The organism is Janthinobacterium sp. SUN128 (genome assembly GCF_030587275.1).
In the GTDB taxonomy this organism is placed as follows: Bacteria; Pseudomonadota; Gammaproteobacteria; order Burkholderiales; family Burkholderiaceae_D; genus Janthinobacterium; species Janthinobacterium lividum.
This window is the reverse complement of sequence record NZ_JAPWHY010000001.1, coordinates 972,520-1,030,190: the sequence shown is the minus strand read 5'-3', so window position 1 is coordinate 1,030,190 and position 57,671 is coordinate 972,520. Positions and strand designations below refer to the sequence as shown.

The following is a 57,671-nucleotide window of genomic DNA, read 5'->3' as shown; positions in this document are numbered from 1 at the left end:
CGCCTTGGTCGCTGGCAAGAAACGGCTGCCCAGGCCGGCGACGGGGAAAACTGCTTTTCTGATTTTTTTCATGGGTCTTCTGTAGTATTTTGAATGATTAGTCCTGCGCCAGCAGAGCCAGCAAGCCAGCCTCGTCGAGTATGGCCACACCCAGCTCCTGGGCCTTGGCCAGCTTGCTGCCGGCATCCGAACCGGCCACAACATAGCCTGTCTTCTTCGACACGGAACCGCTGACCTTGCCACCGGCCGCCTCGATCAGCTCCGCGGCTTCGTCGCGGCTCATGTTGGGCAAGGTGCCCGTCAGGACGAAAGTCTTACCCTCCAGTTTGCCGCCAGCGGCTGGCATTTCAGGCAATTGTGACAGTAATTCATTTCGCAGGGCGTCCAGTTGAGCAAGCAGCTTGACATTGCCCTCATCGGCCAGCCATTGCGCCAGCGATTCGGCCACGGCGGCGGGCAAGCCCGCATGGAAGCTGGCGCCTTGCGCAGCCAGGCTGGCCAGGGTCACGCCCCGCTCCACCAGCTGCTTGCTGCGCGGCTCCGTCAGCTTCGGGATGCCGATGGCGGCCAGCAAGGTGGTTTGTTCGAGCTGCGTGCGCAGCTTGGCGCTGGGCGCATGTTCGCCTTGCGGCGTGACACCCGCGTCCAGCAATGCCTGCAGCGCCTGCTGGTTCTTTTCTTCCGCAAAGAAGTCGGCTATCGATTCGGCCACGGTGCCGCCGATGTCGGGCAGCACGCGCAGCAAGGCCGCCGGCGCTTTGCGTACATACGCCAGGCTGCCCAGCCATTCGGCCAGGGTCTTGGCCGTCGATTCTCCCACGTGGCGGATGCCCAGCGCGAACAGGAACCGTTCAAACGGCGGGCGCTTGCTCGCCTCGATGCCGGCCAGCAGATTTTCCGCCCACTTGGTAGGAATCTTGCCTTGTTGCACTGTTTCAGGCGTCGAACCGTCGCGCTCGTCGGCGCGCACTTTCATTTCCAGCAGTTTATCCAGGGTCAGGCCGTACAAGTCGGCCAAGCCATGCACGTATTCCAGTTCGACCAGGGTATCGATATAACGTTCGCCCAGGCCTTCGATATCCATCATGCGGCGGCCCGCAAAATGGCGGAACGCTTCCTTGCGCTGTGCCGAGCAGAACAGGCCACCCGAGCAGCGGGCAATCGCCTCGCCCTCTTCACGCACCACGTGCGAGCCGCAAACGGGACACGCTTCCCGCATCTTGAACGGCAGCGGCGCCGGTTCCGGACGTTTTTCCAGCACCACGCTCAGCACTTCGGGAATCACGTCGCCGGCGCGGCGCACGATGACGGTATCGCCCACGCGCACATCTTTGCGCAGCACTTCATCTTCATTGTGCAAGGTGGCGTTGGTCACCGTCACGCCACCCACGGACACGGGCGCCAGGCGCGCCACGGGTGTCATGGCACCCGTGCGGCCCACCTGGATATCGATGCCCAGCACCTGCGTCAGCGCCTCTTGGGCGGGGAACTTGTGCGCCAGCGCAAAACGGGGCGCGCGCGACACAAAGCCCAGCTCCTGCTGGTCTTCCGTCGCATTCACCTTGTAGACCACGCCGTCGATTTCGTAGGGCAAGACGGGCCGGCGCGCGCCGATATCGGCGTAATATGCCAGCAAGCCCTGCGCGCCCTGCACTACCTTGCGCTCCTTCGACACGGGGATGCCCAGCGTTTCGTACCAGTCCAGCAAGGCCGAATGCGACACCGGCATGGCGGCGCCATCGAGGGCGCCGATGCCGTAGGCATAGAAACGCAGCTTGCGCTGCGCCGTGATGCGCGAATCGAGCTGGCGCAGGCTGCCGGCGGCCGCATTGCGCGGGTTGGCGAATTCCTTCTGCCCCGCTTCGCGCTGGCGTTCGTTCAAACGGGCAAAATCGGCCTTGAACATCATCACTTCGCCGCGCACATCGAGCACGGCAGGAATCCTGTCACCATGCAGGCGCAGCGGGATGCCGGAAATGGTGCGGATATTCGCCGTCACGTCTTCGCCCGTGGCGCCGTCGCCGCGCGTGGCCGCCTGCACGAACAGGCCGTTTTCATAGCGCAGGTTGATGGCCAGGCCGTCGAATTTCACTTCGGCCGCATAGTCGACCTCTGCACCGTCAAGGTCCAGGCCTTCGCGCACGCGGCGGTCGAAATTGACGATATCGTCATCGGAGAAACCATTATTCAGCGACAACATCGGCACCGTGTGCGTGACTTGCTCGAATTGCGGCAAGGGCGCCGCGCCCACGCGCAAGGTGGGCGAATCGGGCGTGCGCAGTTCGGGATGGGCCGCTTCCAGCGCCTGCAGTTCGACAAACAGCTTGTCGTACTCGGCGTCGGGGATGGTGGGATTGTCGAGCACGTGATAGGCGTGCAGATGCCGATTGAGTTCGGCCGTGAGTGCCAGGACGCGCTGGGCGGCATTCCGCTGGGTGGCGTCCTGGTTGATCGGATCAGTCATTGTTGCGGGATTCTTCAGCTAAATAAACGCAGGGCGCGGGTGGAGCCGGCCGGAATGTCGGCCGCGTCCATTTCCTGGTAAAACTCTTGCACCTGGCCGGCGATCTCGGCCAGCGCCGTATCGGACAAGGCCTGGTTGTAATCGTCGACGATGGTCGCGTCCAGGCGGCCCACCAATGCCTTGGCGCAGGCGACCATGGCGCCGAAGCCGTCGCGTGCAGGCGCCACGCATGGCACGTCCAGCAACAGGGTCAGGCGTGGCGTCGTTTCTTCGGCCAGGGTGACATTCGTCGACAGCGAGAACAGATAGCCGCCGTCGCCGTCCGGCATGACGAAACGGCCATCAGGACGCACGTCAAAGCCCTGTTTTTCCAGCGCGAACAGCAAGGTGGAAATGGCCCATGGCGCGCCATTCGTGTGCAGGTTCACGCCCAGCTGGGCATCGTGACCGGCCACGAAACGGTGCAGATTGCGCGCTTCGGCCATCACTTCCATCATGTCGGGCACTTCCGGCTCGGCGCCGATCTCGTCGGCCACACCGCGCAGGCGCGTGACCAGTTCCGAGTATTCCAGTTCATTCAAGGCCGTGCTGCGGCTGGCCAGCTGCACGCCGCCCTGCATCTTGGTGTAGACACCGCCATGCGTGATCGGTTCCCAGTCGCCATTCACGTGCAAGCCGATGAAGTGCACGGGCTTGTTGCCCACCAGGCGCAGGGTTTGCAGCACGGGCAGGATCTTGTCGCCGCGCACGGGCGCTTCCAGCGACAGGGGCAGCAGGCAATCGATCAGCGGGTCGACCAGGCTGGTCGCCTGTTCGCTGGCGGCGCTGACTTCCTGCTGCGCCGGCGCGGCAGGCGTGGCGGGTGCAGGGTCGGCATCGGCCAGCGACGGTTCCGCATGCACGGGCGCGTCAGGTACGGGGGCCGCTGGCGGCGCGCCGAACGATGGTTCGGCCTTGGCGGCGGGCGCCGCGTCGAAACGCGGTTCCTGGCGCAAGACGGGTTCCTGGGCTTCCACCGCGGGGGCATCGCCCTCGCGCATCAGCACGTCGTCGTGGTCGGTGGAAAAAGCCCGTTCCACGCTTTTCTTGGCCTTGTATTCCTGCCATTTGTTATACGAGAAAACGCCGACGATAAAGACGCCGCCGGCGCCGAACAAGGTAATTTGAAGGTCTGTCATGCTGCTTGTGCCTCGGTTGCAAAATTTGCGGCGGACTCCATGTCCACCGCCACGATGCGCGATACGCCCTGCTCCTGCATCGTCACACCGATCAATTGATGGGCCATTTCCATCGCAATCTTGTTATGCGAAATGAAAAGGAATTGGGTCTGGTCGGACATGCGCTTGACCATGCGGCAGAAGCGTTCCGTGTTCGAATCGTCCAGCGGTGCATCGACTTCGTCGAGCAGGCAGAACGGCGCCGGATTCAGGCGGAACATGGAAAACACCAATGCGGTCGCGGTCAGCGCCTTCTCTCCACCTGACAACAGGTGGATGGTGGCATTTTTCTTGCCGGGAGGCTGCGCCATGACTTGTACACCGGAATCGAGAATCTCGTCGCCCGTCATGGTCAGTTTCGCCTGGCCGCCGCCGAACAGAATCGGGAACAGCTCGGAAAAGTGATGGTTGACCTTGTCGAACGTGTCTTGCAGCAAGTCGCGCGTTTCCTTGTCGATCTTGTGGATCGCGTCTTCCAGCGTATTGATCGCTTCCGTCAGGTCGGCATTCTGGGCATCGAGGAAATTCTTGCGCTCGGATGCCTGCGCCAGCTCGTCCAGCGCGGCCAGGTTGACGGCGCCCAGGCCCGTGATGGCATTCGTCAAACGCGTCACTTCGCCCTGCAGATACGAGGGACGCATGTCCGGGTGCAATTTTTCCGTCAGGACAGCTTCATCGGCGCCCGACTCCAGCAATTGCTGGGCGAATTGCTCCTGGTTCAGGCGCGCGGCCTGTTCCTTGAGCTGCATTTCCATGATCTTGTCGCGCTGCGGCTGCAGACTGCGTTCCGATTGCGTACGCGCATCTTCGGACAGGCGTAGCTGCTGCGTGATCTGATCGAGCTCATGGCGCGCATCGGCCAGCGCCCGCTCCTGCGTCGTGCGGCGCTCGAGCAAGTCCTGCAAGCCGTCGGCGGCCGCGCCGCTTTCCAGGTTGGACAGTTCCAGTTCGCCCGCCTGCAGGCTGGCAGTCACTTGCTGCGCCTGCGTACTGGCCGTGGCGATGTTGCGGCGCAATTCCTCGATCTTCGCGCGGTGGGCTTTTTCCGCGTATTCCGTATCCTTGGCGTTTCGTTCCAGGTCGCGCAAAGCTTCGCGCGCTTCGGCCAGGCGCTGTTCCTTCTGCAGGAAGTCCGTATGGCCGTCTTCGTGCGCTTCCTGCAAGTTGCCCAGTTCCATGTCCAGCTGTTCGAATTTTTCTTCCGATTCCAGCTTGGTCTGCATCTGTTCCGCTTCCTGCGCGGCGATTTCGGCCAGGTCGGCGCCGATCTGCGTGCTGCGCTGGTTGAAACGCGCTTCCACTTCCGACAATTTGACCACGTCGAGCTGCAAGGTATGCACGGAAGACGTCAGTTGCTGTATGCGCAAGCGCAAGTCGGACAGGTTGCGCGTCAAGGTTCCCACGGCCGCGTCGGCCCGCACGGAACGGGCGCGCGCCTCTTCGGCCAGCAATTGCTGGGCGCGCAACTGTTTGCCGATATTCTCGATTTCCTGCTGGCGGCCCAGCATGCCTTCCTGCTCCGAATCAGCCGCATAGAAGCGCACGCTGGTGGCCGTGACCACGTGACCGGCGCGCGTGACGAAGTAGCCGCCTGGCGGCAATTTTGCGCGTTCGGCCAGGGCTTCGGCCGCGTCTTCCACGGCGTAGGCGTTATACAGCCAATCCTGCAGCAAGCCGCGCAAGCCCGGATCATTGAGTTTGAGCAAGTTCAGGAACGGTTTCAGACCCGCCACTTCCGGCATCGGCAGCGGCGCCACCGTGGATGGCGCATACAGGGCCAGCTTGGCCGGCGGCGCGTCGGCAAAGAATGCCTTGGCCCAGTCGATGTTCGACAGTTGCAAGGCCGACGTGCGCTCGCGCAAGATCGATTCCATGGCCGCTTCCCAGCCCGCTTCGATCTGCAGCTTTTGCCACAGGCGCGGCAAGGTGTCGAGCTCGTGCTTTTTCAGCCATGGCTGAACCTTGCCCTGGGTCTGTACCCGTTCCTGCAATTGTTTCAAAGCGGAAAGGCGCGCTTCCAGCTGGGCGTTGGCGGCTGTTTCGGCATTGACCTGCGCCTGCGCCTCCATCCGTTCCTGCTCCAGCTTCGGCTGCTGCTCCAGCGCCTCTTCCAGGTAGAAACCCTGTTCTTCCAGCGTTTGCTGCTTTTCTTCCAGCTGCAGTTTCAGGTTTTCCAGATGGCTGCTGTCGGGCAAACTCAGGCTGTTCTTTTCCTGCTGCAGGCGCTCGCGGCGGCTCAAGAGACTGGCCAGGATGTTCGAGGCGTTGCGCTGGTGTGCCGATTCCAGTTCCAGCTGCTGCTGGGCCTGCATGATCCGGGCGCGAGATTCCGTGCTCTTGTTTTGCGCGGCGCGCCAGGCGGCGTCCAGCTCGGGCAATTGTTCGCCCTTCTGCTCCGCCATCATTTGCGATTGCTCGACCTTGGCAGCCAGCTCTTCGAGATGAAATTCCGCCTCTTCGATCTGTTCCTGGTATTCGCCACCCTGCTGCGTCCACTGGTCGCGCTGGGCCGTCAGGGTCGCCAGCTGCGCCTGCAGGCGCGCGCGCGATTCGATGACGAACTTGATCTGCGCTTCCAGGCTGCCGATTTCCGCATTCGTCTGGTACAGATGGCCTTGCGCCGTGTGCAAACGGTCGCCCACGGCAAAGTGCGCCTGGCGCATCTGCTCGAGGGTCAGTTCCACATTGCGCAACTTGGCCGTCTGCTCTTCCAGGTCCGTCTGCGCCTGTTCCACTTCGCGGAAATAGCGCGTCTGCTCGTTTTGCGCCTCGTTCTTGCGCAGCAACCACAACAGTTTCTGTTTTTCTTCCTGGTCCGCCTGCAAGGCGTGGAAACGGGTGGCCACGGCCGCCTGCGCTTCCAGCTTTTCCAGGTTGGCATTGAGTTCGCGCAAGATGTCTTCCACGCGCAGCAAATTCTCGCGCGTGTCCTGCAGGCGGTTTTCCGTCTCGCGGCGGCGTTCCTTGTATTTGGAAACGCCGGCCGCCTCTTCCAGGAAGACGCGCAATTCTTCGGGGCGCGATTCGATGATGCGCGAAATCATGCCCTGGCCGATGATGGCGTAGGCGCGCGGACCGAGGCCCGTGCCAAGGAAAATATCCTGGATGTCGCGCCGGCGCACGGGCTGGCCATTGATGTAATAGGTGGACGTGCCGTCGCGCGTCAGGGTGCGCTTGACGGCGATCTCGGCGTACTGGCCCCATTGGCCCGAGGCCTTGCCATCGTTGTTGTCGAATACCAGCTCGACCGAGGCGCGCCCGGCCGGCTTGCGGTGCGTGGAGCCATTGAAAATGACGTCCTGCATGGACTCGCCGCGCAGTTCCGACGCTTTCGATTCGCCCAGCACCCAGCGCACGGCGTCGATGATGTTCGACTTGCCGCAGCCATTCGGCCCGACCACGCCCACGAGCTGGCCTGGCACCTGGAAATTGGTGGGATCGACGAAAGACTTAAATCCCGACAACTTGATGGAAGAGAGACGCACGTGTTTTAGAGTTCCTGGCCTATGCTGGCGGTTATATTATGGGTGAACCCGGTTCATATTCACTTCAGATGCACCATCGCGGCGGCTGTCTGACCATGCACCGCAAAAAAAGTGGTTCATCATACCATTTCCTGATGCTTTTCTGGCCAAAAAACCGTGGCGCCAGGCGCCAGCGTGCCCCGCATCATGGGGCTGGGCGGCCATCCTGTGCCAGTTTCCAGTCTTCGCGGGAAAAAACACGCTCATGGCCGGACAGCACCAGGGCCAGTTTTTGCAGCCATTGCTCGGTCGGCATGGGTTCGGCCTTGAAGCTGAGCACCACCATCAGCACCAGGCTGGCCAGGGCCAGCGCATGGCTGACGGCGAAATTGACGGCGCCGCGGGCATTCCACATGAAGCCCAGCGCCAGCGCCAGACCCAGCACGCAGCCGCTGACGGCTTCCGACACGCTGTGCGCATGGACGACCACGCGGGAAATAGCCACCAGCACGGCAAACGCCACGCCGACGAGCACGCCGGCATGGCGCCAGCGCGGTGCGGCCCGCTGCAGCAGCACATACATCAGCACGGGAAACACGGCGCCGGCGCGCATGGCGTGGCCGCTGAAACCCGTAAAATCGAGCGCGCTGCTGCCCACGCCCCAGCTCATGAAGGCCAGCTTCGACAGCACCACGAGGGCCAGGCCGCCGCCGTACCACAGGCTCCAGCTCAGTACCAGGCGCCACTGGCGCGAAACGAGCAACCAGAGGGCGATCGCCACGCCAGCCGGCCCCATCACGGCCATATCGGCCGCAAAAGAAATTCCATTCCACCAAGTCATCGTGCCTGCACTTATTTCATGATCAGCTTGCACTATGCCACGACTCAGTGCTGTTCCGCGCGGCTTTTGCTGTGCTGCAGCGAAGAATTACATTCGATTACAAAATTTCCACGCCAAAACCATCCGCCGGGCATTGCAAGGCAGGCGTCAGATATTCGTCAAGCGCTTGCCCTTGGGCGGCGCAAAGTCGCGAATCGATTCGATCATGCCCACTTCCAGCGCCTGGTCAGCCGTCAGGTGCAGGTCGGAATACGCGTGCACCTGCCACTGCTCTTCCGTCAGGCTGACGTGGCCGCGCAGGATGCGCTCGGTGCGCATGTCGTCGGCGCGCAAGCCCTCGACGATGATGCTGAGCGCGTCGGGGCGCGATCCGGGCGAGGCTGTCGCATGCGACTTGTGCACCATGAAGCGGGCCGTGTCGCTGGCGTGGCGGTGCCGCCCCGCCAGGAACAGGGTGACGGCGATGGACGCCACGGCGCCCGCATTGTAGGTAATGATGTCGAGCGGCAACTTGCTGAGAAAGTTGTACAGACAGATGCCGTCGCTGACATAGCCGCCGTTGGACTGGATCAAAATGTGCGCGGTGGTGAGCTTGTCTTCCGTGATGTCGGCCACGGCGTTGAAGACGCGCCGCACCATGTCACTGTTGACGTCGCCCGAGAGGGTAAAGTAACCGTGCTGCTCGGTGTTGTTTTGCGTCTCGCTTTGTGTAGTGTTCATGGCAGGCACCCGCAAGAAAGCCAGAATTTCATCATAGCGCATTCCCGCGTGGCCGGGCGCCCTTTTGCGGCGTCTCCAGCCCCCCTGCCAGCCCCGCAAACCGGGGCTTTTGCTGCAATTTGGCAACGTCTTTTCAGATTGACAGAAACACCCTGCTGGCATATATTCCTCCCACTTGATCGGGAGAGGGCAAACCAGCGTTGCCGCCGAAGGGGCACTACCCAAAAACTCTCAGGCAAAAGGACCGATCAGGCGGACTGAAGCTGTTGCTTTGGCGACACGTTTCAGCTCAACTCTGGAGAGCGGCCGCGGCTATTGCCGGCGGCCCACCGAAGGGGCGCACGGGGCAAGCCCCCGTAATCTCTCAGGTACAAAGGACAGGGGGGTCAGTGATCACGCTGGAAAGCCGTGTTTGGCTATTCTATGTTTTGTTAACTCCCCTTTTACCTTCGTCCCGAGGAATCCATGACGCTCAAAGCGACCCCACTCAATAACGCCCACCGTGCCCTCGGCGCCCGCATGGTCGATTTCGGCGGCTGGGACATGCCCGTCAACTACGGCTCGCAAATCGAAGAACACAATGCCGTGCGCGGCGACGCCGGCATGTTCGACGTGTCCCATATGTGCGTGGTCGATATCGAAGGTCCGAACGTGCGCGCTTTCCTGCGCGGCTTGCTGGCCAACAACGTTGACAAGCTGCAAGTGTCGGGCAAGGCGCTGTACTCGTGCATGCTTAATGCCGGAGGTACCGTCATCGATGACTTGATCGTCTACTTCTTCAATGAAAACTGGTTCCGCCTGGTCGTCAACGCGGGCACGGCGGAAAAAGACGTGGCCTGGATGCAGCAGCAAAATACCAACACCAACAGCGGCCTGACGATCACCCAGCGCCGCGACGGTAATGACGCCATGGCGCTGGTCGCCGTGCAAGGCCCGAACGCCCGCGCCAAGGTGTGGCAAGTGCTGCCGGAAACGCAAGCGGCCTCCGAAGCCATCAAACCATTCAACGTCGTCATCGTCAAGGACACGGCTTTCGGCGAAGTCATGCTGGCGCGCACCGGTTACACGGGCGAAGACGGCTTTGAAATCGGCGTGGCCGCCACCCAGGTGGAAGCGCTGTGGAATGCCCTGGCAGCGGCCGGCGTCAAGCCGGCAGGCCTGGGCGCGCGCGACACCCTGCGCCTGGAAGCGGGCATGAATCTGTACGGCCAGGACATGGATGAAACCGTCAACCCGCTCGACGCGGGCCTGGCGTGGACCATCGACCTGGTCAGCGAGCGCGACTTCATCGGCAAGGCCGCCCTGCTGGCCAAAGGCCAGAACGCGCAATTCGTGGGCCTGATCCTGCGCGAAAAAGGCGGCGTGCTGCGCGCCCACCAGAAAGTCATCATCGCCGGCAGCGAAGCCACGGGCGAAATCACCAGCGGCACCTTCAGCCCGACGATGCAGGAAGCGATTGCCCTGGCGCGCGTGCCGAACGGCGTGAACGTGGGAGACACCGTGCACGTGGAAATCCGCGGCAAGCAGCTGGCCGCTTCTGTTGTCAAGCTGCCTTTCGTGCGTAACGGTAAAATCCTGGCTGCGTAAGCGTATTAGAGCCGCCCGCAAGACCGTACAACCATAATCAATAACGAACACTTACCATCTGGAGCCACACATGAACATTCCTGCAGAACTGAAGTACACCGCTTCCCACGAATGGGTACGCCTTGAAGGCGACGGCACGATCACCGTCGGCATCACCGAGTACGCGCAGGACGCCCTGGGCGACATCGTCTTCGTTGAACTGCCAACCGTGGGCAATACCTACGGCGCCGGCGACGACGCCGCCGTGGTGGAATCGGTCAAGGCAGCGAGCGACATCTACGCGCCGATCGCCGGCGAAGTCGTGGCTGTCAACGACGACGTGGTCAACTCGCCTGAGTCGATCAACGCCGACGCCTACGCCAACTGGCTGTTCAAGATCAAGCCAGCCGACGTGTCGGCCCTGGACGGCTTGCTCGACGCTGCCGCCTATGGCGCCACCACCGGCGCGTAATCGCGTTTGACTCACGGGCCGCAATCGCGGCCCGTTTGCATTTTTTCTGCGCTGCGCCCGCGCGCCGCATCCCGGTTTTTCAGTCTTTTTTGGCCTCTATATCATGACCCGCACCAGCCTGACCCAACTCGAAGCACGCGATGCCTTCATCGCCCGCCACATCGGCCCTTCTGCCACCGAACAGCAAGCCATGCTGGCAACCCTCGGCTATCCATCGCGCGCCGCGCTGATCGACGCCCTGGTACCGGCCAACATCCGCAACAAGGGCGCCCTGCCCCTGGGCGCGTACTCGCAGCCGATGCCGGAACAGGAAGCCCTGTCGCGCCTGAAAGCCATCGCCGGCAAGAACCAGGTATTGAAATCCCTGATCGGCCAGGGCTACTACAACACGTTCACCCCTGGCGTCGTGTTGCGCAACATCTTTGAAAACCCGGCCTGGTACACGGCGTACACGCCTTACCAGCCAGAGATTTCGCAAGGCCGCCTGGAAGCGATTTTGAACTTCCAGCAAGTGATCACGGATCTGACCGGCATGGGTATCTCGAACGCCTCGATGCTGGACGAAGGCACGGCCGCCGCCGAGGCGATGACCCTGATCCAGCGCGTGGGCAAGTCGAAGTCGAACGTGCTGTACGTCGCCAATGACGTGCTGCCGCAAACGCTGGAAGTGGTGCAGACGCGCGCCCAGCCGATCGGCATCGAAGTGCGTACCTTCGACCCGGCTGAAATCGAGTCGCTGGACGCCTGCTTCGGCGTGCTGCTGCAATACCCGGGCGTCAATGGCGTCGTGCGCGACTACCGCGCCGGCGTGGAAAAACTGCACGCGAATGGCGCCATGGTCATCGTCGCGGCCGACCTGCTGGCCCTGACCATGCTGACGCCGCCGGGCGAATGGGGCGCCGACGTCGTCGTCGGCAACAGCCAGCGCTTCGGCGTGCCGCTCGGTTTCGGCGGCCCGCACGCAGGCTATCTGTCCACGCGCGATGAATTCAAGCGCAATATGTCGGGCCGCCTGGTCGGCGTGACCGTCGATGCGCAAGGCAACAAGGCGTATCGCCTGGCCCTGCAAACGCGCGAACAGCATATCCGCCGCGAAAAAGCGACCTCGAACATCTGCACGGCGCAAGTACTGCTGGCCGTGATGGCCTCGATGTACGCCGTCTACCACGGTCCTGCCGGCCTGCTGCAGATCGCCCAGCGCGTGCACCGCTACACGGGCGTGTTGGCCGCCAACCTGAAGACACTCGGCTATGGCGTCGTCAACGCGAGCTACTTCGACACCCTGACCATCAATGTCGACGATGCGGCGCAACTGCACGCGACGGCCATGCACCACGGCGTTAATCTGCGCAAGATCGACAATACCCATGTCGGCGTGTCGCTCGATGAAACCACCACGCGCGACGATATCGCGCTGCTGTGGAAAGTGTTCGCGCACGGTCTGGCCAACGCGCCTGCCGCGCCTGACCTGGACAGCGTGGAAGCTGGCGTCACCAGCGCCCTGCCGGCACAGCTGGCGCGCGAGAGCGCCTACCTGACCCACCCCGTCTTCAACAGCTACCACTCGGAACACGAAATGCTGCGCTACCTGCGCAGCCTGGCCGACAAGGACCTGGCGCTGGACCGCACCATGATCCCGCTCGGCTCGTGCACCATGAAGCTGAACGCCACGTCGGAAATGATTCCCGTCACCTGGCCCGAGTTCTCCAACATCCACCCGTTCGCTCCCGATGCGCAAACGGTCGGCTACCGCGAAATGATCTCGCAACTGGAAGAGATGCTGTGCGCGCTGACAGGCTACGCGGCCGTCTCGCTGCAGCCGAACGCCGGCTCGCAGGGTGAATACGCAGGTCTGCTGGTGATCAAGGCCTACCACGAATCGCGCGGCGAAGGCCACCGCAACATCTGCCTGATCCCGTCGTCGGCGCACGGCACCAACCCGGCATCGGCCAACATGGTCGGCATGCAGGTGGTCGTCACCAGCTGCGACGCCAACGGCAACGTGGACCTGGCCGACCTGAAAGCGAAAGCGGAAAAGCACAGCGCCAACCTGGCCTGCGTAATGGTCACCTACCCATCCACCCACGGCGTGTTTGAAGAAGGCATCCAGGAACTGTGCGAGATCATCCACTCGCACGGCGGCCAGGTCTACATCGACGGCGCCAACATGAATGCGCTGGTCGGCGTGGCCGCTCCCGGCTCGTTCGGCGGCGACGTGTCGCACCTGAACCTGCACAAGACCTTCTGCATCCCGCACGGCGGCGGCGGACCAGGCGTCGGCCCGATCGGCGTCGGCGCCCACCTGGCGAAATTCCTGCCGAACCAGCGTTCCTCCGGCTACCAGCGCGATGTGGCCGGCATCGGCGCCGTCAGCGCCGCGCCATTCGGCTCGGCCAGCATCCTGCCGATTTCGTGGATGTACATCGCCATGATGGGCGCGGAAGGCTTGACGGCAGCGACCGAGACGGCGATCCTGGCGGCGAACTACATCGCGCGCCGCCTGGCGCCGCACTACCCCGTGCTGTACTCGGGCCACGATGGCCTGGTCGCGCACGAGTGCATCCTGGACCTGCGCCCGATCACGGACGCCACCGGCATCAGCAACGAAGACGTGGCCAAGCGTTTGATGGACTTCGGTTTCCATGCGCCGACCATGAGCTTCCCCGTGCCGGGCACCCTGATGATCGAGCCGACGGAAAGCGAATCGAAAGTGGAAATCGACCGCTTCATCGACGCCATGATCGCCATCCGCGCGGAAATCGCCAAGGTCGCCAGCGGTGAATTCGACCACGACGACAACCCGCTGAAAAACGCGCCGCACACGGCACAGGTGCTGATGTCGGACAACTGGGAACGCAAGTACAGCCGCGAAATCGCTGCCTACCCCGTCGCATCCCTGCGCCAGCGCAAATACTGGCCACCGGTCGGCCGCGCCGACAACGTGTACGGCGACCGCAACCTGTTCTGCGGTTGCGCACCTATCAGCTCATACGAAGAAGAGTAAGCGCCGGGCGCCCGCTTCCGCAGGCGTATCGACGACAAGAAGGCAGGCCACGCGGCCTGCCTTTTTTTATGCCTGCACATCCACGTAGGTCGGATTAGCGCGCAAGCGCGTAATCCGACACATGGTTGGCGCTTGTGGCGATGTCGGATTACGCTCCGCTAATCCGACCTACAACGTGACAACGTGACAACGTGACAACGCTACAGCGCCAGCAAGGCCGCGCCCGGCAATCCCAGGGCCGTGCCCAGCATCGTCAACAGCACGACATCGCGCCGTTCGCAGCGGGCGCGGTGTGAACTCCAGGCGGCAAACAGCAGTGCGACAGCGACGCCGCTGAGCGAAATACCCACTTCCGTCATGCCGTCTCCCCCGTCAGCGGCAACGCGCCCGTCATTTTTTCCTTTTTCATCGCTCTCATCCTTTTCATTGATTGAACAAGCTACCTACCGGTAGGCAGTAAGTGTACAATAAAAAACACGGCGGCGTCCATGCCCCGTTTTTTTGACGATACAAAGGAAGCGCAATGCAGCAGCAAACCCCTCTTCCCGCCGCCAGTCTCGGGCTGGCGGCTTCCCTGGCCCTGGTCGCCGTGCTCGGTCCGGCCGGCATCGACATGTATCTGGCCTCGATGCCCGCCATGGCGCGCGAGCTGCATACCTCGTACGCGAATGTGCAGCTGAGCCTGACCGTCTTCCTGCTGGCACTGGGCGGCGGACAGCTGCTGTGCGGCCCGCTGACCGACATGCTGGGCCGGCGCCGTCCGCTGCTGGCCGGCATCGCCGTCTACATTCTTGCCGCCGTATGGGCGTCGCAGGCCGATCAATTGACCACCCTGCTGCTGGCGCGCACCCTACAGGGCCTGGGTGCGGCGCTGACCCTGGTCGTCGTAATGAGCATGGTGCGCGACGTGGCCGATGGCGTGCAGGCGGCGCAGCTGTTTGCCCTCCTGATGACCATCGTGGGCCTGGCGCCCGTGCTGGCGCCGGCCGTGGGCGGCTTGCTCGACGCGCATTACGGCTGGCGCGCCGTGATGCTGGCCCTGGCCGCGCTCGGTGTCTTGACCCTGCTCAATAGCGCGCTGTTCCTGCCGGAAACGCTGCCCCGCGCCCGCCGCGTCTCGCCGCAAGGCATGCACCGCACGTATGCGTGCATCGCGCTGGACCGCGCCTTCCTGCTGCCCGCGCTGGCCCTGTCGGCCACTTTCTTTTTCCTGTTTGCCTATATCGGCGGCGCGTCGCTCGTGTACCAGCGCGATTTCGGCCTGTCCGCCGGCAGCTTCGGCCTCGTCTTCGGCGCCACGGGCGTGGCCGTGCTGCTGGGCGCGATGGCCAGCGGCCGCCTGGTGGAAAAGTATGGCGTGGCGCGGTTGAGCGTGACGGGCAGCGCGGCCATGCTGTGCGGCGCGGGACTGGCCCTGCTCGGTGCCTGGGCGGGAGCGGGCATCGCCGCCGTCGTGCCGGGCATGTTCGTGGCCCTGTTTGGCCTGGGCATCGCGGAAGCGGCACTGATGGCCATGGCCATGGGTTCCCAACAGCGCGCGCTCGGCTCCACGGCCGCCCTGCTGGGCGCCATCCAGATGACCTTGTCGTCGCTGGCCACGCCGCTGGCGGCCAGCCTGTCCGAATGGGGGCCATTACCCTGGCTGCTGTTCTTGACCGTGGCCGGCCTGCTGGTATCATGGCTGACCCTGGCCACTGCGCGCGTCCATCCGGTCCATGCCAACAGCCTCGGAGCGCACTGACGCCTCACTCACACTCACCCCAATGATGAAAAAACGCTCGGCTTCGGCCGATAACATCTGTGCCGTCGCCGTCGTGCACTTTTCGGAGCACGGCTACGATGCCTCGTCCCTCAGCGACATCGCCGGGCAGGCGGGCATGCGCAAGGCTTCGCTGTATTCGCACTTCGCCGGCAAGGATGCCCTCTTCCTCGACGTCTTTGCCGACGCCCTGGCCGAAGAGCAAGCCTTCATGGATGCCTGTTTCGCCGATGAAGCGACGCTGGCGGCCACGGCCGGCAGTGCCCTGGCCGGGTCCCTGTACTGCGACCGCATGGCGCAGCGCTATGCGGACTCGGCCCATTTGCGCTTTTTGCTGCGCACGGCGTATTTGCCGCCCGCGCCCCTGCGCGTGGAAGTGGGCACGGGTTACGAAGCGCTGCTGGCGCAATTGCAGCGGCACTACGTGGCCAGCCTGGGCCGCATGGCACCCGCGCTGGCGCCGCAGCGCATCGACCTGTACGCGCAAGCCTATCTGGGCATCGTCGACAGTCTGCACGTGGAACTGATCTACGCGGGCGGCGCCGCGCTGCAGCAGCGCCATGCGGCCTTGTGGCAGATATTGTCTGATTCGCTGGCAATGGCGGCGCAATCGGCCTGACGCGGTATCGGCGACAGCCACACTGTGAAAGGAGCGGGAAGTTTTTGGCAAGGCGCACCACGCCCAACATGGGTCAGGCGTATGCGTGCACCAGTAGAAAGCCAGCAAGCGGAACGGCGACAAAAAGCACCACGACGCCAAGGCATCCTGATTTGGATCCGGATATGGGAGCTGCAGGAGAAGTGCCGCGCTCTCGTGGCGTCCTGGCATGAACCCATTTCATATGACAGGACTGGCAAAAGAATGTGGTTTTGTTGTTGCGCCAGGCGGCTATGGTTCGATCGGTGTGGCGTACAAGCGTGCCGCAACGGGCACATTCGAAATGTGTTTCTTTGGGCAGTTTTTTAGAAAAATGCTTGCCGACAAAGAACATGACAACAAGCCCGGCTATTACCGCCCCAACGATCAATTCCATAGACAATGCTTTTCCGTATATGCATGGTATTTACCATGGCTATTGCCAGCCAATCAGCGTACCCGAGCATAACGGATTGCCAAGCGAAAAAAATCACGCATTCTCACATCTACGCGAATGGCGCTGCCAGCCAGAACAGAGCCCCCCCGCGGGCATCTCCGCCCGCATTCTTTGCATCAACCTTTATTATTTAACATCGAACGTTCGTATTTGCTCACAACGACATTACACTTTGGAAACCTAAGATTTCTTCAGTTGACACTCTTGCAGCACATCCATAAGATGCCCTCATTATTCATTTACGGAGTCCCACGTGGGTACTTGTTCTAGTGACAGTAGCCGATCTTGTATCGGTGATTGCCTCGGCAGCTAAACAGCAAGCAACGCGGAATTCCATTTCCTCCGTGCCTTGCTGAGCAAGGTGCGGTGTCTCGCGCGGCCAGTACGGCTGCGCGCCTCTCCCCCTCTTTCCGATCGCGACCGGCTACTGACCCGGATTGCCCGCCAGCGCCATGCCTCGCCATGTTGCGTTGGCGGCACGCAAGTCTTGCCTGCGGCTGCGCCGCCCGTCAACACCTCGTCGTGAAAGGAAGAGCCATGAATCTCTTCACCCGCTTATTCGAATCGTTCCTGCGCAAGCGCCATACGGCCGGCCACTTCCGCCGGCGCGCCATGCCACTGGAAAACAGCACGGCCCGCCCAGTGCCCGACCACCTGGCGCGCCAGCTGCTGGCTGCCGCCCATGAAGACCTCGATACGGCGCTGAACCGCCTGCACACGCGCATCGAAGGCTTGCGCGATGCCGAGGCGCAAGTCATCGGCGCGCAAACGGGCCCCAATGAAGTCGAGCATGAAAAACCGCTGGCCTGGTACCAGCACCTGTGGCTGTGCTACAAGAATCCGTTCAACCTGCTGCTCACCGTGCTGGCCATCGTGTCCTACCTGACGGAAGACCCGAAAGCCACCATCGTCATCGGCACCATGGTGATCTTGTCGACCCTGCTGCGCTTCGTGCAGGAAGGCCGCTCGAACCGGGCCGCCGAGCGCCTGAAAGCCATGGTCAGCAATACGGCCACCGTGCTGCGCAACGGCCAGCAGGTCGAGCTGCCTATCCGCCAGCTGGTACAGGGCGACATCATCGTGCTGTCGGCCGGCGACATGATACCCGCCGACTGCCGATTGCTTTCCGCGAAAGACCTGTTCGTCAGCCAGGCCGCCATGACGGGTGAATCCTTGCCGGTGGAAAAAATGGCCGAACTGGCCGACAGTGCAGGCCGCGACCCCATGGAACTGGCCAATCTGCTGTTCATGGGTACGAACGTGATCTCCGGCGCCGCCACGGCGCTGGTGCTGGCCACAGGCAACCGCACCTACTTTGGCACCATCGCCACGCGCGTGACGGCCACCGAGCGCACGCCGACGGCCTTCGAGGCGGGCGTCAACAGCGTCAGCTGGCTGCTGATCCGCTTCGCCCTCGTGATGGCGCCGCTCGTGTTCCTCATCAATGGCTGGACCAAGGGCGACTGGATGGAAGCGTTCCTGTTTGCCCTGTCCGTCGCCGTCGGCCTGACGCCGGAAATGCTGCCCATGATCGTCACCAGCACCCTGGCCAAGGGCGCCGTGAAACTGTCGAAAAAGAAAGTCGTCGTGAAACGCCTGGACGCCATCCAGAACTTCGGCGCCATGGATGTGCTGTGCACGGACAAGACGGGCACCTTGACGCAGGACAAGATCGTGCTCGAGCGCCACACGGACGTGTTCGGCCAGCCCTCCGACGAAGTGCTGCAATTCGCTTATCTGAACAGCCACTACCAGACGGGCCTCAAAAACCTGCTCGATCGGGCCGTGCTCGACCATGTTGAGCTGCAGACGGAAATGCAACTGGCGCGCGATTACGTGAAAGTCGATGAAATCCCGTTTGATTTCGTGCGCCGCCGCATGTCCGTCGTCGTTTCCGAAAAGAATGATCACCATGAACTGATCTGCAAGGGCGCCGTCGAGGAAATCCTCGCCGCCTGCAGCCATCTGCGCCTCGGCGGCGTCAGCATTCCCCTCGACGCCGCCCTGCTGGCCAAGGTGCTGGAAACCACGCACGGCCTGAATGCGGAAGGCTTGCGCGTGGTGGCCGTAGCCGTCAAGGAAGTGCCGCCGCATAAAACCGTGTATGGCGTGGCCGATGAAACGGCGCTGACCCTGATCGGTTATGTCGCCTTCCTCGATCCGCCGAAGGAATCGACGGCGCCGGCCCTGCGCGCGCTGGCGGAACATGGCGTGACCGTGAAAGTCCTGACGGGCGACAATCACCTGGTGACGGCGAAGATTTGCCGCGAAGTGGGCCTGGCCGTGCATGGCGTGCTGCAAGGCCCGCAGCTCGACGACATGGACGACGCCACCCTGGCCAGGGCAGCGGAAGACAATACCGTGTTTGCCAAGCTCAGCCCGCTGCACAAGGAGCGCCTCGTGCGCGCCCTGCGCGGCAATGGCCACATCGTCGGCTTCATGGGCGACGGCATCAACGACGCGCCCGCCCTGCGCGCGGCCGACATCGGCATTTCCGTCGATTCCGCCGTCGATATCGCCAAGGAGGCGGCCGACATCATCCTGCTGGAAAAGAGCCTGATGGTGCTCGAAGAAGGCGTGCTGGAAGGCCGGCGCACCTTCAGCAACATGCTGAAATACATCCGCATGACGGCCAGCTCGAACTTCGGCAATGTGTTTTCCGTGCTGGTGGCCAGTGCCTTTTTGCCGTTTTTACCGATGCTGCCACTGCACTTGCTGGTGCAGAACCTGCTGTATGACGTGTCGCAGATCGCCATTCCCTTCGACAATGTCGACGCCGAACTGATCCAGCAGCCGCTGAGCTGGAATCCGCGCGACATCGGCCGCTTCATGGTGTTTTTCGGCCCCATCAGCTCGATCTTCGACATCAGCACGTTTATCTTGATGTGGCATGTGTTTGGCGCGAATACGCCAGAGCAGCAAACCCTGTTCCAGTCCGGCTGGTTCGTCGTGGGGCTGTTGACCCAAACCCTGATCGTGCACCTGATCCGCACGCCCAAGCTGCCGTTCATCGACAGCATCGCGTCCGCGCCCCTGCTGGTGGCCACCACCGCCATCATGGCCGTGGGCGTCTTCCTGCCGATGGGTCCGCTGGCGACCTACTTCAAGCTGCAGGCCTTGCCGTTGGGCTACTTCCCCTGGCTGCTGGGCATCCTCGTCTGCTACACGGTGCTGACGACGTTCATGAAACGCGTGTATCTGCGCAAATTCGGCTGGCAATAGTATGATAAGCCGCTCATCCACCCACACAAGGCACGCATGAGCGGCTCCCCTCCTTCCAAGCGTAATCTCGCCCTGCTGCTGTCGGCCCTGGTCTTTCCCGGCAGCGGGCATTTCGTATTGCAACGCAAGGCACGCGGCTGCCTCTTCCTCGTGCCGGCCCTAGTCGCGCTGGTGATCGTAGTGCGCCAGATCATGGCACGTTTGGACCAGATAATGGCACAGATCGACAGCGGTGCCCTGCCCTTCGACGTGCAGCTGATCGTGGAAAAAGTCGATGCCCTGTCCGCCAATGACGGCCCCGCCATGACGGTGGCCGTGGGCGTGCTGGTGCTATGCTGGATTGGCAGCCTGGTCGATACCGTGCTGTTGAAACCGTGAAGTAGCGTCAAATGAGCGTCAAACCACATCGTCCTTGATGCGGCGCGGTTTCGGTCCGCGCACGGCGGCGATGCGCGCCTCGCTGCGCTCCTGCACGCGGCCGCTGAACCAGCCCTGCACATCCGCGCCAAAGCCGGCCGGCGCGACACTGCCAAAACCTTGCGCCAAGTCAAGCAAGGTGGTCTTGCCCAGTTCGGCGCGCATGCTTTTCTCGGCGCGCAGCATGAGAGCATGGATGCCGCATACGCCGCTGGTCATCCAGCCCGGCGGCTCGCCTTCGTACAGGGTGCAGCGGCTGCGGATCTGCTGGCAATCGAACAGGGGTTTCGGGCCTTCGATGGCATCCACCACGTCGAGCACGCTGATGTCGCCGGGCGGGCGCGCCAGCTGATAACCGCCGCGTATGCCTTCCGACGCGGTCACGATGCCCGCCTTCTCCAGCTTGGGAAAGATTTTCGCCAGGAAGGAGACGGAAATACCCTGCAACTCCGCCAGGTCGCGGCTGCTGGCAGGCTCGGCAAGCGGCTGTGCCAGATATAGCAGGCAATGCAAGCCATACTCGGTGCCGCTTCCATAATGTGCCATGATGCCATTCCTCCGTTGCAAAACGGGGACTGTAGCACTCCCCGTTTGCAGCCGCAAGGCTACAGCGACAGCTCGAACGCCGGATCGGCAGCGGCCAGCGCCGCGGCACTATCGGCAGGCGGATAAATCACACGGCCATTGATGGCCACTTTCATGGCCTTGCCCTCGCTGCCCGTCAGCCACACCTTGCGCTCCCAGCCCTGCGTCACGACCGCACCCCATGCTCCCAGATCCAGGCAGGTCACATAATAGGGTTGGCGGTAGGGCCGCGTCGCCAGTCCCAGCAGGTCAGCCACGGCATTGTCGCCCGAGGAGCGGCCAAGGAACATGGCGTGCTGGCAGCTCATCAGCGTGTGATTGCCTTCGTCATCCGTGGCGGCAACGGCGGCGTCGCCCGTGGCAAAGACCCTGCCGGCGCCAGGCACGCGCAAATCATGCGCCACCCGCAGGCGGCCCGCGGCGTCTTTCTCACCGGGAACCTGCGCCGTCAACGCACTGGCCCGCACGCCCGCCGTCCACACCACGGTGTGCGCCTCGATGCGCTCGCCATCGGCCGTCGTCAATCCATCCGCGTCGATGGCGGCCACCGCCGAACCGAGCCGGCATGCCACGCCCAGCTCCGCCAGCGCCTGCTCGATCACGGGGCGCGGTCCCGGTCCCAGGTCGGGGCCGATGTCGGGCGCCCGCTCGACGATGATCACCTTGATATCGGCATCTTCGCCCAGGATGGCGCGCAGGCGGGCCGGCAGCTCGGCCGCCAGCTCGATGCCCGTGAAGCCGCCGCCGGCCACCACGACGGTATTGCGCGCGGCCGATGCGGGCCGGGCGGCCAGCGCATGCAGGTGCGCATCGAGCGCCACCGCTTCGCTGCGCTGGTCGGTGCTGAAGGCAAATTCTTGCAGGCCCGGAATATTCGGACGGAACAGGCTGCTACCGGCCGCCAGCACCAGGCGGTCATAGGCCAGGGTCGAACGGCTGCCGTCGGCGGCGACGATGTCGACTTCGTCGCTGTCGCTGCGAATGGCATCGACCTTGCCGGCGATGAAGCGCACGCCCGTCTCGTCAAACAGTTGCTGCAACGGCGCCACCATGCTGGCGGGCGCCGGTTCGTACAGGCGGGGGCGCATCGTCAGCATGGCTTCCGGCGCCACCAGCGCCACTTCGATTTCACCTGCGGCAATGTTTTCCAGCCTTAGGCGACGCACGGCTGCCAGGGCACTCCACAATCCGGCAAAGCCGGCACCAATGATCAATACGCGCTGTGTCATGTTTTTCTCCTTGATTTGATAACGCAGACTATATCACTCCGCGTTATGAGTTGCAAGCTGGCCCGCCAAAATCGCAACAGCCTGCCTTGCGGACTGTGCCGCACTCGCGTAGATTCGCGGCACGATGATGAGGGAAGGTCCCATGCAAGAGGAATTGGAAACATTGCTGGCAGCAGCGTTCAAGAGCGAGCGGGCACAGGCGCGCCGCCTGGCCGCGCTGGAAGGCATCGCGGGCGACACGGCGCTGCAGCGCATACTGGAACAGGCGGCCGGCACCTTGGGCCTTGTCGCCCTGCTGGCGGCGCGGACGCAGGCGCACGCCGCCGAAGCGCAGCGCAAGGCGCAAAAGATCAGCGATCGCCAGCAGGCGCAGGCGGCGCGGCGGGTGATGGCCGTGCCGGCGTCGGCCTGGCGCGGCTGGTTCGACGGCTCCGCCCATCCGAACCCGGGCAAGCTGGGCATAGGCGCCCTGCTGCTGGGGCCAAACGGCGAGCGCATCGAAGTGAGCCAGGCGGCCGGCTATGGCAGCAGCAGCGACGCGGAATATGCGGCCCTGACGGCCGTGCTGCAGGCGGCACTCAAGGTGCGTCCGCCGCCCGCGCAACTGCTGCTGTACGGCGACAGCCAGGTGGTGATCAATGACGTGCTGGGAACGACGCCGCTGGGCGCCAAGGGACTGGAAACGCAGAGGGCCACCGTAGTGGCCCTGCTGGAACAATTCACGGATGTGAGCTTGCGCTGGCTGCCGCGCCACAGGAATGGCGAGGCGGACCGGCTGTCCCAGCTGGCCATTACCGGCTGGGTAGAAGAGGATTAAGCGGCGCGGCCGATCCGCAACGCTTCCTTCGGCTCTTTCGCCACCGGACGTTTCACTCCCTTCAATCCGCTGACACTGGCCTGCTGCCCGTTCAGCTTGAACACGCTGACTACTTGCGCCAGGTTCTGCGCCTGGTGCTGCATCGATTCGGCGGCAGCCGCAGACTCTTCCACCAGCGCCGCATTTTGCTGCGTCACGGCATCCATCTGGCCGATGGCGCGGTTGATCTCGTCGATGCCCACGCTTTGCTCGCTGCTCGCCGCCGTGATTTCCGTGATGATGTCGCTCACGCGCTGCACGCTGTCGACGATATCGTTCATGGTCGAACCGGCTTGCGCCACCAGCATGCTGCCCGCGTTGACTTGCTCCACGGACGCGCCGATCAGGGTCTTGATTTCTTTCGCCGCCGAAGCGGAACGCTGCGCCAGGTTGCGCACTTCGGATGCGACGACGGCAAAGCCACGGCCCTGCTCACCCGCGCGGGCCGCTTCCACGGCCGCGTTCAAGGCCAGGATATTCGTCTGGAAGGCGATGCCGTCAATCACACTGATGATGTCGACGATCTTGTTCGATGACGCATTGATCGATTCCATCGTGCCCACGACCTGCGCCACGACTTCGCCGCCCTTGACAGCCACTTGCGCCGCCGAGGCCGCCAATTGGTTCGCCTGGCGCGCATTGTCCGCGTTCTGTTTCACGGTCGAGGTCAGCTCTTCCATCGACGAAGCCGTCTCTTCCAGCGAACCGGCCTGCTCTTCCGTGCGGGAAGACAGGTCCTGGTTGCCGGCGGCAATTTCCGTCGACGAGGTAGCGATGCTGTCCGTGCCCGTGCGCACTTCGCTGACGATGTTGAGCAGGCTCGTGTTCATGTCTTTCAGGGCCAGCAGCAGTTGCCCCGTTTCATCCTTGGCGCTGGCGTCGATCTGCGCCGTCAAGTCGCCATCGGCTACCTTGCGGGCGATGTCCACGGCCGTGCGCAGGGGGCGCACAATGCCCATCGTCAACAACCAGGCGCAGACGACGCCAAAGCCCAGCGCCAGCACGGCCAGGGTCAGCAGCAAGTTGCGGCTCGTCTTGGCGACCTCGTCGATCTCGCGCGCCGTCTTGTCGATGCTGGCGCGCTGGTGCTGCAGCATGTCGTTGACCACTTTCAGGTATTTCGTCGAACCGGGCACGAAGATGCCCTGGAACGCCTTTTCTGCCTCGGCTTCCTGTCCATCCGCCTTCAGCTTCGACACTTGCGCGCGCGAATCGAGGTAAACCTTGCGCTGTTCGCTCACCAGGCGGAACAGTTCCTTTTCTTCCGGGCTGGAAATCAAGGCTTCGATCTTCTTTTGCAATTCGCCCGATACGACGGACGATTGCTTGGCCTCTTCCGCAAAATACGCGCCCAGTGTGGTGTCGCTGCTGCGCGCGATGGCCGTGGTGCGGCGCACGCCGCTGTCGATCTTCGCGTACCAGTCGGAAATATAGCGTTCCTTCGCCAGCGGCAATTCCATCATGGTGCGCGTGGCCATGGCCACATCATGCAAGCGCCACACGCTGATGCCCGTGATGACCATGGAAAACAGCAAAATCACGGCAAAACCCAGGCCGAGGCGCACACCAATACTGACGTTTCTTAACAAATTCATGTGAATATCCTAAAAAAGCGGAACCAGACTATATAAAAAGGGGACAGCAGAAAGCGGCTGCTCGGGGCAGCCGCGGCGCCATCAGCGTGTGCCGATGCGCAAGGCGGTTTTCGGCGCAGCCGGGCGTTTCAGCGCCTGCTGGCCAGTCAATTTGAAGACGCTGACGACCTGCGCCAGGTTGTGCGCCTGGTGCTGCATCGATTCGGCGGCGGCGGCAGACTCTTCCACCAGCGCCGCATTTTGCTGCGTGACGGCATCCATCTGGCCGATAGCACGGTTGATCTCGTCGATGCCCACGCTTTGCTCGCTGCTGGCCGCCGTGATTTCCGTGATGATGTCACTCACGCGCTGCACGCTGTCGACGATATCGTTCATGGTCGAACCGGCTTGCGCCACCAGCATGCTGCCCGCGTTGACTTGCTCCACGGACGCGCCGATCAGGGTCTTGATTTCTTTCGCCGCCGAAGCGGAACGCTGCGCCAGGTTGCGCACTTCGGACGCCACGACGGCAAAGCCACGGCCCTGCTCGCCCGCGCGGGCCGCTTCCACGGCCGCGTTCAAGGCCAGGATATTCGTCTGGAAGGCGATGCCGTCAATCACACTGATGATGTCGACGATCTTGTTCGATGACGCATTGATCGATTCCATCGTGCCCACGACCTGCGCCACGACTTCGCCACCCTTGACGGCCACTTGTGCCGCCGAGGCCGCCAATTGGTTCGCCTGGCGCGCATTGTCCGCGTTCTGTTTCACGGTGCTGGTCAGCTCTTCCATCGACGAAGCCGTCTCTTCCAGGGAGCCGGCCTGCTCTTCCGTACGGGAAGACAGGTCCTGGTTGCCGGCGGCGATCTGCGTCGACGACGTGGCGATGCTGTCCGTGCCGCTGCGCACTTCACCCACGATGTTGAGCAGGCTGGTGTTCATGTCCTTGAGAGCGAGTAAAAGTTGCCCCGTTTCATCCTTGGCGCTGGCGTCGATCTGCGCCGTCAAGTCGCCATCGGCTACCTTGCGGGCGATGTCCACGGCCGTGCGCAGGGGACGCACGATGCCCATCGTCAAGACCCAGGCGCAGACGACGCCAAAAGCCAGCGCCAGCGCGGCCAGCACCAGCATCAGGTTGCGGCTGGTATTGGCGACGGCGTCGATCTCGCGTGCCGTCGTGTCGATCGTCGCGCGCTGGTGCTCCAGCAAGTCCGAGACCATTTTCTGGTACTTGGCGGCGGCCGGCACGAAGGTCTTTTCAAATACCTCATTGGCAGCATCGACCTGCGCTTCGCCCTTCAGCTTGTAGACCTGGTCACGCGAGCTGATGTACACCTTGCGCTGTTCCAGCAAGCCCGCGAACATGGCTTTTTCCTCCGGCTTGTCGATCAGCGCCTCGATCTTCTTTTGCAGCTCGGCCGAACTGGACGACGAGACTTTCGATTCTTCGGCGAAATAGCCGCTGAGCGAGGTATCGCTGCTGCGGGCAATGGCGATGGTACGGCGCACGGCGCTGTCGATACGGCCATACCAGTCGGAAATATAGCGTTCCTTGGCCAGCGGCTGCTCCATCATGACGCGCGTGGCGCTGGCCACGTCGTGCAGGCGCCAGACGCTGATGCCCGTAATGAGCATGGAAAACAGCAAAATCACGGCAAAACCGAGTCCGAGGCGGACACCGATGCTGACGTTGCGTAATAAATTCATGTGACTATCCTAAAAAGCCCTGCCGTCAGCCTGATAACAAGCTGACGATCTCGCTCATGGGCGGGCGCTGGTTGGCCGCTGTAGCGAATTGGCGTGACAAGTGAAACTGGCGCACGGTTCGGCTGAACCGTGCGCCAGGAAATGCGCTAGCGTGCGCCTTGCAGAAAAAGCAAACAATGCTTGGGGTCAATTGTTTCTAAAAAACCCTCTCGGCACCATGGTGTCAGGACATGTGCAGGGCAAGGCGGCGTGGCCGAAGGCAGTACGAATGTACGGCAAGGCAACGCCATCCTGGACTTTTCCTGGCGGCCTAGGCAGCCAGCTTCTCGATCAAACCCATGTCGGCGCTGGACATCAGCTGGTCGATATCGACCAGGATCAGCATGCGTTCGTCGATGGTGCCCAGGCCGATCACGTATTCCGTGTTGATCGAACGGCCCATGTCCGGCGCCGGCTTGATCTGTTCCGGCATCAGGGTGGTGACGTCGGAGACGCGGTCAACGACCATGCCGACGACGCGGTTGCCGATATTGAGGATGATGACAACGGTAAACTGGTCATAGCTGGGCGTGCCCAGGTTGAACTTGATGCGCATGTCGACGATCGGCACGATGATGCCCCGCAGGTTGACCACGCCCTTGACGAACTCGGGGGCGTTGGCGATGCGGGTCGGCGTTTCATAGCTGCGGATTTCGCTGACTTTCTGGATGTCGATGCCATACTCTTCCTGGCCCAGGGTAAAAGCCAGGTATTCGGCAGCCTTGGCAACGGTTGCGCCAGTGTCGCTGGAAATGGTGCTCATGATGATCCTTTAGAAATGTCGCAGGGCGCGCCTGTCACCGACCTTGGACGCCCATATGGAATTTATTAAATAATGCACTGAAATTGCAATGCGGCAATGTTACCGCATGTAAATTTTCAGTGCACTAAAAAAGAGCATCGTTCTTTCCGCCGGACCGCGATTACCTGACTTTGTCGCAAAAGCATCACGCCTGGGCGCCAGCTGCTATTGCCCCGCCTTGTCCCCGCCATCGTCTGTCGACGGCAGGTTGAACGTCACGGTATACACAAAATCCATGGTGCAAGGCACGCCGCCGCACAAACCCGGCTTGTAGCGCTGCTTGATGGCAGCGGCCGCGGCAAAGTTCGCCATCTTTTCATCCGGCGACTCGAAGATGGCCACTTCCTTGCCCTCCCCCTGGCTATTCACCTGCACAGCCAGCACCAGCTTGCCCCGCACTTGCAAGATGCGCTGCGCTGCATACACTTCGCGCAAGAACGGCGCCAGTCCCTTGAGCGGATAGGGCGGCTCGTCCGTGGCCGGCATGCCCTCGTACTGGTCGCGTACGACAAGCTTTTGCTCCTCGCTCAGTTGCGCATAGCTGTAATTCAAGGGGATAGCGGCTTTCACGCCCTTCTGTTTAATGACAGTGCCTGTTTGCGCCCTGTCCTCTGTCAAGGTATAGCGGGGAGCTTCCTGGGCCCAGGCGGCCGCGTGACCGCAGGCAACTAACAAACCGAATATCAGCCAATGGCGATGCATGGGTATCCTTTGCGATATGGAACAATTATGTTTAAAAATATCTGATAGGCAATAAAACACCAAGGCGCGCATTCTGCTCAGAAGTAAATAAAAAAGCAAGTGCCTTGAAGCAACGAATACCTGCATGCGCGCGTTTTATGCCACACTGGCGGCCCCTGCTTTTTACGACTTTGAACCATGCATTCTTTGCTTTCCCAATGGCAACCACGCCTGCTGGCGCTGGCCACGGCCGGCCTGGGCGATGACAGCGCCCACGACATCAACCACCTGCAACGCGTCTGGCGCAATGCCAGTGTCTTGCTGCAGGAGCATGCGGAAGCGGACGCCCTCACCGTGATGACCGCCTGCTATCTTCACGACCTGGTCAACCTGCCGAAAAACCATCCCGAGCGCCACCTGGCCTCGCGCCAGGCGGCAGCACTGGCTTGCCGCCAATTGGCGGAACTGGATTTCCCATCAGAAAAACTGGCCGGCGTGGCACACGCCATCGAGACGCACAGTTTTTCCGCCAACTTGGCGCCGCACACCATCGAAGCGCAAATCGTGCAGGATGCCGACCGCATCGACGCGCTGGGCGCCGTGGGACTGGCACGCCTGTTTTACACGGCGGCGCGCATGGATAGCGCGCTGGCGCATGGCAGCGATCCGCTGGCAGCCCATCGCCCGCTCGACGACAAGGCATACGCGCTCGACCATATCGTCACCAAGCTCGACAAACTGCCCGGCAAGATGCAGACGGCGGCAGGCCGCGCGCTGGCCGAACAGCGGCTGGCCGTGCTGACGGATTTCCGCGCTGCCTTTGCCAGCGAGTGGGGTATTAGTACATAAACCCTGGTGGCGATAGCCAGCATGGCCCATGCTGTCTATAATGCAAGGCTCAGCTATCGCGCCGCGCGTCAGCAGAAACCTGCAACGCGCCGGCGCAACGCCAACAACTGAACCCCGCCAGCCGCACGGCGGCGCGGGGTGCGCGCCGAAAGCATGCATGTCCGATAAAACCAGCACCGACAGCCCTTCCCCGTCATCGCCCGCCGCGCCCGCGCGCGCCGGCAACCTCAATTTCATCCTCGTCTGCGTCTTCATCGACATGCTGGGCATCGGCCTGGTGGTGCCCGTGCTGCCCATCCTGATTGGCAACTTTGTCGACGGCAAGGATGCCCAGGCGTTCTGGTACGGCATCATGGCAGCCCTCTTCGGCTTGCTGCAATTCATCTTCATGCCCATGCTGGGCGCCATCAGCGACCGCGTGGGACGCCGTCCCGTGCTGCTGTACTCGATGGCCGGCATGGGCATCAACTTTCTCGCCACGGGCTGGGCGCCGAACCTGGCCTGCCTGTTCATCGGCAGGGTCATCGGCGGCGTCTCGTCGGCCAGCATGTCGGTCGCGTCCGCCTACGCCTCCGACGTGTCCACGCCGGACAACCGCGCCAAGAGCTTCGGCAAGATCGGCGCCGCTTTCGGCCTGGGTTTCATTTGCGGCCCCATGCTGGGCGGCCTGCTGGGCGAAATCGATCTGCGCCTGCCGTTCTACGTGGCGGCGGGCCTGTCGGCGGCCAATTTCATCTATGGCTATTTCTGCGTGCCCGAATCGCTGCAGCCTGGCCCGCGCGCACCGTTCACCCTGGCGCGCATCAATCCGTTTGCCGCCCTGCTGAAGCTGGTGCGCCGCGTGGAAATCCGCGGCCTGGTACTGGCTTTCGGCCTGATGACGTTTGCGCAAATGATGCTCAACACCACCTGGGTGCTGTACACGCATTTCCGTTTCGACTGGACGCCGCGCCAGAACGGCATCGCCCTGTTCTGCGTGGGCCTGTGCGCGGCCGTCGTGCAGGCGGGCTTGCTGGGCATACTCATCAAGCGCTTCGGCGAGGTGCGGTTGTCGCTGCTGGGCATGGCTTCGGGCGCCCTCACCTATTTGCTGTACGGCCTGGCGACGCAGGGCTGGATGATGTATGCGCTAATCCTCTGCAACCTGCTGGCCTTTGCCGCCGGACCGGCCCTGCAAGGCATCATCTCGAAATCATCGAACGCCAGCGAACAGGGAGAACTGATGGGCTCCCTGCAATCGATCAGCAGCCTGGGCATCATCATGATGCCTTTGCTGGGCAGCATGATCCTCGGCAAAGTGAGCCATTTGCCGCCGCAGGACTGGCGCATCGGCAGTACTTTCTACCTGTGCGCGGTCATGCAAATTCTGGCCATCCTGGTGGCCTGGCGCTACTTCAAGGCGCAACGCGAGGCAAGACTTATGGTTTCCACCACAAAGTAGTCAGCGGGGTAATGTTGTATTTGGGAAATAAATAGGCGAGAATGGGATAATCAGCGGGGCGTCACCGATGCCCGGCATTCGATGGTGAGCAAGGATGGGTATGACTGACTTTTATTCCAGCGCCTGGCGCCGAACCGTGGCCATGCTGGCGCTGGCGCTGCCGCCGCTGGCGGGCGCGCAATGTTCGCGCGACATCCAGGTGCCCGTCTCGGCCATCGGCGCCAGCGTGGTGGTCAATGGCGCCACGATCGGCGGCATCTATCCCGACTTGCTGCGCAGCATGGGCGCCAAGCTCGGCTGCAACTTCATCTTCACGGCCGTGCCCCGCGCGCGCCTGGAAGCGATGTTCGAGGCGGGCAAGGCCGACTTGCTGATCCCCGCCAGCAGCACCTTGCGGCGCGACCAGCATGGCTTGTTCATCCCCATGCTGGGCAGCCGCCCCCTGCTGATCTCGCTACAGGGCGCGCGCGCGCCCATCAACACCATGCAGGAACTGATCGAGCGGCGCGAATTGCGTGTGGCGCTCGTGCGCGGCTACGACTATGGCGCACCGTACCAGGCGCTGGCGAAGGAACTGAGCAGCCAGGGACGCCTGTTCTACGAAGTCGACGCGCTCTCCGTGGCGCGCCTGATGCAAAGCGGCTTCATCGATGCCACCATCATGAGCCCCACCATCCTGGCAGGCGTGGCGCAGAACGATGCGCGCGTGTATGGCCTGGCCGACCGCTTGCGCCTGGAAGCGCTGCCGGAATTGCCTTGGGGCATGAGCGGCGTCTACCTGTCGCGCAAATCCCTCACGGCGGAAGACCAGGCCACCCTGCGCGACCTGCTGGACAAGGCGGGGCGCTCGGGTTCCGTGATGGAAGGCTTCCAGCGCCATCACCGCCAGGAATTGCTGTCGCTGAGCATACGCCCCCGCTAAGGCCTGCATGTCCGGTCTGGTCGTCGCCGTCGTCCTGTTTGCCGCCCTGCTGCACGCCAGCTGGAACGCCATCGTCAAGTCGGGCAAGGATACCTTTCTCAGCACGGTGCTCGTCTCCGTCGGCGCGGCCCTGATTTCACTGGCCGTCTTGCCCTTTGTTCATGCTCCCGCGCCCGCCAGCTGGCCCTACCTGGCCGCCTCGGCCGTGGCGCAGCTGGCCTATTACTCGCTGCTGGCGGCCGCCTACAAGGCGGGCGACATGAGCCATGCCTATCCCCTGATGCGCGGCAGCGCGCCGCTTATCGTCGCGCTGGCCAGCTGGCCGCTGATCGGCGAGCGCCTGTCCGCCATGCAGATGGGCGCCGTCGCCTGCATCTGCGCGGGTATCCTCGGCCTGTATGTTGCCGCGCGCACGAGCGCCATCGGCACGGTGCCGAAAAGCACGGGGCGCGCCACCGCCTTTGCGCTGGGCAACGCCTGCGTCATCGCCAGCTATACCCTGATCGACGGCATCGGCGTGCGCCTGTCCGGCGCGCCAGCCGCCTACACGATGTGGATTTTTGTCTTGAACGGAACCGGATTGCTGCTGTGGACGGCGTTGCGCCGTCCCGCCGATTTGCTTGCGTATGCGCAAACGCAATGGCGCCTGGCCGCCGTTGGCGGCTTCGGCACCCTCGCCTCGTATGGCCTGGCCCTGTGGGCCATGACGCAGGCGCCCGTAGCCGCCATCGCCGCCCTGCGCGAAACATCGATTTTGTTCGCCATCGCCATTGCGGCCCTGTTCCTGCGCGAAAAAATCAGCCCCCGCCGCTACCTGGCCATCGCCCTGATCGCGGCGGGCGCCATGCTGATGCGAATGGCCTAGCGCGCGTCGAGCGGCGCCATCGGCAACTCGATTGCGCTGGCCGCCCCTGTCGCGTGGTACACGCGCTGCGTCGCCTTTCTATAATGGCCTGGGTCGGCCAGGAAGATGTTCGGCACGTAGTTTTGCGGATTGCGGTCGTACAGGGGGAACCAGCTCGACTGTACTTGCACGGCGATGCGGTGGCCGGGCAGGAAGACGTGATTCGCGTTCGGCAAAGCGAAGCGGTAGCGCTCCACTTTGCCCGCCGGTATCGGCGTCGGGTGTTCGAAGCTGTCGCGGTAGCGGCCGCGGAAGATATCCATCGCCACGCCCAGCTGATACCCGCCCATGGCCGGCTGCGACGGCACCTCATCCGGATACACGTCGATCAGTTTCACCACCCAGTCCGCATCCGTGCCGCTGGTGGCGGCAAACAGGTTGACCATCGGCGCGCCAGCGATGCGCACGGCCGTTTTCAACGGTTCGGAAACATAGCTGAGCACGTCCGTGCGGTCCGCATAGCCGCGCTGGTCGCTGACCAGCCATGGCTTCCACACGTCGCCATCGTTCAGGCGCACGGGACGGGGCACGAAAGGCACGGGCTTGGCAGGATCGGCCACGTACTCATCGAAGGCGCCTTCAGCCGCATCCGCAGCGCCCGATGGCGCCGCAAAGCCCAGCTTGTAGCCATCCTGCAGGTAGATCGGCGTCAGCTTCGTGTCGCAGGTCTCGCAAGCCAGCGGCCACTGCTGCAGGCGCTGCCACTGGTTCGTGCCGCTCTGGTACGACACCACGGGCGCCGTATTCGCGTCCGGCGCGCCATCCTTCAGGTATTGATTGAGGAATGGCTGCATGACTTTTTCGCGGAACTGGCGCGCCGTATCGCCGTCAAACTTCAGGGCGCCCAGGCTGGAACCGTCATAGTTGACGCCGCTATGGCGCCAGGGGCCGATGGCCAGGTAATTGAGGTTGTTGCGCTTGTCGCGTCCCTCCATCGCCCAATAGGTGGCGTAGGGGCCATAGATATCTTCCTGGTCCCACTGCCCCACCACGTGCATGGTGGGCACGATCAACGGGCGTTTCGCGAGGATCTTGTCGAGTGCCTGTTCTTGCCAGTAACTGTCGTAAGCCGGATGTTCGAACAGCTTTTTCGTGTACGTCAGCTTGTCGATGCCGAACTTTTTCGCGTAGTCACCGGCCGAGCCGATGCGCAGATACGCGTCGTAATCGTCATAGACGCCCAGCGCCGGCGATTCGCCGCCGCCGCGCACGCTCGTCTGTCCCGCGATGTACGACAGGCTGGGCATGCGGAAGGCGCCGTTATGGAACCAGTCGTCGCCGCGCCAGCCATCGACCATGGCGCTCATGGGAATGGCCACCTTCAGCGCCGGATGCGGGTCGACCAGGGCCATCAGCACCGTATGCCCCTCGTACGAGGAACCCAGCATGCCCACCTTGCCATTCGTTTCCGGCACGTTTTTGACGAGCCAGTCGATGGTGTCCCACGAATCCGTGACGTTGTCGACCTTGGTATTGTTCAGCGGACCGCGCACGGGGCGCGTCATGACGTAATCGCCTTCCGAGCCATACTTGCCGCGCACGTCCTGGAACACGCGAATGTAGCCGTTTTCCACCAGGGTGTCGTCGCCCAGCGGCAAAGTGACCAGCATGCTGGGGCTGGCGGCGCGCTGGGCGCGGCGGGCCGCATTGTACGGCGTGCGCGTGAGCATGATCGGCGCTTTTTGCGCGCCTTTCGGCACGACGATCACCGTGTACAGCTTGACGCCGTCGCGCATGGGGATCATCACCACGCGCTTGACGTAGTCATTCATGTCGGGCATCACCAGCTTGGCGCCGATATCGGGCGTCATCGGCGGCGTTTGCGCCATCGCCGGTACTGCAAACAAGGAACTGATAACAAAAGCCAGACCGGTGAGCCGGACGGGGGACGACACGCGCATACTGTTCTCCAATGATTCATGCCACGCAAAAGTGGCCGAACGGCAATAGTACCCGGAAAGCAAGTTCTGCATAAGGCTAGCCTCTGACGCGGCGCAGCAGATAAATCGGGGCGCAAACTTGACAGAACGCGTGCGAACTGCAACCATAACGCCATGAAATTTATTCATTCACAACACGCCTGCTTGAATTGGTGGTCCCGCTCACTTTCGCGCGGCCACTGCATAGTGATGTGAATTATGATCAACGCCGCCTCGATCGGTGGCGTAACAGGCTCAGCCTGGATCATCCCCGATGCAGGCGGCTCGAAAGGAAACTTGATGAGCTTGCCTAACACCCCCGATACCCCCGACACCGAGAATACCCCGGCCGCGCCGCTGTCCGCCGCCGCCATCGCGTCGCAATCCGTGATCCTGACGGGCGACCGCCCGACCGGCCCCTTGCACCTGGGCCACTACGTGGGCAGCCTGCGCGACCGCGTCCGCTACCAGAACAGCTACAAGCAATTCATCATGCTGGCCGACGCCCAGGCGCTGACGGACAATATGGAAGACATCGACAAGGTGCACCGCAATGTCGTCGAAGTGGCGCTCGATTACCTGGCTGTCGGCATCGACCCGACGAAGACCACGGTATTCATCCAGTCGCAAATCCCGGAACTGGCCGAACTGACGTTTTACTACCTGAACATCGTCACCGTGGCGCGCCTCGAGCGCAATCCCACCGTCAAGGAAGAAATCCGCCTGCGCGGCTTCGAGCGCGACATCCCGGCCGGCTTTTTGACCTACCCTGCCAGCCAGGCGGCCGACATCACGGCCTTCAAGGCGGGCGTGGTGCCCGTGGGCGAAGACCAGATCCCGATGATCGAGCAAACGAATGAAATCGTGCGCCGCTTCAACCGCATGTACAACCGCGAAGTGCTGATGGAATGCAAGGCCCTGGTACCCGACATCGGCCGCCTGCCCGGCATCGACGGCAAGGCGAAGATGAGCAAGTCGCTGGGCAACACCATCAACCTGGGCGCGACCTCGGCCGAAATCACGGCCGCCGTGAAGAAAGTCTATACCGACCCGCTGCACCTGCGCGTGGAAGACCCGGGCCACTTGGAAGGCAACATCGCGTTTACCTACCTGGACGCCTTCGATCCGGAAAAAGCGGCGCTGGCCGAAATGAAGGCCCATTATGTGCGTGGCGGCCTGGGCGACAGCATTGTGAAGAAGCGCCTGGATGTGGTCTTGCAGGAAATGCTGGCGCCGATCCGTGCCCGCCGCGAAGAATTCGCCAAGGACAAGGGCCAGGTCATCCAGATGCTGAAGGAAGGCACCTTCAAGGCACGCGAAGTGGCGGCCCGCACGGCCGATGAAGTCAAGTCGGCGCTGGGCCTGAACTACTTCTGATCACCAGCAGTCATAGCAAACTGATATAGCAAACTGATGCGCCCAGGCGGAGTCGGGTAAAATCTCGCTTTCGCCTGGGCGCAATTCGTTTGTCACCGTGGCATCAGCAATCCGTAGAGAAGACAACGCGCTATGACCGATACCCCTATCGAACAGCTGCTGCAGCAGCATTTTTCCATCGATGCGCTGCAACGCTCGCCCGCTCCCCTGCAGCAGGCGCTGGGCATGCTGGGCGGCTGGCTGGCCGCCGAACGCGACACGCCCTATCCGCACACGCCGTATGCGCAATTGCTGACGCAACTGTCCGACACTTGCCTGCCCGCGCACGGCATGCCCGTGGCGCAATTCCTGCAAGAACTCGACACCACCGTGCTGGCCAATACGGCCCAGCTGAACCATCCGCAATACATCGGCCACATGACGCAGGCCCTGCCCTGGATCAGCGTGCTGGCCGAAGCGTTTACGGCGACCCTGAACCAGAACCAGGTGAAGATCGAGACGGCGTATGTGTCGACCCTGATCGAAAAGCAGATCCTCGGCTGGCTGCACCGCCAGGTGTACCAGCAGGCCGATAGCGTCTACGCGCAGGCGATGGCGGCCACCAGCGGCGCGCTGGGCAATGTCGTCAATGGCGGCACCATGGGCAATCTGACGGCCCTGGCCGTGGCGCTGGAAAAACAATTGCCCGGCACGCGCAAACGGGGCCTGTTTGCCGCCATGCAGGATTCCAGCTACGCGGGGCTGGCCGTGATCGGCTCGGCCCGCAGCCATTACTCCGTGAAAAAGGCGCTGGCGACCCTCGGCCTCGGCGAAAACGCCTTGCACCTGGTGGCCGTCGACCGCGACAACCGCATCGATATCGCCGCGCTGGAAGCGACCATTGCCGACTTGAAATTGCACAAGATCAAGGTCGTCGCCATGATCGGCATCGCCGGCACGACGGAAACGGGCGCCATCGATCCATTGGCCGCCATGGCGGCCATTGCCGCGCGGGAAAGCATCTGGTTCCACGTGGATGCGGCCTGGGGCGGCGCCCTCCTGATCGCGGAACAGTACCGCGCCCTGTACGACGGGATTGCCCTGGCCGACTCCGTCGTCATCGACGGGCATAAATTGCTGTGGGTGCCGATGGCGCAAAGCATGGTGCTGTTCAAGGATAGCGCCAGCCTGAACTTGCTGAAACACAACGCCAACTACATCTTGCGCGACAACTCGGGCGACCTGGGCCAGACCTCGCTGGAAGGCTCGCGCCGCTTCGATGCCCTGAAACTGTGGACCTCGTTCAAGGTGCTGGGCGTGTCCGGCTACACGACCTTGCTGCAGCAGGCGGCCACCTTGTCCGGCCAGCTACAGGACTTGCTGGCCGACCAGCAGGATTTCGAGCTCGTCACGCGCTCCGACACCTTCATCCTGACCTACCGCTACGTGCCCGCGCACTTGCGCCAGCGCATGGATGCCTTGCTGGCCAGCGGCCAGGAGGACGCGGCGGCAGAACTGAACACGCAACTGAACACATTGAACGCCAAGCTGCAGAACCGGCAAAAGGCGCAAGGCCACAGCTTTGTGTCGCGCACGGTACTGGAATCGACGCGCTACCCTGGCCCGACCAACGTGCTGCGCGTGGTCATGACGAATGTCAAAACGCGCCCCCACCACCTGCGCGCCATCCTGGACGAGCAGCGCACCATCGGCCAAACGCTGGTGGCGGAACTGGGCTTGTAAGGAAACACCCACCGATCAGCCTTGACTGGATGCACGATGCAGCGTCTTAGCGCCCTCACCGACCTCTTGCGGCATCTGCTGAAATGGCTGCTGCTGGCCTTTGTTGTGGCCGTGCTGGCGGGATCGGCTTCGGCCGGCTTCCTGTTCGCCCTTGAATGGGCAACCGCTACGCGGCGGGCGCACGCCTGGCTGATCTGGCTGCTGCCCGTGGCGGGCTTTGCCGTCGGCTGGCTGTATTTGCGCTATGGCAGCAGTGTCGAAGGCGGCGCGAACCTGCTCATCGATGAAATCCACGACCCGAAAAAAATCATCCCCTTGCGCATGGCGCCGCTGGTGCTGGGCGGCACCGTCATCTCGCATTTGTTTGGCGCCTCCGTCGGGCGCGAAGGCACTGCCGTGCAGATGGGCGGCGCCCTGGCCGACCAGCTGACCCGCAGGTTTCGCCTGAACAATGAAGACCGCCGCATCGTCCTGATGGCCGGCATCAGCGCCGGCTTTGCCTCCGTCTTCGGCACGCCGCTGGCGGGCGCCATCTTTGGCCTGGAAGTGCTGGCCATCGGCCGCTTGCGCTACGAAGCCATGCTGCCCTGCCTGCTAGCTGCCGTCATCGCCGACCAGGTGGTCCTGCTGTGGGGTCCGCTTTTGCACATTGCTCACACGCATTACGCCGTGCCTTTGATCCCCGCCATCTCCGCCTGGACCTTGTCCGCCATGGTGATCGCTGGCGTGCTGTTCGGCGTGACCGGCAACGTGTTTGCGCAGGCCACGCACGGCTTGAGCGGGCTGATGAAGCGCTGGATCCGCTACGCCCCGCTGCGCCCCCTGGCCGGCGGCGTGATCATCGCCATCGCCGTGTGGCTGATCGGCACGGACCAGTATATCGGCCTGGGCATCCCCACCATCGTCGACGCGCTGAAGGAACCGCTGCCGGCATACGATTTCCTGGCCAAGATGGCGTTTACCATCGTCTCGCTGGGCACGGGATTCAAGGGCGGCGAAGTGACGCCATTGTTCTTCATCGGCGCGACCCTGGGCAATGCGCTGGGCCCGCTGCTGCACCAGCCCGTCACCTTGCTGGCCGCCGTCGGTTTCGTTGCCGTCTTCGCCGGTGCCGCCAATACGCCGATCGCCTCGACCCTGATGGCCATGGAACTGTTCGGCGCCGAGATCGGCGTGTACGCAGCCATTGCCTGCGTCGTGGCCTATCTGTTTTCCGGCCACGCGGGCATTTACCGGGCGCAACGGGGCGGGCATGCCAAGCGCACCGTCCACAAGGATCCCGGCACATGACACAGAATATCTACGACAACGACGCCTTCTTCACGGCCTACAGCCAGCTGCCCCGCTCCGTCGGCGGCCTCGACAGCGCTCCCGAATGGCCAGCCCTGCGCGCCATGCTGCCGGAGATACAAGGAAAAAGTGTGCTCGACCTCGGCTGCGGCTATGGCTGGTTCTGCCGCTGGGCAGCCGACGCTGGCGCGGCGCAGGTACTGGGCGTGGACGTGTCGGAAAAGATGCTGGCGCAGGCGAACGCCATGGGGACGCACGCGGCCGTCAGCTATGCCCGGCTGGACCTGGAACAACTGGCCCTGCCGCCCTCCAGCTACGACCTCGTCTACAGTTCGCTCGCGTTTCACTACGTCGAAGATTTCACCACCTTGCTGGCTGCCATCCGCCAGGGCTTGAAACGGGGCGGCAAGCTGGTGTTTTCCATCGAGCACCCGATCTTCATGGCCCCGCGCCAGCCGGGCTGGCTGACGGATGCGCAAGGCCGCAAGCGCTGGCCCGTCGACAGCTACCAGCAGCAAGGCCCGCGCGTGTCGGACTGGCTGGCGCCAGGCGTGATCAAGCAGCATCGGACCTTGGGCACGACCATCAATGCGCTGCTACGCGCCGGTTTCCAGCTGGAACACGTGGAAGAATGGGGTCCCACCGACGCACAGGTCGCGCAGCAGCCGGCGCTGGCGGAAGAGCGCGAGCGGCCGATGCTGTTGCTGATGGGCTGCGGCCTGCCGTAACCGCGCTGTCAGCTGGCCACATTGCGCGTAAAGCGCAAGGTGGACTCGCCCGCATTCACATAGGCATATGCTTGCGCGCTGCTGAACACAAAAAAATCGCCCGTGCCCAGCGTTCTCGTCCCGGCCGCCAGTTCCAGCTGCAGCTCGCCTTCCAGCACGTAGATCATTTCGCTGAAGCCCGCCGGATCGGCTTGCGCATCGTAGCGCTCGCCAGGCGCCAGGGTCCATGCCCACAGTTCCACCTGGCGGCTGGCGGGCGCGGCACCCAGCAGCACGGCCTGGCTTGCCTGCGACGCGCTTTGCCACATCAGCACGCGCAGGCTGTCGTGCGGCTGCACCAGGTCGACAAAGGCCACGTTCAGGGCGGCTGCCACATGGTCGAGGTTGGCCAGGCTGATGTTGGTGCTGCCCGCCTCGACGCCATTGACCATGCGCCGGCTCAGGCCCGACTTGCGCGCCAGCTCTTCCTGGCTAAGGCCGGCGGCCAGGCGCAAGCGCCGCAAATTGGTGGCCAGGTGTGCCAGCACGCCACCGGCCTCGGCTTGACTGCGCAATATATTGCTCCTATGATGATGGGAAATATTTTGCTCATAGCATAGCGCCCCATGAAAACACACGCAAGTCCCCCGCCCGCCTTCGGCCTGCCCGAACTGGCCCTGATCGCCATCACCTTCATCTGGGGCGGCACATTTCTCGTCGTGCAACATGCCGTGACGGTCAGCGGCCCGCTGGCGTTTGTCGCCGCCCGCTTTGCCGTGGCCGCCAGTATCGGCGCCCTGATTTGCCGGGGCCAGCTGCGCCAGTTGACGAAGGCCGAATTGTTGACAGGCATGGCCATCGGCGTAAGCATCTTTGGCGGCTACGCGCTGCAAACCTATGGCTTGATATATATCACGAGCAGCAAGTCCGCCTTCATCACGGCCTTCTATGTGCCCATCGTGCCGCTGGTGCAATGGCTGGCCTTCAAGCAGCGGCCCCACCCTGCCGTATGGGCGGCCGTCGTGCTGGCGTTTGCCGGCTTGCTGCTGCTCACCGGCACGGATGGCTTGAGCATGGGCTTCGGCACGGGCGAACTGATCACTGCCGTGGGCGCCATCGCGATTGCCCTGGAAATCATCCTCATCAGCCGCGTCTCGCCGCAATTGAACATCCTGCGCGTGACCATCGTGCAACTGGCCACGGCGTCATTGATCGCCTTGCTGCTGATGCCCGTCATGGGCGAAGCGCCACCGGTCCTCAGCAAGACTTTCATCCTCAGCGTGCTGGCACTGGGCTGCGCCAGCGCACTGATCCAATATGTGATGAACTGGGCGCAAAAGCGCATTTCCGCCACGAAAGCAACGCTGATCTACGCGGGTGAACCCGTGTGGGCCGGCGTGATCGGCCGCATCGCCGGCGAGCGCCTGCCGGCCCTGGCCATCGTGGGCGCGGTCTTGATCATTTGTGCGGGCATCCTCAGCGAGTGGCGGCCCAAGCGCCGTGTGCGCGCAGCAGGCAAGGCCGTGCAGCCATAAGGTTTATTCCACGCCCCGCCGCAGCGCCGCATCGGCATGCAGCGCCAGCGGCACGGCCCTGGCCCAGCGGTTCGACGACAGGGAAAACGTCAGCGCGCGCACCTGGTGGTACCAGCCGGCAGGCACGTACAGCATGTCGCCCGGCTCGACGATGCATTCGATCATGCTGGCCTGGCGCGCCAGGGGAAAACGTTCGAAATCGGGCGCTTCCGGGTCGAACGGTGAACCGAACAGGATGGCGTTCGCTTCGCTGGGATAGAGAAAGACGTCGTGGTGCGGCGGCGATAAAAAGATGCGCTTGCGGCCCCACACTTGCGCGAAGATATTGTCGTCGTAATCGCAATGCAAGGGCGTTACCGTACCGCCCGGCCCCACCCAGAAGCGCGGCGGGCCCATCTTGTCAAAATACGTGGGCCAGTGGCACAGGCGGTTCAGCTCGCGCAATTCCAGGTTGCCCAGGTATGGCGGCAGCGCGTAGTTGCCCTCCGCCACCAGGTCCAGATATTGCCCCATCGACATGTCCTGCATGGCGCGGTCTGCCGCGAATGCCGTGTTGATGTAGTCGCCCACGCGCGCGCGCACGGGCACATGGCTGAATTGCTCGCGCAAGACTTCGGGTTCCAGCTTGGATAAGGGCCAGCGTTGCACCAGCCCGCGCATCAGGAAGGGCAGGCCCAGCGCGGCGCGCGCGCGAAAGGCGGCGGCGTCCAGCATGGCCAGGCGCGGCACCTCGGTGATGGCCGGCAAGTCACGCGCCGCCTGCTTGATGGCCTCGCGCATGGCGTCGATGGACGTGACGCCGCGCACCTGCGCATCCTTGTCCTCGCGTGCCTGCTTGCGCGCAAGGGCCGCTTCGGGCGAACTGAATTGTGCTGGCGGCCGGGGCGGCAGCGCGCGCGGCGATATGGGCGTAGCCGCAAGCGGGAGCGGCACTTCTTTTTCTACGAACATAAACCTTCTTTGCGATCAGGGCGTCGCACGACATGGCGCAACAGTGCGCCATTTTAAGCCAGCAAGGCCCGCATGACCTATTCCCCCCGACGTCTCGACACCTGACAAAACCGTCGCGAGCGGCAGTGATTTGTGGCTAAGAAGCGCAACCGTACTCCAGTACGGTGAGCATCGCAGGCCGCAAAGCGCGACGCGCAGCAGGTTTGGTCAGGTGTCCTCAGACAGGGGTCTTGAATATCGGATCGACGATGAACTGCTGCGCCTTGATGCGCAAGGTGCGCTCTTCGTCCAGCTCGGCGCGCGTTTCGCCCAGCTCTTCGCGTTCCGCTTCCAGTTCCAGGCGCGCGGCCGCCAGTTCCGTTTCCACGCGCGTCAGGCTTTCCAGCTTCAACTGGGCCTGGATCAGTTCGGCACGCGCCGCTTCGGCCGCTTCTTCCAGGCGCGGGATGCCTTCGAGCTTGAATTGCGCCTTGGCCAGATCCATGCGTGCCTGCTCGGCTGCCTCTTCCAGGCGCGGCAAGCCTTCCAGGCGCAGCTGCGCCTTGGCCAGGTCCGTGCGGGCCTGGTTCGCCACTTGCCGTTCGCGCTCGAGCTCCTCGCGCAAGGTTTCCAGCTCGCCCGCCTGAAGATCGAGCAACTCTTGCTGGCGCTCGTTCTCGCTGGCCAGGTCCATCAATTCCTGTTGATTGTCATTCATCTCGGCTTCATGCGCGCTGTGGCTGGCGCTTAATTCCTGTCCTACATAATCGAGGATGGCTTGCTGCAGCACGGGCGACAGTTCGGCGGCGGCAGCGATCTGGCGTTGCGCGCCTGCCTTGCGGCGCAGCAAGAGCTTGCTGATGGTGCCCAGGCAGGCGCCGTTGCCCAGCCGTTCGCGCAAGGCGCGTACCGTGATGGCCTGGCCTTCGCCCGCCATCGCTTCCATTGCCGCATTGATCTGTTCCGCGCTTACTTTTGCCATGTCGTGTACTCTTGAATGTTGCCCAGGGCAATCTTGCCCAGGGGCATTATCTTATGCCAGCGGCGGCAAAGCGTAAAGTATTTCTCAATGGAAATTGCAATTGCACAACGAAACCATGTGCAAACATGCGGCTTCAGGTACTTTACTCTTCCAGCAAACCGTTCTCCGTGAGCATATCCTGCACCAGTTCCAGGCGCAGCACGGGATTGTCCTGGCTCAGCAACAATTGCTTTTGCATGGCGCTCAGGGACAGCAGCTCGCACCAGCGGTTCGCCACCCAGCCGCACTCGTCGAGCCGGTACGGCGGCTGCAAGGGCATTTGGTCGGGCGGGATCTTTTGCTCCTGCAGGGTGCGGATCAGCGCGCCGAGCGCGTCGGCCACGTTCTGCTGCTCTTGCGGAATGGGAATGGTTTTATCGGGCGGCAAAGTTTCGACCTGCGCCATCCACAAGCCGTGCTTCAGCTGTTCGCTGGAAACGATGTGAAAGCGCTGCATGCCCATGCATTTGATTTGCAGCAAGCCGGACAAGGGCGCGGCCCAGTCAATGACGCGCGCCAGGGTGCCCACGGGCGCCAGGGTTTCCTGATGGCCCGGCTTGCGCACTTCCGTGCCATCCAGCAGTTGCACCACGCCGAACGGCTGCTCGCCCATGATGCACTGACGTATCATGTCCAGATAGCGTACCTCGAAGATCTGCAGGGGCAGATAGCCATCGGGATACAGCACCGTATTGAGCGGGAACAAAGGTATCGAGGTCATAAGCGCATGATGGCACGAATGGCATATCCGTGCTGCGCGCCTGGCGCCCCTGATTATTTGTAGAAGCGCCTTTTCTTGGCCCGCTCCGCCGCCTTCGGCGCCAGCACTTTCACGGCCTTCTTCTGGATGGTGCCGCCGGCGGACGTGCCCGGCACGCGGTGTTCCGCCTCGAAACCGGGCTCCTCGTTGCGTTTGAGGGTTTGCCGGGTCAGCGCTTCCACGGCCGACAGCAGCTCCACTTCATCGGCGCACACAAGCGAAATGGCTGCACCCGAAGCGCCCGCGCGGCCCGTGCGGCCGATGCGGTGGATATAGTCTTCCGCCACGGTGGGCAAGTCGAAATTGACGACGACCGGCAATTGTTCGATATCGAGGCCGCGGGCGGCCACGTCGGTCGCCACTAGCACTTGCACCTCGGCAGATTTGAAGCGGGCCAGCGCGCGCAGGCGGTTCGGCTGCGTCTTGTCGCCATGAATGGAATCGGCGCGCACGCCCTGCTCCAGCAAGGTGTTCACCAGCAGCTCGACGCCCTTGCGCGTCTTGACGAAGACCAGGACCTGGCCCCAGCGCATTTTCTTCAGCAGGTGCAGGAACAGTTCCGGCTTGCGCTTCTTGTCGCACACGATGACCGATTGCTTGACGGCCTTGACGGTGCTGTTGCGCGCGCTCACCTCGACCGAGACGGGATCCTTCAGCATGGTTTTCGCCATGGCGCGGATGGCGTCCGAGAAGGTGGCCGAGAACAGCAGGGTCTGGCGCTGCTTGGGCATGGTCATCAGCAATATATCGAGTTCGCGCTCGAAGCCCAGGTCCAGCATGCGGTCCGCTTCGTCCAGCACCAGCGTCTGCACTTGCTCGAACTTGACGGCGCCCTGCGTCTGCAAGTCCAGCAAGCGGCCCGGCGTGGCCACCAGCACGTCGAGGCCCTTGCGCAATTTGCTGATCTGCGGCTCGATGGGTACGCCGCCATACGCGACAAAGCTGCGCAGCGGCAAGTTGCCGCCATAGCTGCGGAAACTGGCATAGACTTGCTCGGCCAGTTCGCGCGTGGGCACGAGCACCAGCACGCGCACGCACTGGGGTGCCACCACGCCTTCCAGGGTCAGGCGCTGCAGCAGCGGCACGGCAAAGCCTGCCGTCTTGCCCGTGCCCGTCTGGGCGGCGGCCATCAAGTCGCGCCCGGCCAGCACGGCAGGAATCGATTGCGCCTGCACGGGGGTCGGCTTGGCATAGCCGAGCTCATCGAGTTTGCGGACCAGGGGATCGATCAGGCCGAGGGAGGAAAACGTCATGGGGAAAGCAATCTTGGCAAATGAAAAGGTGGCGCGCGCGGACCGGCCGCGCGCGCGATTGCCGAGATTATAGGCCAGCGGGGAGGCTGGCCGGGGTTTTCAGTGCGGGAACGTCACGATCAGAACTTCATTTCCAGCGTGGCGCGCGCCTGCGGCGAACTCGGTGAAATGCTGTTGCGGGTGATCGTGCCGCTGGCGTCCGCGTACGTGGTGGTGCTTTCGAAGTCTTGCGCCAGCAGGTTCGACATGGCCAGGCGCAGCTGGTTCTTCGCATCGAACTTCCACAACGCATAAATATCGAGGTCGCGCCGCGGCGACGTATAGGCACTCTGGCGCTCGGTGATGCGCACGGGGCCGCCATTGCGGAAGTTGAAGCTGCCGCCCGTCGTCAGCACGCCATCGGGCGTCTTGTAGTCGAGGCCGAAGTTGCCGCTGACGGGCGTTTGCTGGTCGAGCCGGTTGTCCGGTCCCGGCACCTGCTCCACCTGCGACCAGTTGCGGCTGACGCTGGCGCGCAGGTCGATGGCCGGCACAGGCGCTGCCAGCACGGCGCGCAGCGGGAATTTCGCTTCCAGTTCCAGTGTCTGTGTATTGGCGCGGCCATCGTTGACGGGCGTGGAGACCCAGCGGTCATTGATGAACAGCAAGCCCTGGCGCGTGTAGCCATCGATGCGACGGGCCGAGGCGCGCGCGCTGAGCAAGGCGCCTTCGGCCCAGTAGTGCTCGTACGACACATCGATGCCCAGCGCCAGCTCCGGCTTCAGATACGGATTGCCTTCGCGGTCGGGGTCCGTCTGGCTATTGTTGGTCGAGGTATTGCGGCGCGGAATCAGGCTTGACGTAGGCTGCGCCTTGTAGGTGCGCGTCAGGGCCAGGCGTACCTGGTCGCCCTTGGTATCGGGCAACTTCCACAGGGTTTGCAGCAGCGGGCTCCACACGCTGGTGCGCTGCTGCACTTCGTCATAGGTGTCGCCCGCGCTGCGCGTGTCGATGCCTTCCCAGCGCACGCCCGCATACATGGACCAGCGCGGCGTGATTTCCCAGTCATCCTGCACGAACAGGGCTAGGCGCTTGATCGTGGCGTCGAAACCTTCGTCGCTGTTGACGGGCGGACGCGCACCCAGGGCCGCTTCGCGCTGCCGGCGCGATTCCTCGCGCTCCGTGTAGGCGCCATCCCAGCCCATCGACAGGGCATGGCCGGGCAGCAAGGGCGTGGAATACTTGCCAGTCGAACTGACGCCGTTTTCCGTCGCCTTCACGCCCACCTTGCGCTCGAGCGCCAGGCCACTGCCATCGATAAAGCCCTGCTGCAGGCTGTCGGACGTATTGCGGGCGGCCGAGGCGCCCACTTTCAGTTCCAGCCTGGCGCCGCCGGCCAGCTTGTGCATCCACGTCAGGTCGCTGCGGCCGAAGGCATTGTGGTTGCTGGAGCTGCCCGTGTTGCTGTCGTAGTCGGGACGCACGCCCTGCTCCGTTTCCGCGCGGCTGAAATTGCGGTGGTTCGAGCGCCCGCCATTGAAAAAGAATTGCGCCGTCACATTGTCGCCGTTGGCCAGCACCCAGTTCAGGCGCGGCGACAGGTTGATGCCTTCCGGGCGGCCATCGCCCGTGCCGTTCGTGCGGCGCAGCAGGTTTTGCCGGCCATCGGGCGCGTAGCCCAGTTCCAGCCCGGGATTGTCGTAATGGTAATCGTAGCGGAACAGCGAGCCGGCCAGCGAATACGAGAAATTGCCGTCGCGGTCGGACAATTGCACGTTGACGCTGGGCGAAAAGCTCACGTCGCTGCCCTGCACGCCCAGCTTGAGTTCGCGCTGCGCCGTCTTGACGGCTTTTTTCAGCACCACGTTGATGGTGCCGGCAATCGACTGCGTGCTGTATTCGGCGCTGGCCGCATGCAAAATCTCGATGCGTTCGATCACGTCGGGCGACAGGGTATCGAGCGAGAAACCGGCCGGCGCCCGCTCGCCATTGAGCAATATCTGCGTGTAGCCGCTGCCCAGGCCACGCATGCGGATTTCACCGCCCGAGCGCCCGGCCGCGCCGGACACGGTAATGCCGGGCAGGCGCTTGAGCACGTCGGTGACATTCGTGTCGCCATACTTGAGGATTTCCTCGCTGCCAACGACCATCTTGCTGGCCGTATCGTCACGGCGCGGATCATAGCCGCTGCCCTTGACTTCGACGGTCTGCATGGCGGGAGCGGCGGATTTCTCGGCCTTCTCGGCCTTCAGCGGCACGGCGGCGTCAGTGGCGGCAGGCGTTTCGGATTGCTGGGCCTGGGCATTCCAGGCAAGTAACACGGAGGAACAAAGGATGGTAAGGCGAAGGCAACGGCGTGGCATCATGACCTGGCTAAAAAAGTTGGCTGAATAAAAATGGCTAAAAGCTAAAAAACAGGCCGCTGTATTGTGCTGTAATTTTTTCCGAGTGACACAGTTTCCTGAAAATATTTCCTATGGCAAATTAAATTCGGCGGCCGGCCGCACTACGCCCCCTTGCATACGGTACATATCATTGCGCGCCACATCGCCGCTATAATGCGTTTTCATCATTGTTCCCATCACCCCGTCAAAGGCTTCCCATCGTGTCTGACCGTCTTGCCGTCCTGCCTCAATATCTGCTGCCCAAGGGAGCGTTGACCAATTTTGCCGGCCGTGTCGCCGGTGCCAAGGGCGGCGCCATGACGACGCGTTTGATCCGCTGGTTCGTCGGCCGCTACAACGTCAACATGGATGAGGCGCTGGACCCGGACATCACGCATTACACGAGCTTCAACGACTTTTTCACGCGCGCGCTGCGCCCCGATGCCCGTCCGCTGGCCCAGGCCGACTACGTCTGCCCCGTCGATGGCCGCATCAGCCAGTTCGGCACGATCGACAGGGACCAGATCTTCCAGGCCAAGGGGCACAGCTTCAGCACCACGGCCCTGGTGGGCGGCGATGCGGCACTGGCGGCCCAGTTTGAACACGGCAGCTTCGCCAATCTGTACCTGAGCCCGCGCGACTACCACCGCATCCACATGCCGTGCGACGGCCGCCTGACGCGCATGATTTATGTGCCCGGTGAACTGTTCTCCGTCAACCCGACGACGGCGCGCGGCATCCCCGGCCTGTTCGCCCGCAACGAGCGGGTCGTCTGCGTGTTCGATACGGCCAACGGCCCGTTCGTCATGACCCTGGTGGGCGCCACCATCGTCGGCAGCATGGCCACCGTCTGGCACGGCGTCGTCAACCCGCCCCGCACAGGCCAGGTACGCGACTGGAGCTATGCGAACGACAATGTCGTGCTGAAGCAGGGCGAAGAGCTGGGCCGCTTCCTGCTCGGCTCCACCGTCGTCATGCTGTTCCCGAAAGATACCGTGACGTTCAATGCCAACTGGCAACCGGCCGGCCCCGTGCAGCTGGGCGAAGTCATGGGCAAGCTGCCCAAGTAAGGCAGCAAGACGCGCGCCTACACGGGCGCGTCGGTTTGGTACATTTCCTCCATCAAGTCCAGAAATGCGCGCGTCTTGGCCGGCATCAAACGCCGGCCGGGAAACACGGCCCAGCCCGTGACCAGCGGAAAACTCCACTCCGGCAAAACCCGCACCAGTTCCCCCGTCGCCACATACGCCTTGGCAAAGCGGTCCGTGCTGGCCGCGATGCCCACGCCCGTGCACGCCATGCGCACCAGCAATTCCGGCGAATTGGCCAGCAGGCGCACGGGCAAATCGCGCTCCCACGTCGTCTTGCCGCGGATCAAAGTCCAGTGCACGAGGCCATGCACGGCCCGTGGCAAGCTGAGCAAATCGTGGCCATACAGGTCGTCGGGATGCTCGGGCAAGCCGTGCACGCTCGTGTATTGCGGCGAGGCATACAGCGCCAGGGTGCTGAACGCCACGCGGCGCGCGGCCAGGCTGGCGTCGTCCGGCAAGTTGCCCATGCGGATGGCCAGGTCGAAGTTCTCTTCCAGCAAATCCACACGGCGCGCCGACAAGTCCAGTTCCAGCGAAATGGCCGGATAGCGGCGCACGAACTCGGCCAGCACCTGGCGCATCAGGGTGTCGCCAAAGTCGGCCGGCATGGAAATGCGCAGCAAGCCGCTGGGTCCTGCCTGGCGGTGCTGTGCCAGCGCGCCGGCCGCCTCCGTCTCTTCCACCACCTTGCGCGCATGCTCGAGCAGGCTGGCGCCAAACTCCGTCAGCGCCAGCTTGCGCGTGGTGCGCAGCAGCAGCCGTTCGCCCAATTTCGCTTCCAGCAGCGAGATGCGCCGCGACAGGGTTGACTTGGGCAAGTCCACGCGCACGGCGGCGCGCGAGAAACTGCCGCATTCGACGACGCGCGCAAACAGCAGCAAATCTCCGGGATCGATATCCATATTTACCTTTAACTCGATTGTTCCACTGGTGGATTAATGTTATCCATTTTAACGGCTTCCGCATCATTTTTGGAATTGCTATAGTTCATCCATCGCAAGACACCTCACAACGGAGAAACAAGATGAACATCCTGCAAATCAATTCCAGCGCCCGCAGCACCGGTTCCGCCTCGACCCGCCTGGCTGACGCCATCGTTACCCGCGTACAAGCGGCCAACCCCGGTGCTACCCTGGCCCGCCGCGACCTGGCTGCCGCACCGCACCCCGTGCTCGACGAGCCGACCCTGCAAGCGTTGTTCACCCCGGCAGACAAGCGCACGCCGGAGCAAGCAGCCCGCATCGCCCTGGACGACGCGCTGATTGCGCAAGTGCAAGCGGCTGACGTGATCGTCATCGGCGCGCCGATGTACAACTTCGGCATCACCGTGCAACTGAAAAGCTGGTTCGACGCGATTGCCCGCGCCAACGTCTCCTTCAAGTACACAGAAAACGGCCCCGTGGGCCTGCTGACCGGCAAGAAAGTCTACGTGGGCCTGTCCCGCGGCGGCTTGCACCGCGACAGCGCCAACGATAGCCAGGTGCCTTACCTGAACACCATGTTCGGTTTCCTGGGCCTGACCGACGTGCAATACGTGTATTCGGAAGGCATGGGCATGGGCCCGGAAGCCGTGGCCAAGGCACAAGCCCAGGCGGATGCCGAGATCAACGCCATCCTGGTGTAATCCCAGCAGTGAAAGGGACGGCGCACTGGCGCCGTCCTGGCCTAGAGGAGAGAACAATGAGCGACATCACCACCGTCAACAAGCCACGCGCCGTCGAGCGCGTGATCGCCGGCCAGGCCGTCATGGATGGCGCCGGCGTGAAGATCAACCGCGTGCTGACGCAGCAGCTGCAACGCCGCCTCGACCCGTTCCTGATGCTCGACAACTTTGCCAGCGACAAGCCAAACGACTATATCGCCGGCTTCCCCGAGCATCCGCACCGCGGCTTCGAGACCGTGTCGTACATGATCACGGGACGCATGCGCCACAAGGACAGCGCCGGCCACGAAGGCTTGCTGAGCTCGGGCGGCGTGCAATGGATGACGGCCGGCAGCGGCGTGATCCACTCGGAAATGCCGGAGCAGGAAGAAGGCGTGATGGAAGGTTTTCAGCTGTGGCTGAACCTGCCCGCGCGCGACAAGATGCGCACGCCGTGGTACCGCGATTTCGACAGCAGTGAAATCCCCCGCTACACGACGGACGCGGGCGTGGCCGTGCAAGTGATCGCCGGCGCAAGCCATGGCGTGACGGGCGCCGTGCAGCGCGAGCTGACGGAACCGCTGTACCTCGATATCGACTTGCCGGCCGGCAGCAGCTTCGAGCAGCCATTGCCGCCAGGCCATAACGCTTTCATCTACACCTTCCGTGGCGAAGTGCAGGTCGACGGCAAGGCCGTGCCCGCACTGCGCATGGCGATCTTCGCCAACACGCCGGGCAGCGATGGCGTGCGCATCGAGGCGACGCAAGGCGGCCGCGTAATCCTCGTCGCCGGCCAGCCCTTGAACGAGCCGATCGCACAATATGGCCCGTTCGTCATGAATACCCAGGCGGAAGTGTTCCAGGCCGTTCAGGATTTCCGTGAGGGCAAGTTTGGCGAGACGGCCGTGCAGTAAAGTTGTCTGCCTCATCAAAAACCTGCAGTGCCTCCGGGCCTGCAGGTTTTTTTACGTGCCGACTACTTTGTTGCTTTTCAATTACACTGGCGGCAACATCATTCCACAAAGCATTCCATGCAACCGACGCACACCGAACACGACGCCACCCATTTGCACGCCCACCTGAAAGGCGACGCCAAACACACCCACTCGTTCGAGGGGCGCAGCCAGAGCATCCTCGCCTGGGCGCTGGGCCTGACCCTGTCGTTTGCCGCGATCGAAGTGGCGGCCGGCTTCCTGTCCAATTCGCTGGCCCTGATTTCCGACGCGGGACACATGGTCACGGACGCGGCCGCGCTGGGCCTGGCACTGCTGGCGCAACTGATCGCGCGCCGCCCTCCTTCGCCCCGCCACTCGTTCGGCTTTGGCCGCGCCGAAGCGCTGGCCGCCTTCGTCAACGGCCTGGCCATGCTGTGCGTGGTGGGCTGGATCTGCTATGAAGCAGCGCTGCGCTTTTCCTCCCCGCAACCCGTAAAAGGCGGCATGGTCTTCATCGTTGCCTTCATCGGCCTGGCGATCAATATAGTCGTGGCGTGGGTATTGTCGAAAGACAAGCAAAGCGTGAACACGCGCGCCGCCCTCGTGCACGTGATGGGCGATTTGCTCGGCTCGGTCGCCGCCATCGTCGCCGGCGCCGTGATTTACTTTACGGGCTGGATGCAGATCGACCCGCTGCTGTCCGTGCTGGTGTCCCTGCTGATCCTGAAATCCACGTTCGGGGTATTGAAAGAGTCGTACCACTTCCTGATGGAAGGCGTGCCCATGCATATCGACTACATCCAGGTGGGCGCTGACGTGGAGCAGGTGGATGGCGTGATCGCCGTGCACGACCTGCATGTGTGGGATATGTCGCCGGGCCAGCCGGCCCTGATCGGCCACGTGGAAATCGAACACCTCGACCATTGGCCGAAGGTCTTGCGGGCGATCAAGAAGATGTTACTGAGTAAGCATGGCATCGACCACATCACATTGCAGCCGGAGACGGCGGCGATGGCGGGCTTGCATCAGGGTGACAAGACCCACTAGCACGGAATTCAACAAACGTCACAACGCCTGACAAAACCGTAGCGAGCGGAAGGTAGAGGTGGTCGAGAAGCGCAACCGTACTAAGTACGGGGGCGCCGAGCCGGTGAGCATCGCAGGCCGCCTATACCGACGCGCAGTAGGTTTGGTCAGGCGTCAACTACGTCGCGCCTCCAGCACCCCACTGACATCCTTGATCACATTCAGCGCCTTCAACAACTGCGCCGTCGAGCTGATCTCGGCCGTAAAGGTCATGCGGGCCTGGCCCTTGGCGCTTTGGGTATTCACGCCGATCACGTTGATCTTTTCGCGCGAGAAGATTTCGGAGATGTCGCGCAGCAAGCCCTGACGGTCGCCTGCCAGGATGAAGATATCGACCGGATACACGGTGTCGTGCCCGCCCGTGCTGCCCCATTCCGTGAAGATCACGCGCTCGGGCGACTTGGCGCGCATTTCCTCGAAGTTCTTGCACGTGGCGCGGTGGATCGAGACGCCCTTGCCGCGCGTCACAAAACCGACGATGCTGTCCGGCGGCGCCGGCTTGCAGCACTTGGCCAGCACTGTCATGAGGCCTTCCGTGCCCACCACCAGCACGCCGGACTTGGCGCCCTGCTCCACGCTGGAAGCGCGGCTCTTGCCGACAAGCACGGCGTCTTCCGGCACCACCACTTCGCCATTGTCGTGCAGCGCCTGCTCCACATGGCGCAGGCTGAATTCATCCTTGCCGACCGACAGGAACAGTTCGTCGACCTTGGCAAAGCCCAGCTTTTGCGCCAGGGCTTCGAGGTTGACGGCCGTCTTGCCTTCGCGCTGCAAGGATCTCTCCACCAGCGCGCGGCCATGGGCCAGGGTTTCCTGCATGTCGATGGCGTGGAACCAGGCGCGAATCTTCGAGCGCGTGCGCGTGCTGACGGCGTAGCCGGCACTGAGCCAGTCGCGCGACGGCCCGGCCGTGCCCGGCGCGCCCTTGGCCGTGATGATTTCGCAGGTCTGGCCGTTTTTCAACTGGGTATTCAGGGGCACCATGATGCCGTCGACCTTGGCGCCGCGGCAACGGTGGCCCACGTCCGTGTGCAGGTGATACGCAAAATCGACGGGCGTGGCGCCCACGGGCAATTCCAGCACCCGCGCCTGCGGCGTCATGACGAAGATGCGGTCGTCCAAGGTGGCGGATTTCAGCTTTTCCACCCATTCGCGCTGGATTTCTTCCTGGCCCACGACGGCGTCGGCGACCTCGGTTTTCCAGGCCAGCAGCTGGCGCAGCCAGGCGATCTTTTCGTCGTATTTCTGGCCGGCAAAGTTCGAGCCGCCCTCTTCCTTGTAGCGCCAGTGCGCCGCCACGCCGTATTCGGCAAAGCTGTGCATTTCATTCGTGCGGATCTGCACTTCCAGCGGGCGGCCATCCTCGGCCGTCACCACCGTGTGCAGCGACTGGTAACCGTTCGGTTTCGGCCGCGAAATGTAATCGTCGAATTCTTTCGGGATGGGGGTCCAGATATTGTGGACCACGCCCAGCACCGTGTAGCAAGTCTTCACGTCGGCGACGATGACGCGGAAGGCGCGCACGTCGTACAGGGCCGTAAAGTCCAGCTCCTTGCCGCGCATCTTGTTCCAGATGCTGTAAATGTGTTTCGGGCGGCCAAACACTTCCGCCTGGATACCGGCCGAGGCCAGCTCCGTCTGCAGGCGCAGAATCGCCGAGGACACGAAGCCCTCGCGCATCATGCGCTTTTCTTCCAGCATCTTGGCGATGCGTTTATACGCTTCCGGCTCGATGAAGCGGAACGACAAGTCTTCCAGCTCCCACTTCAGCTGCCAGATACCGAGGCGGTTGGCCAGCGGCGCGTACAGGTCCAGGGTTTCCTTGCCGTACTCGCGCGTCATTTCATTGAACAATTTCAACTCGGCGAAATAGCGCAAGGTCGTCACGCAGGAAGCCAGGCGCACCAGCACGACGCGCATGTCGGAAGCCATCGCCAGTAACATCTTGCGCAGGGTTTCCACCTGGGCCACGGCTTGCTGCGCCGCATTCTTGCCGCGCCCACCAGCGCTGCCGTGCTGCGCCTGGGTCAGCGCGCGCAAGCGGATCAGCTGGCGCACGCCTGTCGCCAGGTCGCACACCTGCTTGCCGAAGCGCGGCTCGATGTCGGCGGCCGTGTCCGGTTCCAACAGGGTCAGCTCGAACATCAAGCCGGCGATACGCGTTTCCGCATCGCTGCGCAGGAAAGCCAGGGTGGTGGCCACGCCGACGGCAAAGTCCAGCGCGGACCGGCCGGCAAAGGTCAGCTTGTCGCCATACGCTTCGGTGGCATACGCGAGCGCGTCCAGCACGCGCGCACTGTCCGGCGCACTCAAGCCCTCTACCAGTTGTTCCGAGGTGACGCTATTCGGGGCCGAGATGGAAACCATGTATTACCTTTTAAACTTAATAACTCAACAACTTGATGACTTAACGTTCTGCAGCGATGATGACGATTTCAACCAGGCATGCCGGATTGGCCAGCTTCGCCTCCACCGTGGCGCGCGGCGGCGTGTGGCCGGAAGCCACCCAGTCGTCCCACACTTCATTCATGCCGGGAAAATCCTTCATGTCGGCGATGTAGATCTGGCACGACAGGATGCAAGTCTTGTCGCTGCCCGCTTCCATCAGCAGACGGTCGACGTGGCCGAGCACTTCGCGCGTCTGGCCGACGATGCCCTGCGTGGTGTCTTCCGCGATCTGGCCCGCCAGGTAAATGGTGTTGTTGTGTATGGCTACTTCGGAGAGGCGTTTGCCTACGTGCAGTCGTGTAATTTCCATGCTTCTTCTTTCGGTTGTTTCAAAATCTGTACAGCGTTATTGCTTGTTGCCTTCTTATTTGCCCAGCAAAAACTTGCGGGCGATGGCGATCTGGTCATCGTGGACAAAAGTGGGCGCATGGCCCACGCCGGCGATTTCCACCAGCTCCGCCTTCGGGCCGCGGCCCAGCATGCGCGTGGCCGTTGCGTGCGACAGCAGATCGGATTCCGACCCGCGCACCAGCAAGGTGGGGCAACGCACGGCATCATACGCGGCCCACAGCATGGCTTCGTCGCTGGCCGCCGATTCCGGCGTGGCCGAGCGGAACGGCATGGCAAGTCCCATATCATAGTGGCGGCGCCAGTGACCATCCTTATCCTGACGCAACACATCCACCGCCAGTTTATGCCATTCCGCGTCCGTGTGCGGGCCGAAGCTGGCGGACACGTCGCGCACAAACTTGGCACCCTGTTCAAATGTCTCGAAACGCAAGTCCTGGCCGATGTAGTCGCCGATGCGCTGCAAGGCTTCCGGCGCCAGGGTCGGGCCGATATCATTCAGCACCAGCTTGCTGATCGGGCTGTCCGGCAACGATGCCAGGCCCAGGCCGATCAAGCCGCCCATCGACGTGCCGAACCAGTCCACCGTCTGGCGCTCGCCATTGGCCAGCACGCGCGCCAGCAGGGTCACCATGTCGCTCACATATTGCGGCACGCGGTAGAACTGGGGATTGGCCAGCCAGCCCGAGCGCCCGCGTCCCACCACGTCGGGGCAGATCACGCGGTAATCGCTGGCCATGGCGCGCGCCAGGTTGTCGAAGTCATCGGCAACGCGCGTCACGCCATGGGCGCAGACGAGCACGTTCGGATTGTCCGCCGCGCCCCACTCCTTGTACGACATGGTGTGCAAGCCTGCGGGGGAGATGCACTGGACGGATTTGATGCTCGCTTCGATCATGCCAATTCCTTATTCGATATAAAAAGAGCACCGCTTCCTGCCTGCCATGGGGTGTCCCGCGCGCGACGCTACGGCAGTGTAGCGCAGCGCGGGCAATGCTCCAAGCGCACGCCTGAAATGCTGCGCCGCAGCACGCCAGTCATGGCGCAATACCCGATATAGCGAAAATGCATATCTGCGGTTATCCACAATTGAGGCGGCCTGGCAATGAGTGGATGATCGCAGCATCAACCCGCAAGAGGAGACCACTCGTGAAAAAACCATTCTATAAAATCCTGTACGTGCAGGTGCTGTTCGCCATCGTGGCCGGCGTGCTGCTGGGCGTGTTCTACCCTTCCAACGCTGTCGACATGAAACCGCTGGGCGACGGCTTTATCAAACTGATCAAGATGATCATCGCCCCGGTGATCTTCTGTACCGTCGTCTCCGGCATCGCCGGCATGCAGGACGTCAAGAAGATCGGCCGCGTGGGCGGCAAGGCCCTGATCTACTTCGAAGTGGTCTCCACCTTTGCGCTGGCCATCGGTTTGCTGGTTGCCAACATCCTGAAACCGGGCGCCGGCTTCAACGCCGATCCGGCCCACCTGGACGCCAAGTCGATCGCGCAATACACGCACGCCGAAGGCATGACGACCATCGATTTCCTGATGAACATCATCCCGAAGACTTTCGTCGATGCGTTCGCCAAGGGCGACATCCTGCAAGTGCTGCTGATCGCCATCCTGTTCGGCTTCTCGCTGTCCCTGCTGGGCGAGCGCGGCCGTCCCGTCACCAAGCTGATCGACGAGCTGTCGCACGCCATCTTCGGCATGGTCAACATCATCATGAAAGTCGCCCCTGTCGGCGCGTTCGGCGCGATGGCATTTACCATCGGCAAATACGGCCTGGCTTCGCTGATCCCGCTGGCTAAACTGATGGGTTCGTTCTACCTGACCTGCTTCCTGTTCGTCTTCGTCGTGCTGGGCCTGATCGCCAAGTACACGGGCTTCTCCATCGGCCGCTTCTTGCTGTACATCAAAGAAGAACTGCTGATCGTGCTCGGCACCAGCTCGTCGGAATCGGCGCTGCCGGCCCTGATGAAAAAACTCGAGCGCCTCGGCTGCTCGAAACCGGTGGTCGGCCTGGTCGTGCCTACCGGCTACTCGTTCAACCTGGACGGCACCAACATCTACATGACGATGGCTGCCCTGTTCGTGGCACAAGCCACCAACACGGAACTGACGATCTGGCAAGAGCTCACCATCCTGGGCGTGGCGATGCTGACCTCGAAAGGCGCGTCCGGCATCACGGGCGCCGGCTTCATCACCCTGGCCGCCACCCTGGCCGTGGTGCCGACCATCCCCGTGGCCGGTATGGCGCTGATCCTGGGCATCGACCGCTTCATGAGCGAATGCCGCGCGCTGACGAATTTTGTGGGCAACGGCGTGGCCACCATCGTCGTGTCGAAATGGGAAAAAGAACTGGACATGGACAAGCTGCACAGCGAGCTGGCCCATCCCACCCACCCGACCGACGACGCGTACGTCGCCCCGGCCGTGAATATCGTCAAGTAAGCCGACTTTTTCATTGAAAAGCCCCGCAGAGCGATCTGCGGGGCTTTTTTCATGGCGCGCATCTTATCGCATCATCAACCCACAGTAAATCATGCATCAATATTTCACTTGATGATCAATGAATCAAAAAGAATTACAGTTACAACACTGTTCGCCCGCAAGCTCCCGCATAATGACATTGCGTTAATGCAAGCCTGACACCGAACCATCCTCACTTTTGAATGGAGTACGTCATGTCCCTCTCGCCCGCCTTCTACGCCACCTGGAGTCCACGCCTGCTGGGCGTGCTGCGCATCATCCTCGGCTTCCTCTTCCTGCAACACGGCACGGCCAAACTGTTCGGCGCGCCGCATGTGGCCATGTTCGACGGCCTGCAACTGTTTTCCGTGATGGGCGCGGCCGGCGTTATCGAGCTGGTCGGCGGCACCTTGCTGCTGGTCGGCCTGTTTACGCGCCCCGTCGCCTTCATCCTGTCGGGCCAGATGGCGGCCGCCTACTTCATGGCGCATGCGCCAGCCGCTTTCCTGCCGATCCTGAACGGTGGCGAAATGGCCGTGATGTACTGCTTCACCTTCCTGTATTTCGCGGCAGCGGGCGGCGGCGCCTACAGCCTGGACGGGCTGCGCGGCAAGGCCGGCGCATAAAAAAAGGGCGGACATCGCTGTCCGCCCTTTTATTCCATACAACAAGCCATTTATACGGCCGACACGTCCAGCTCAGCGCCCGTGGCCTCTTGCACTTGTTCCTTGGTCACGCCCGGCGCCAGTTCCACCAGCTTCAGGCCGTTTTCCGTCACGTCGATGACGCCCAGGTCGCTGATGATGACGTCGACCACGCCCACGCCCGTCAGCGGCAAGTCGCACTGTTTCAGCAGCTTGTGCGACGTCGTGCCATCCTTGGCCGTGGCCACGTGCTCCATCAGCACGACGACGCGCTTGACGCCGGCGACGAGGTCCATCGC

The 57,671-nt window shown here is 62.8% G+C and carries 49 protein-coding genes and 2 riboswitches (2 of these 51 only partly in view); of the genes, 24 read left to right on the top strand and 25 right to left on the bottom strand.

Annotated features, from left to right (window positions below):
- From galU to O3297_RS04795, 6 genes are all read right to left on the bottom strand, one after another.
- Positions 1-72, bottom strand: the 5' portion of a protein-coding gene (gene galU / locus O3297_RS04820) for a UTP--glucose-1-phosphate uridylyltransferase GalU (RefSeq protein ID WP_034784160.1). The gene continues 822 nt to the left of window position 1, outside the view; only the first 72 of its 894 coding nucleotides appear in the window; it begins with the start codon at positions 70-72; its stop codon lies beyond the left edge, outside the window.
- A 25-nt stretch (positions 73-97) separates the two neighbouring features.
- Positions 98-2,464: an NAD-dependent DNA ligase LigA gene (gene ligA, locus O3297_RS04815; protein WP_305047895.1), complete on the bottom strand. Its 2,367-nt coding sequence runs from the start codon at positions 2,462-2,464 to the stop codon at positions 98-100.
- 14 nt (positions 2,465-2,478) lie between these two features.
- The gene (locus O3297_RS04810) at positions 2,479-3,642 is read right to left on the bottom strand and encodes a cell division protein ZipA C-terminal FtsZ-binding domain-containing protein (RefSeq protein WP_305047894.1); all 1,164 of its coding nucleotides are present in this window, start codon (positions 3,640-3,642) and stop codon (positions 2,479-2,481) included.
- Positions 3,639-7,166 (bottom strand): chromosome segregation protein SMC, encoded by a 3,528-nt coding sequence (gene smc / locus O3297_RS04805; protein ID WP_305047893.1) that lies wholly within the window; start codon positions 7,164-7,166, stop codon positions 3,639-3,641. The genes O3297_RS04810 and smc overlap by 4 nt, the downstream gene beginning before the upstream one ends.
- Positions 7,167-7,350: 184 nt before the next feature.
- The gene (locus O3297_RS04800) at positions 7,351-7,986 is read right to left on the bottom strand and encodes a phosphatase PAP2 family protein (protein WP_225317295.1); all 636 of its coding nucleotides are present in this window, start codon (positions 7,984-7,986) and stop codon (positions 7,351-7,353) included.
- Between the two features lie 147 nt (positions 7,987-8,133).
- A complete protein-coding gene (locus O3297_RS04795) occupies positions 8,134-8,706 on the bottom strand; it encodes an ATP-dependent Clp protease proteolytic subunit (protein ID WP_034784247.1) in 573 nt (190 codons plus the stop codon).
- A 170-nt stretch (positions 8,707-8,876) separates the two neighbouring features.
- Positions 8,877-8,963, top strand: a riboswitch (glycine riboswitch).
- A 28-nt stretch (positions 8,964-8,991) separates the two neighbouring features.
- Positions 8,992-9,097, top strand: a riboswitch (glycine riboswitch).
- Between the two features lie 74 nt (positions 9,098-9,171).
- On the opposite strand from O3297_RS04795, the gene gcvT reads away from it, so the two are divergent.
- The 3 genes from gcvT to gcvP all read left to right on the top strand — a co-directional run bounded on the left by gcvT (position 9,172) and on the right by gcvP (position 13,748).
- Positions 9,172-10,293: a glycine cleavage system aminomethyltransferase GcvT gene (gene gcvT / locus O3297_RS04790; protein ID WP_305047892.1), complete on the top strand. Its 1,122-nt coding sequence runs from the start codon at positions 9,172-9,174 to the stop codon at positions 10,291-10,293.
- 70 nt (positions 10,294-10,363) lie between these two features.
- Positions 10,364-10,744, top strand: a complete 381-nt coding sequence (gcvH, locus tag O3297_RS04785) for a glycine cleavage system protein GcvH (RefSeq protein WP_034784168.1) — start codon at positions 10,364-10,366, stop codon at positions 10,742-10,744.
- A gap of 103 nt (positions 10,745-10,847) precedes the next feature.
- Complete coding sequence (gene gcvP / locus O3297_RS04780; protein WP_151094707.1) at positions 10,848-13,748, top strand: aminomethyl-transferring glycine dehydrogenase; 2,901 nt, start codon at positions 10,848-10,850, stop codon at positions 13,746-13,748.
- A 200-nt stretch (positions 13,749-13,948) separates the two neighbouring features.
- On the opposite strand, the gene O3297_RS04775 is transcribed toward gcvP, so the two are convergent.
- Positions 13,949-14,107 carry a hypothetical protein gene (locus tag O3297_RS04775; RefSeq protein ID WP_171985004.1) on the bottom strand — a complete coding sequence of 53 codons (159 nt, stop codon included), beginning with the start codon at positions 14,105-14,107 and terminating at the stop codon, positions 13,949-13,951.
- A 164-nt stretch (positions 14,108-14,271) separates the two neighbouring features.
- Between O3297_RS04775 and O3297_RS04770 the strand changes: the two genes are divergently transcribed.
- From O3297_RS04770 to O3297_RS04750, 5 genes are all read left to right on the top strand, one after another.
- Positions 14,272-15,489, top strand: a complete 1,218-nt coding sequence (locus O3297_RS04770) for a Bcr/CflA family efflux MFS transporter (RefSeq protein WP_305047891.1) — start codon at positions 14,272-14,274, stop codon at positions 15,487-15,489.
- A 22-nt stretch (positions 15,490-15,511) separates the two neighbouring features.
- The gene (locus tag O3297_RS04765) at positions 15,512-16,126 is read left to right on the top strand and encodes a TetR/AcrR family transcriptional regulator (protein WP_305047890.1); all 615 of its coding nucleotides are present in this window, start codon (positions 15,512-15,514) and stop codon (positions 16,124-16,126) included.
- A 208-nt stretch (positions 16,127-16,334) separates the two neighbouring features.
- On the top strand, positions 16,335-16,613 hold the full coding sequence (locus O3297_RS04760) for a hypothetical protein (protein ID WP_139144442.1): 279 nt from the start codon (positions 16,335-16,337) through the stop codon (positions 16,611-16,613).
- Between the two features lie 525 nt (positions 16,614-17,138).
- Positions 17,139-19,823, top strand: a complete 2,685-nt coding sequence (gene mgtA / locus O3297_RS04755; RefSeq protein WP_305047889.1) for a magnesium-translocating P-type ATPase — start codon at positions 17,139-17,141, stop codon at positions 19,821-19,823.
- A gap of 36 nt (positions 19,824-19,859) precedes the next feature.
- A complete protein-coding gene (locus O3297_RS04750) occupies positions 19,860-20,201 on the top strand; it encodes a hypothetical protein (RefSeq protein WP_070279241.1) in 342 nt (113 codons plus the stop codon).
- Between the two features lie 18 nt (positions 20,202-20,219).
- Here O3297_RS04750 and O3297_RS04745 read toward each other — a convergent pair whose 3' ends face one another.
- Together O3297_RS04745 and O3297_RS04740 are read right to left on the bottom strand one after the other, a co-directional pair.
- Entirely contained in the window at positions 20,220-20,786 is a 567-nt protein-coding gene (locus O3297_RS04745; RefSeq protein WP_305047888.1) for an Rrf2 family transcriptional regulator, read from the bottom strand.
- A gap of 59 nt (positions 20,787-20,845) precedes the next feature.
- Positions 20,846-22,054, bottom strand: a complete 1,209-nt coding sequence (locus tag O3297_RS04740; protein WP_305047887.1) for an NAD(P)/FAD-dependent oxidoreductase — start codon at positions 22,052-22,054, stop codon at positions 20,846-20,848.
- Between the two features lie 142 nt (positions 22,055-22,196).
- Here O3297_RS04740 and O3297_RS04735 point away from each other — a divergent pair, with 142 nt between their 5' ends.
- The gene (locus O3297_RS04735) at positions 22,197-22,871 is read left to right on the top strand and encodes a ribonuclease HI family protein (RefSeq protein ID WP_305047886.1); all 675 of its coding nucleotides are present in this window, start codon (positions 22,197-22,199) and stop codon (positions 22,869-22,871) included.
- Here the strand turns inward: O3297_RS04735 and O3297_RS04730 are convergent.
- From O3297_RS04730 to O3297_RS04715, 4 genes are all read right to left on the bottom strand, one after another.
- A complete protein-coding gene (locus tag O3297_RS04730; protein ID WP_305047885.1) occupies positions 22,868-24,505 on the bottom strand; it encodes a methyl-accepting chemotaxis protein in 1,638 nt (545 codons plus the stop codon). The genes O3297_RS04735 and O3297_RS04730 overlap by 4 nt on opposite strands.
- A gap of 81 nt (positions 24,506-24,586) precedes the next feature.
- Positions 24,587-26,194 (bottom strand): methyl-accepting chemotaxis protein, encoded by a 1,608-nt coding sequence (locus tag O3297_RS04725; protein ID WP_305047884.1) that lies wholly within the window; start codon positions 26,192-26,194, stop codon positions 24,587-24,589.
- 310 nt (positions 26,195-26,504) lie between these two features.
- Positions 26,505-26,996: a chemotaxis protein CheW gene (locus O3297_RS04720; RefSeq protein ID WP_034784183.1), complete on the bottom strand. Its 492-nt coding sequence runs from the start codon at positions 26,994-26,996 to the stop codon at positions 26,505-26,507.
- A gap of 204 nt (positions 26,997-27,200) precedes the next feature.
- Entirely contained in the window at positions 27,201-27,605 is a 405-nt protein-coding gene (locus O3297_RS04715; protein WP_305047883.1) for an energy transducer TonB, read from the bottom strand.
- A gap of 309 nt (positions 27,606-27,914) precedes the next feature.
- Between O3297_RS04715 and O3297_RS04710 the strand changes: the two genes are divergently transcribed.
- From O3297_RS04710 to O3297_RS04695, 4 genes are all read left to right on the top strand, one after another.
- Positions 27,915-28,565, top strand: coding sequence for an HD domain-containing protein (locus tag O3297_RS04710; RefSeq protein WP_305047882.1), 651 nt, complete (start codon positions 27,915-27,917; stop codon positions 28,563-28,565).
- Between the two features lie 157 nt (positions 28,566-28,722).
- The gene (locus tag O3297_RS04705; protein ID WP_305047881.1) at positions 28,723-30,006 is read left to right on the top strand and encodes a TCR/Tet family MFS transporter; all 1,284 of its coding nucleotides are present in this window, start codon (positions 28,723-28,725) and stop codon (positions 30,004-30,006) included.
- A 100-nt stretch (positions 30,007-30,106) separates the two neighbouring features.
- A complete protein-coding gene (locus O3297_RS04700; RefSeq protein WP_034784189.1) occupies positions 30,107-30,928 on the top strand; it encodes an ABC transporter substrate-binding protein in 822 nt (273 codons plus the stop codon).
- A 7-nt stretch (positions 30,929-30,935) separates the two neighbouring features.
- The gene (locus O3297_RS04695; protein ID WP_034784190.1) at positions 30,936-31,793 is read left to right on the top strand and encodes a DMT family transporter; all 858 of its coding nucleotides are present in this window, start codon (positions 30,936-30,938) and stop codon (positions 31,791-31,793) included.
- Here O3297_RS04695 and O3297_RS04690 read toward each other — a convergent pair.
- A complete protein-coding gene (locus O3297_RS04690; RefSeq protein WP_305047880.1) occupies positions 31,790-33,733 on the bottom strand; it encodes a CocE/NonD family hydrolase in 1,944 nt (647 codons plus the stop codon). The two genes, O3297_RS04695 and O3297_RS04690, sit on opposite strands and share 4 nt — an antisense overlap.
- Before the next feature lie 318 nt (positions 33,734-34,051).
- Between O3297_RS04690 and trpS the strand changes: the two genes are divergently transcribed.
- The 4 genes from trpS (at position 34,052) to O3297_RS04670 (ending at position 38,868) form a co-directional block, all read left to right on the top strand.
- Positions 34,052-35,128, top strand: coding sequence for a tryptophan--tRNA ligase (gene trpS, locus O3297_RS04685; protein ID WP_225317293.1), 1,077 nt, complete (start codon positions 34,052-34,054; stop codon positions 35,126-35,128).
- Between the two features lie 132 nt (positions 35,129-35,260).
- Positions 35,261-36,850 carry a pyridoxal-dependent decarboxylase gene (locus O3297_RS04680; protein WP_305047879.1) on the top strand — a complete coding sequence of 530 codons (1,590 nt, stop codon included), beginning with the start codon at positions 35,261-35,263 and terminating at the stop codon, positions 36,848-36,850.
- Between the two features lie 36 nt (positions 36,851-36,886).
- Entirely contained in the window at positions 36,887-38,140 is a 1,254-nt protein-coding gene (locus tag O3297_RS04675; protein ID WP_305047878.1) for a voltage-gated chloride channel family protein, read from the top strand.
- The gene (locus tag O3297_RS04670) at positions 38,137-38,868 is read left to right on the top strand and encodes a bifunctional 2-polyprenyl-6-hydroxyphenol methylase/3-demethylubiquinol 3-O-methyltransferase UbiG (protein ID WP_305047877.1); all 732 of its coding nucleotides are present in this window, start codon (positions 38,137-38,139) and stop codon (positions 38,866-38,868) included. The genes O3297_RS04675 and O3297_RS04670 overlap by 4 nt, the downstream gene beginning before the upstream one ends.
- Positions 38,869-38,876: 8 nt before the next feature.
- Here the strand turns inward: O3297_RS04670 and O3297_RS04665 are convergent, their stop codons facing one another.
- Positions 38,877-39,422, bottom strand: a complete 546-nt coding sequence (locus O3297_RS04665; protein WP_305047876.1) for an XRE family transcriptional regulator — start codon at positions 39,420-39,422, stop codon at positions 38,877-38,879.
- A gap of 51 nt (positions 39,423-39,473) precedes the next feature.
- On the opposite strand from O3297_RS04665, the gene O3297_RS04660 reads away from it, so the two are divergent.
- Positions 39,474-40,382, top strand: a complete 909-nt coding sequence (locus tag O3297_RS04660; protein ID WP_305047875.1) for a DMT family transporter — start codon at positions 39,474-39,476, stop codon at positions 40,380-40,382.
- A gap of 3 nt (positions 40,383-40,385) precedes the next feature.
- Here the strand turns inward: O3297_RS04660 and O3297_RS04655 are convergent, their stop codons facing one another.
- The 5 genes from O3297_RS04655 to O3297_RS04635 form a co-directional block, all read right to left on the bottom strand.
- On the bottom strand, positions 40,386-41,333 hold the full coding sequence (locus tag O3297_RS04655; RefSeq protein WP_305047874.1) for a cupin-like domain-containing protein: 948 nt from the start codon (positions 41,331-41,333) through the stop codon (positions 40,386-40,388).
- 217 nt (positions 41,334-41,550) lie between these two features.
- Complete coding sequence (locus tag O3297_RS04650; protein WP_035818092.1) at positions 41,551-42,294, bottom strand: DNA-binding protein; 744 nt, start codon at positions 42,292-42,294, stop codon at positions 41,551-41,553.
- A gap of 142 nt (positions 42,295-42,436) precedes the next feature.
- Positions 42,437-43,054, bottom strand: a complete 618-nt coding sequence (locus tag O3297_RS04645) for an LON peptidase substrate-binding domain-containing protein (RefSeq protein WP_305047873.1) — start codon at positions 43,052-43,054, stop codon at positions 42,437-42,439.
- Positions 43,055-43,107: 53 nt separating this feature from the next.
- Positions 43,108-44,346, bottom strand: a complete 1,239-nt coding sequence (locus tag O3297_RS04640) for a DEAD/DEAH box helicase (RefSeq protein WP_305047872.1) — start codon at positions 44,344-44,346, stop codon at positions 43,108-43,110.
- A 119-nt stretch (positions 44,347-44,465) separates the two neighbouring features.
- Positions 44,466-46,646 (bottom strand): TonB-dependent receptor plug domain-containing protein, encoded by a 2,181-nt coding sequence (locus O3297_RS04635; protein ID WP_370385384.1) that lies wholly within the window; start codon positions 46,644-46,646, stop codon positions 44,466-44,468.
- A 284-nt stretch (positions 46,647-46,930) separates the two neighbouring features.
- On the opposite strand from O3297_RS04635, the gene asd reads away from it, so the two are divergent.
- Complete coding sequence (gene asd, locus O3297_RS04630; RefSeq protein WP_070257416.1) at positions 46,931-47,779, top strand: archaetidylserine decarboxylase; 849 nt, start codon at positions 46,931-46,933, stop codon at positions 47,777-47,779.
- Positions 47,780-47,796: 17 nt separating this feature from the next.
- Here asd and O3297_RS04625 read toward each other — a convergent pair whose 3' ends face one another.
- Entirely contained in the window at positions 47,797-48,702 is a 906-nt protein-coding gene (locus tag O3297_RS04625; protein WP_034784204.1) for a LysR family transcriptional regulator, read from the bottom strand.
- A 122-nt stretch (positions 48,703-48,824) separates the two neighbouring features.
- Between O3297_RS04625 and O3297_RS04620 the strand changes: the two genes are divergently transcribed.
- The 3 genes from O3297_RS04620 to O3297_RS04610 all read left to right on the top strand — a co-directional run bounded on the left by O3297_RS04620 (position 48,825) and on the right by O3297_RS04610 (position 51,424).
- Positions 48,825-49,424, top strand: coding sequence for an FMN-dependent NADH-azoreductase (locus tag O3297_RS04620; protein WP_305047871.1), 600 nt, complete (start codon positions 48,825-48,827; stop codon positions 49,422-49,424).
- Positions 49,425-49,480: 56 nt separating this feature from the next.
- Entirely contained in the window at positions 49,481-50,356 is an 876-nt protein-coding gene (locus tag O3297_RS04615) for a pirin family protein (RefSeq protein WP_305047870.1), read from the top strand.
- A gap of 117 nt (positions 50,357-50,473) precedes the next feature.
- Entirely contained in the window at positions 50,474-51,424 is a 951-nt protein-coding gene (locus O3297_RS04610) for a cation diffusion facilitator family transporter (protein WP_305047869.1), read from the top strand.
- Positions 51,425-51,577: 153 nt separating this feature from the next.
- Here the strand turns inward: O3297_RS04610 and O3297_RS04605 are convergent, their stop codons facing one another.
- The 3 genes from O3297_RS04605 to O3297_RS04595 are packed head-to-tail and all read right to left on the bottom strand — an operon-like array spanning position 51,578 to position 55,157.
- Positions 51,578-53,830, bottom strand: coding sequence for a bifunctional (p)ppGpp synthetase/guanosine-3',5'-bis(diphosphate) 3'-pyrophosphohydrolase (locus O3297_RS04605; RefSeq protein ID WP_034784208.1), 2,253 nt, complete (start codon positions 53,828-53,830; stop codon positions 51,578-51,580).
- Positions 53,831-53,870: 40 nt separating this feature from the next.
- On the bottom strand, positions 53,871-54,221 hold the full coding sequence (locus O3297_RS04600) for a RidA family protein (RefSeq protein ID WP_034784210.1): 351 nt from the start codon (positions 54,219-54,221) through the stop codon (positions 53,871-53,873).
- A 54-nt stretch (positions 54,222-54,275) separates the two neighbouring features.
- Positions 54,276-55,157, bottom strand: a complete 882-nt coding sequence (locus O3297_RS04595; RefSeq protein WP_151094671.1) for an alpha/beta fold hydrolase — start codon at positions 55,155-55,157, stop codon at positions 54,276-54,278.
- Positions 55,158-55,372: 215 nt separating this feature from the next.
- On the opposite strand from O3297_RS04595, the gene O3297_RS04590 reads away from it, so the two are divergent.
- Together O3297_RS04590 and O3297_RS04585 are read left to right on the top strand one after the other, a co-directional pair.
- Complete coding sequence (locus O3297_RS04590) at positions 55,373-56,710, top strand: dicarboxylate/amino acid:cation symporter (protein WP_230521989.1); 1,338 nt, start codon at positions 55,373-55,375, stop codon at positions 56,708-56,710.
- 233 nt (positions 56,711-56,943) lie between these two features.
- Positions 56,944-57,354: a DoxX family protein gene (locus tag O3297_RS04585; protein ID WP_305047868.1), complete on the top strand. Its 411-nt coding sequence runs from the start codon at positions 56,944-56,946 to the stop codon at positions 57,352-57,354.
- A 50-nt stretch (positions 57,355-57,404) separates the two neighbouring features.
- Here O3297_RS04585 and O3297_RS04580 read toward each other — a convergent pair whose 3' ends face one another.
- Positions 57,405-57,671 carry the 3' portion of a CoA transferase subunit B gene (locus O3297_RS04580; RefSeq protein ID WP_034784214.1) on the bottom strand. 384 nt of this gene lie beyond the right edge of the window, so the window shows 267 of its 651 coding nt (coding positions 385-651); its start codon lies off the right edge, out of view; the stop codon is at positions 57,405-57,407.

Bases quoted from the DNA above. Each gene is read 5' to 3' on its own strand.
- O3297_RS04760 (WP_139144442.1), top strand. From the start codon at position 16,335: ATGAACCCATTTCATATGACAGGACTGGCAAAAGAATGTGGTTTTGTT.
- O3297_RS04735 (WP_305047886.1), top strand. From the start codon at position 22,197: ATGCAAGAGGAATTGGAAACATTGCTGGCAGCAGCGTTCAAGAGCGAG.
- O3297_RS04720 (WP_034784183.1), bottom strand. From the start codon at position 26,996: ATGAGCACCATTTCCAGCGACACTGGCGCAACCGTTGCCAAGGCTGCC.
- O3297_RS04610 (WP_305047869.1), top strand. From the start codon at position 50,474: ATGCAACCGACGCACACCGAACACGACGCCACCCATTTGCACGCCCAC.
- O3297_RS04795 (WP_034784247.1), bottom strand. From the start codon at position 8,706: ATGAACACTACACAAAGCGAGACGCAAAACAACACCGAGCAGCACGGT.
- O3297_RS04725 (WP_305047884.1), bottom strand. From the start codon at position 26,194: ATGAATTTATTACGCAACGTCAGCATCGGTGTCCGCCTCGGACTCGGT.
- O3297_RS04695 (WP_034784190.1), top strand. From the start codon at position 30,936: ATGTCCGGTCTGGTCGTCGCCGTCGTCCTGTTTGCCGCCCTGCTGCAC.
- gcvT (WP_305047892.1), top strand. From the start codon at position 9,172: ATGACGCTCAAAGCGACCCCACTCAATAACGCCCACCGTGCCCTCGGC.
- O3297_RS04620 (WP_305047871.1), top strand. From the start codon at position 48,825: ATGAACATCCTGCAAATCAATTCCAGCGCCCGCAGCACCGGTTCCGCC.
- O3297_RS04670 (WP_305047877.1), top strand. From the start codon at position 38,137: ATGACACAGAATATCTACGACAACGACGCCTTCTTCACGGCCTACAGC.
- O3297_RS04740 (WP_305047887.1), bottom strand. From the start codon at position 22,054: ATGACACAGCGCGTATTGATCATTGGTGCCGGCTTTGCCGGATTGTGG.
- O3297_RS04625 (WP_034784204.1), bottom strand. From the start codon at position 48,702: ATGGATATCGATCCCGGAGATTTGCTGCTGTTTGCGCGCGTCGTCGAA.
- O3297_RS04650 (WP_035818092.1), bottom strand. From the start codon at position 42,294: ATGGCAAAAGTAAGCGCGGAACAGATCAATGCGGCAATGGAAGCGATG.
- O3297_RS04585 (WP_305047868.1), top strand. From the start codon at position 56,944: ATGTCCCTCTCGCCCGCCTTCTACGCCACCTGGAGTCCACGCCTGCTG.
- O3297_RS04800 (WP_225317295.1), bottom strand. From the start codon at position 7,986: ATGACTTGGTGGAATGGAATTTCTTTTGCGGCCGATATGGCCGTGATG.
- O3297_RS04730 (WP_305047885.1), bottom strand. From the start codon at position 24,505: ATGAATTTGTTAAGAAACGTCAGTATTGGTGTGCGCCTCGGCCTGGGT.
- mgtA (WP_305047889.1), top strand. From the start codon at position 17,139: ATGAATCTCTTCACCCGCTTATTCGAATCGTTCCTGCGCAAGCGCCAT.
- O3297_RS04765 (WP_305047890.1), top strand. From the start codon at position 15,512: ATGATGAAAAAACGCTCGGCTTCGGCCGATAACATCTGTGCCGTCGCC.
- gcvH (WP_034784168.1), top strand. From the start codon at position 10,364: ATGAACATTCCTGCAGAACTGAAGTACACCGCTTCCCACGAATGGGTA.
- O3297_RS04600 (WP_034784210.1), bottom strand. From the start codon at position 54,221: ATGGAAATTACACGACTGCACGTAGGCAAACGCCTCTCCGAAGTAGCC.
- O3297_RS04710 (WP_305047882.1), top strand. From the start codon at position 27,915: ATGCATTCTTTGCTTTCCCAATGGCAACCACGCCTGCTGGCGCTGGCC.
- O3297_RS04645 (WP_305047873.1), bottom strand. From the start codon at position 43,054: ATGACCTCGATACCTTTGTTCCCGCTCAATACGGTGCTGTATCCCGAT.
- O3297_RS04700 (WP_034784189.1), top strand. From the start codon at position 30,107: ATGACTGACTTTTATTCCAGCGCCTGGCGCCGAACCGTGGCCATGCTG.
- trpS (WP_225317293.1), top strand. From the start codon at position 34,052: ATGAGCTTGCCTAACACCCCCGATACCCCCGACACCGAGAATACCCCG.
- O3297_RS04675 (WP_305047878.1), top strand. From the start codon at position 36,887: ATGCAGCGTCTTAGCGCCCTCACCGACCTCTTGCGGCATCTGCTGAAA.
- ligA (WP_305047895.1), bottom strand. From the start codon at position 2,464: ATGACTGATCCGATCAACCAGGACGCCACCCAGCGGAATGCCGCCCAG.
- O3297_RS04605 (WP_034784208.1), bottom strand. From the start codon at position 53,830: ATGGTTTCCATCTCGGCCCCGAATAGCGTCACCTCGGAACAACTGGTA.
- O3297_RS04770 (WP_305047891.1), top strand. From the start codon at position 14,272: ATGCAGCAGCAAACCCCTCTTCCCGCCGCCAGTCTCGGGCTGGCGGCT.
- O3297_RS04810 (WP_305047894.1), bottom strand. From the start codon at position 3,642: ATGACAGACCTTCAAATTACCTTGTTCGGCGCCGGCGGCGTCTTTATC.
- O3297_RS04595 (WP_151094671.1), bottom strand. From the start codon at position 55,157: ATGATCGAAGCGAGCATCAAATCCGTCCAGTGCATCTCCCCCGCAGGC.
- O3297_RS04745 (WP_305047888.1), bottom strand. From the start codon at position 20,786: ATGGCACATTATGGAAGCGGCACCGAGTATGGCTTGCATTGCCTGCTA.
- O3297_RS04655 (WP_305047874.1), bottom strand. From the start codon at position 41,333: ATGTTCGTAGAAAAAGAAGTGCCGCTCCCGCTTGCGGCTACGCCCATA.
- O3297_RS04680 (WP_305047879.1), top strand. From the start codon at position 35,261: ATGACCGATACCCCTATCGAACAGCTGCTGCAGCAGCATTTTTCCATC.
- O3297_RS04615 (WP_305047870.1), top strand. From the start codon at position 49,481: ATGAGCGACATCACCACCGTCAACAAGCCACGCGCCGTCGAGCGCGTG.
- O3297_RS04775 (WP_171985004.1), bottom strand. From the start codon at position 14,107: ATGACGGAAGTGGGTATTTCGCTCAGCGGCGTCGCTGTCGCACTGCTG.
- O3297_RS04705 (WP_305047881.1), top strand. From the start codon at position 28,723: ATGTCCGATAAAACCAGCACCGACAGCCCTTCCCCGTCATCGCCCGCC.
- O3297_RS04590 (WP_230521989.1), top strand. From the start codon at position 55,373: ATGATCGCAGCATCAACCCGCAAGAGGAGACCACTCGTGAAAAAACCA.
- O3297_RS04660 (WP_305047875.1), top strand. From the start codon at position 39,474: ATGAAAACACACGCAAGTCCCCCGCCCGCCTTCGGCCTGCCCGAACTG.
- gcvP (WP_151094707.1), top strand. From the start codon at position 10,848: ATGACCCGCACCAGCCTGACCCAACTCGAAGCACGCGATGCCTTCATC.
- O3297_RS04640 (WP_305047872.1), bottom strand. From the start codon at position 44,346: ATGACGTTTTCCTCCCTCGGCCTGATCGATCCCCTGGTCCGCAAACTC.
- O3297_RS04690 (WP_305047880.1), bottom strand. From the start codon at position 33,733: ATGCGCGTGTCGTCCCCCGTCCGGCTCACCGGTCTGGCTTTTGTTATC.
- O3297_RS04750 (WP_070279241.1), top strand. From the start codon at position 19,860: ATGAGCGGCTCCCCTCCTTCCAAGCGTAATCTCGCCCTGCTGCTGTCG.